We start from the raw sequence: 54919 nt of genomic DNA on the forward strand, positions 1-54919 counted from the left end.
CACGCCCGTGTTCTGGCCCTGCAGACTGTCGAGACACTTCTGCACGTTGCCGTACGAGACGCCGGGGCTGGGCAGAGTGGCGCCGAGCCGGTAGACCGCGATGATGCCTACTGTGAACAGCAGCTTCTTGCGCAGGTCAGGCGTACGGAACGCACTGAGAAAGGCGGACAGCAACTTCTTCCTCCTGCGCGCGGGCCGCCCGGTGGTGGTCCCTGGCGGGTGGGGTGGGTGCCGGGCGAGTGCCCGATATCCATGGCTGGGAAGGGACTCTAACAGCCCGATCCCGCTCCGGGCAGGTGTGCCCGGCTACATAAACCGAATCCGATGTTACCCGGCGCACACGCTCCGGGTAGACCAGGGCGCCCGCCCAGTCACGAAGAACTGAGCGGGCGCCATGGTCTGCCTGACCTACAGCTCGGTGACCGAGCCGCCGGCAGCGGTGATCTTCTCCTTGGCCGACGCGCTGAACGCCTGCGCCGACACCTGGAGGGTCACGCCGCCGAGGTCGCCGGTGCCGAGGATCTTGACCGGGTGGCCCTTGCGGACCGCGCCGGCCTCGACCAGCTCCAGCGGGCCGACCTGGCCGCCGTTGGGGAACAGTTCGGCGAGCCGGTCCAGGTTGACCACCTGGAAGACGACCTTGAACTTGTTCTTGAAGCCCTTCATCTTCGGCAGGCGCATGTGGATGGGCATCTGCCCACCCTCGAACGCCGCCGAGATGTTCTTGCGGGCCTTGGAGCCCTTGGTGCCGCGACCGGCGGTCTTGCCCTTGGAGCCCTCACCGCGACCCACCCGGGTCTTCGCGGTCTTGGCGCCCGGGGCCGGACGGAGATGGTGAACCTTGATCGTCATTACTCGACCTCCTCGACCTTCACGAGGTGGCTGACCGTGAAGATCATGCCCCGAATCTCGGGACGGTCCTCCTTGACCACCACGTCATTGATCCGCTTCAGGCCGAGCGAACGCAGCGAGTGCCGCTGGTTCTGCTTCCGCCCGATCTCGGACCGGATCTGGGTGACCTTCAGGCGTGCCATCAGGACGCCACCCCCGCCCGCGACGCCAGCATGGCGGCCGGCGCGACGTCCTCCACCGGCAGGCCACGACGGGCCGCGACGGCCTCCGGGGACTCGAGCCCCTTCAGCGCCGCCACCGTGGCGTGCACGATGTTGATCGGGTTGGACGAGCCGAGGCTCTTGGAGAGCACGTCGTGGATGCCCGCGCACTCCAGCACGGCACGCACCGGACCACCGGCGATGACGCCCGTACCGGCGGACGCCGGCTTGAGCAGCACCACACCGGCCGCGGCCTCACCCTGGATCGGGTGCGGGATCGACTGGCCGATCCGCGGCACCTTGAAGAAGTGCTTCTTGGCCTCCTCGACGCCCTTGGCGATCGCCGCGGGCACCTCCTTGGCCTTTCCGTAGCCCACGCCGACCGTGCCGTCGCCGTCGCCCACGATCACCAGGGCGGTGAAGCTGAAGCGACGACCACCCTTCACGACCTTGGCGACGCGGTTGATCGCGACGACCCGCTCGAGGTGCGGGGTCTTCTCGACGGGCGCGTTTCCGCGGCCGCCCTCACGGCGGTTGTCGCGGCGACCACCCTCGTTGCCACCGGACCCGCCGCCACGGCGCTGTTGACCTGGCATCAGCAGCCTTCCTTATCTCTCGTGACGGGGTTTCTAGAACTCGAGCCCGGCTTCGCGGGCGGCGTCGGCAAGCGCGGCGACCCGCCCCGCGTACCGGTTGCCACCACGGTCGAAGACGACCTTGGAGACGCCGGCGGCCTTGGCCCGCTCGGCGAGCAGGCTGCCGACCTTGCCGGCCAGGGCGCTCTTGTCGCCCTCCGCACCGCGCAGCGACGCGTCCAGGGTCGAGGCCGACGCCAGGGTGTGACCCTTGGTGTCGTCGACGATCTGGGCGACGATGTGCCGCAGCGAGCGGGTGACCACCAGGCGGGGACGCTCGGCGGTGCCGCTGACGTTCTTGCGGACCCGGAAGTGTCGACGCGCACGGCCGACGGCGCGCTTGGCGGCGACGCCGCGGCGGCGCTTGAGCAGCGTGGCGCTCACTTCTTACCTGCCTTTCCGGCCTTGCGGCGGATGACCTCGCCCTGGTACTTGACGCCCTTGCCCTTGTAGGGCTCCGGCGGGCGGATCTTCCGGATGTTGGCGGCGACCTCACCGACCTGCTGCTTGTCGATGCCGGCCACGTGGAACAGCGTCGGCCGCTCCACCGTGAAGGTGATGCCGTCCGGCGCCTGCACCAGGACCGGGTGCGAGAACCCGAGCGCGAACTCCAGGTCCTTGCCCTTGGCGGTGACCCGGTAACCGGTGCCGGCGATCTCCAGGCTCTTGCGGTAGCCCTCGGTCACCCCGACGATCATGTTGGCGACCAGGGTACGGCTCAGGCCGTGCAGCTCCTTGGCCTTGCGCTCGTCGTTCGGCCGGTTGACGTGCAGCTGCCCGTCCTCGCCCCGCTCCGCGGAGATCGGCTCGGCGAGCGTGTGGCTCAGCTCGCCCTTCGGGCCCTTGACCTTGACGGTCTGGCCCTCGATCGTGATGTCGACGCCGGAGGGCACCGAGATCGACTTACGTCCAATACGCGACATTTCTACCTGTCTCCCGTTACCAGACGAAGGCGAGGACTTCCCCGCCAACGCTCCGCTTGCGGGCCTGCCGGTCGGTGAGCAGCCCCTGGGACGTCGAAATGATCGCCACGCCCAGCCCGCCGAGCACCCGCGGGAGCCCGTCCGACTTGGCGTACACCCGGAGACCGGGCTTGGACACGCGCTTGATGCCGGCCAGGCTCCGCTCCCGGTTCTGGCCGTACTTCAGCTCGACGACCAGTCGCTTGCCGACGGCGCCCTCCTCGGGCTCCTCGACCAACCAGGTGGCGATGTAACCCTCGGCCTTGAGGACCTCGGCGATGTTCGCCTTGATCTTCGAGTAGGGCATCGTCACCCGGTCGTGGTACGCCTGGTTGGCGTTCCGCAGACGCGTGAGCATGTCTGCGATCGGGTCGGTCATCGTCATGAAATTCGTCAACCTTTCTCGCCGGGGTTCCCCGGGCACGGCCCGGGGCCTACGGCGAAGAGACAGTTCAGCTGACGCGCGGAGCGCGCCGGGCTATTACCAGGAAGCCTTGGACACGCCGGGCAGCTCACCGCGGTGGGCCATCTCCCGGATGCACACCCGGCAGAGGCCGAACTTGCGGTAGACCGCCTTCGGACGCCCGCACCGCTGGCAGCGGGTGTACGCGCGAACCGAGAACTTCGGCTTCGCGGCGGCCTTGAGGATCAGCGCCTTCTTGGCCATCTCAGTTCTCCTTGAACGGGAAGCCCAGGAGCTTGAGCAGCGCCCGGCCCTCGTCGTCGGTCGTGGCGGTCGTGACCACCGTGATGTCCATGCCCCGCTGGCGATCGATCCGGTCCTGGTCGATCTCGTGGAACACCGACTGCTCGGTCAGGCCGAACGTGTAGTTGCCGTGCCCGTCCAGCTTGCGACCGTCCAGGCCGCGGAAGTCACGGATACGCGGCAGCGCGATCGACAGCAGCCGGTCCAGGAACTCCCACATCCGGTCGCCGCGCAGGGTCACCTTCGCGCCGATCGGCATGCCCTCACGCAGCTTGAACTGCGCGATCGACTTGGTGGCCCGCCGCACCTGCGGCTTCTGCCCGGTGATCGTGGCCAGGTCGCGGACGGCGCCGTCGATCAGCTTGGCGTCGCGGGCGGCCTCGCCCACGCCCATGTTGACGACGATCTTGACCAGCCGCGGCACCTGCATGGGGTTGCCGTAGCTGTGCTGCTCCTGCAGCTTGGCCACGATCTCGTTGCGGTACCGCTCCTTGAGGCGCGGCAGGGTCTTGGTTTCGGTAGCCGTGGTCATCACAGGTCCTTACCGGTGCTACGCGCGATGCGGACCTTCTGGCCGTTGTCGTCGAACCGGTAACCGACCCGGGTCGGGTTCCCGTCGGAGTCCAGGACCTGCACGTTCGAGACGTGGATCGGGGCCTCCTGGGTGACGATGCCACCGGTCTTGGCGCCGCGCTGGGTGGTGCTGACACGGGTGTGCTTCTTGACCCGGTTCACGCCTTCGACGAGGACCTTGTCCTGCCGCGGGTAGGCCGCGATGACCTTGCCCTTGGCGCCCTTGTCCTTGCCGGCGATGACGATGACCGTGTCGCCCTTCTTGACCTTCACGGTCACAACACCTCCGGCGCGAGGGAAATGATCTTCATGAACCGCTTGTCCCGCAGCTCGCGGCCCACCGGGCCGAAGATACGGGTGCCGCGCGGGTCCCCGCCGTCCTTGATGATGACGGCGGCGTTCTCGTCGAAACGGATGTACGAGCCGTCCGGCCGCCGCTTCTCCTTGGCGGTGCGGACGACGACGGCCTTGACGACGTCGCCCTTCTTGACACCGGCGCCCGGGATCGCGTCCTTGACGGTGGCCACGATGACGTCGCCGATGCTCGCGTAGCGCCGACCGGAGCCACCGAGAACCCGGATGCACAGGATCTCCCGGGCACCCGTGTTGTCGGCGACGCGCAGTCGCGACTCCTGCTGAATCACGTCTATCTCCTATGTCTGCCGGTTCTCCGGCCGCCCTCGCGGACGGCCGGAGCCTGGCGGAACCTGCGCCCGACCGAAACCGGCCGAGCTCGAGCCTTCGCTACTTGGCCTTCTCGAGGATCTCCACGATCCGCCAACGCTTGGTGGCGGACAGCGGCCGGGTCTCCATGATCAGGACCCGGTCACCGATGCCGGCAGCGTTCTGCTCGTCGTGGACCTTCAGCTTGCTGGTACGGCGCATGATCTTGCCGTACAGCGCGTGCTTGACCCGGTCCTCGACCTCGACCACGACGGTCTTGTCCATCTTGTCGCTGACCACCAGGCCCTCACGGACCTTACGGCGGGCCCGCACGGTGGTGGCGGTGTTCTCGGTCTCACTCATGATGCAGTCACCTCAGTCGGCGCGGCCGAGAGACCCAGCTCGCGCTCACGCATGATCGTGTAGATCCGGGCGATCTCCCGACGGATGACCTGCAGCCGCCGGTTGTTGTCCAGCTGACCGGTCGCGGCCTGCACGCGGAGGTTGAACAGCTCCGCCTTGGCCTCGCGCAGCTTCGTGACCAGCTCCTCCTCGGAGAGTTCACGCAGCTCGGAGGGCTTGACGCCCGCTGCCATCAGGATTCACCCACTTCGCGCGTAACAATGCGGCACTTCATCGGGAGCTTGTGGATCGCGCGACGCATCGCCTCTCGCGCGATCTGCTCGTTGGGGAAGGACATCTCGAAGAGAACCCGCCCCGGCTTGACGTTCGCGACCCACCACTCGGGCGAGCCCTTGCCGGAACCCATCCGGGTCTCGGCCGGCTTCTTGGTGAGGGCCTGGTCCGGGAAGACCGTGATCCACACCTTGCCGCCACGCTTGATGTGCCGGGTCATGGCGATACGTGCCGACTCGATCTGCCGGTTGGTCACGTACGCCGGCTCGAGAGCCTGGATTCCGAACTCGCCGAACACCACCCGGTTACCGCCCTTGGACGCGCCGTGGCGGTCCGGGTGGTGCGGCTTGCGGAAGCCCTTCGGGGGCTTGCGCGGCATCAGCATCTGTCAGCCCTCCTGCTGCGTTTCTGCCGGCTGGGTGGCGGCTGCGGCGACAGCGGAGCTGTCGACCGGCTCGCCACTCGGCGTCTCGGCCTGCTGCGCGATGGTGGTCGCGGCAGCCCGGCCGGCCTCGGTACCGCCGGCGGTCGTACCCGACGAACCCGACCGGCCACGACGCGGCCGCTCGGGCCGGTCGCCACGCTCACCACGACGCGGGCGGGACGGACCGGCCTCGGCCGGAGCCTCCCGGCCCGGCACGGCGTCGCCCTTGTAGATCCAGACCTTCACGCCGATCCGGCCGAAGGTGGTACGGGCCTCGAAGAAGCCGTACTCGATGTTGGCCCGCAGCGTGTGCAGCGGAACCCGACCCTCGCGGTAGAACTCCGTCCGGCTCATCTCGGCGCCGCCGAGACGGCCCGAGACCTGCACCCGGATGCCCTTGCAGACGGGGTTCTTCATCGCCGACTGCATCGACTTGCGCATGGCCCGACGGAAGCTGACCCGGCTGGAGAGCTGCTCGGCGACACCCTGGGCGACCAGCTGCGCGTCCGACTCGGGGTTCTTGACCTCGATGATGTTCAGCTGCACCTGCTTGCCGGTGAGCTTCTCCAGCTCGCCGCGGATCCGGTCGGCCTCCGCACCCTTACGGCCGATGACGATGCCCGGCCGGGCGGTGTGGATGTCGACCCGGACCCGGTCCCGGGTCCGCTCGATGTCGACCTTGGAGATGCCGGCCCGCTCGAGGCCCTTGGACATCATCCGGCGGATCTTGACGTCCTCGCCGATGTAGTCCTTGTAGAGCTTGTCGGCGAACCAGCGGGACTTCCAGTCGGTCGAGATGCCGAGCCGGAACCCAGTGGGGTGAACCTTCTGACCCATTACTCGGCACCCTCCGTCTTGCTCTCGGTCGCCGCGGGCTCGGCCTGCTGCGCCGGCGCCGCCTTCTTCGCCGCGGACTTCTTCGGCGCGGCCGGCGCGACCGCCTCGACCGCCACGGTGATGTGGCAGGTGCGCTTGCGGATCCGGTAAGCCCGGCCCTGCGCCCGCGGCCGGAACCGCTTCATGGTCGGGCCCTCGTCGACGAACGCCTCGCTGACGAGCAGCGCATCGGGGTCCAGCCGCTCGTTGTTCTCCGCGTTGGCGATCGCGCTCGCGAGCACCTTGTACACCTGCTCGCTCGCCGCCTGCGGCGCGAACTGCAGCACCGTGAGCGCCTCCTTCGCGGGCAGGCCGCGGACGAGGTTGACCACCCGGCGCGCCTTCATCGGCGAGATGCGCACGTGTCGCGCAACCGCCCGCGCGCCCGGAAGCACCGGAGCGTCGCCCTTTCCTGGCATCGCTGTAACCCCTTGTTCCTCTATCCGTATGCCCGCGGCGTCAGCGCCGGCGGCTCTTCCGGTCGTCCTTCTCGTGACCCTTGAACGTACGGGTCAGCGCGAACTCGCCGAGCTTGTGCCCGACCATGGCCTCGGTCACGAACACCGGGACGTGCTTGCGTCCGTCGTGCACGGCGATCGTGTGCCCGAGCATCTCGGGGATGATCGTCGAGCGGCGCGACCAGGTCTTGATGACGTTCTTCGAGCCCTTGTCGTTCTGCGTCTCCACCTTCTTGAGCAGGTGGTCGTCGACGAACGGGCCCTTCTTCAGGCTGCGAGGCATGCTCTATCTCCCTCAGCCGCGCTTACGCGTGGCGTAGCGGCGGCGGACGATCAGCCGGTCGCTCGGCTGGCCCTTACGACGGGTGCGGCCCTCGGGCTTACCCTGCGGGTTCACCGGGTGGCGACCACCGGAGGTCTTACCCTCACCACCACCGTGCGGGTGGTCGACCGGGTTCATCGCGACACCACGGACGGTCGGGCGCTTGCCCTTCCACCGCATCCGGCCGGCCTTGCCCCAGTTGATGTTCGACTGGTCGGCGTTGCCGATCTCGCCGACGCTGGCGCGGCAGCGCACGTCGACCCGCCGGATCTCGCCGGACGGCATACGCAGGGTCGCGTAGACGCCCTCCCGGCCGAGCAGCTGGATGCCGACGCCGGCCGAACGGGCCAGCTTGGCGCCGCCGCCCGGACGCAGCTCCACGTTGTGGATGGTGGTACCGACCGGGATGTTGCGCAGCGGCAGGTTGTTGCCCGGCTTGATGTCGGCGCCCGGCCCGGACTCGACCCGGTCGCCCTGCTTCAGGTCCTTCGGCGCGAGGATGTAGCGCTTCTCGCCGTCGGCGTAGTGCAGCAGCGCGATGCGCGCGGTGCGGTTCGGGTCGTACTCGATGTGCGCGACCTTGGCCGGCACGCCGTCCTTGTCGACCCGCTTGAAGTCGATCAGCCGGTACTGCCGCTTGTGGCCGCCGCCGTGGTGCCGGGCGGTGATCCGGCCGTGGGCGTTGCGTCCGCCCTTCTTCGGCAGCGGAGCCAGCAGGGACTTCTCCGGCGTGGACCGGGTGATCTCGGCGAAGTCGGCGACGCTGGAGCCGCGTCGGCCCGGCGTCGTCGGCTTGTACTTACGGATAGCCATTGTCTACACCCCTCAGCTGACCGGGCCGCCGAAGGCCTCGATACGGTCACCGTCAGCCAGCTTCACGATCGCCCGCTTGGTCGCCTTGCGCTGACCGAAGCCGGTCTTGGTGCGCTTGCGCTTGCCCTGGCGGTTGAGCGTGTTGACCGTCAGGACGCGGACGTTGAAGATCTGCTGGATAGCGATCTTGATCTCGGTCTTGTTCGCGTCCGGGTGCACCAGGAAGGTGTACCAGTTCCGGTTCAGCTCGCTGTAGCTCTTCTCCGAGACGACCGGCGCGACGATGACGTCCCGCGGGTCGGCGATCGTGCTCACTTGCCACCCTCCTCGGTGGTCTCGGCGGGCACGCCCAGGAACTCGTCCAGGGCGCCCTTGGTGAAGACCACGTCGTCGGCCACCAGCACGTCGTACGTGTTGAGCTGGCCGGACTCGATCAGGTGCACCCGCGGCTCGTTGCGCAGCGACACCCAGTTCAGCTCGTCGGTGCTGCTCAGCACGACCAGCACCCGCCGGGCCCCGGTCAGCTTGGCCAGGGTGGCCAGGGCCGCCTTGGTCGACGGCTTCTCGCCCGAGACGAAGGTCTCGACGACGTGCACCTGGCCGGCGCGGGCCCGGTCGGAGAGGGCGCCACGCAGGGCGGCGGCCTTCATCTTCTTCGGGGTCCGCTGGCTGTAGTCGCGCGGCACCGGGCCGTGGACCACGCCACCGCCGGCGAACTGCGGCGCGCGGATCGAGCCCTGCCGGGCGCGACCGGTGCCCTTCTGCTTGTACGGCTTCTTGCCGCCGCCGGAGACCTCGCCACGGGTCTTGGCCTTGTGGGTGCCCTGCCGGGCCGCCGCGAGCTGAGCCACCACGACCTGGTGCATCAGCGCGATGTTGGCCTGGACGTCGAAGATGTCGGCCGGCAGCTCGACGGAGCCGCTCTTGGCGCCTTCGACGTTGAGGACGTCAACGGTGGTCACTTGGCCACACCGCCCTTCTTCGCCTTCGTCTTGGCCGCGGTGCGGACCAGGACCAGCGCGCCCTTGGGGCCGGGGATGGCACCACGGACGAGCAGGAGGTTGTTCTCGGTGTCGACCGCCTGGACGGTCAGGTTCTGGACGGTGTAGCGCACGCCACCCATCCGACCCGCCATCCGGGTGCCCTTGAAGACGCGACCCGGGGTCGCGCAGGCGCCGATGGAGCCCGGCGAGCGGTGCTTGCGCTCGACACCGTGGCTGGCGCGCAGACCGTGGAAGCCGTGCCGCTTCATCGGGCCGGCGTAGCCCTTGCCCTTGGTCTTGCCGGTGACGTCGATGACCACGCCGACCGGGAACTCCTCGACCGTGACCTCCTGGCCGAGCGAGTAGTCCGCGGCGTCGGTGGTGCGCAGCTCGACGATGTGCCGGCGCGGCGCCACGTCCGCCTTGGCGTAGTGCCCGGCGAGCGGCTTCTTGGCCTTGCGCGGGTCGATCGTGCCGTAGGCGAGCTGGACCGCGGAGTAACCGTCCTTCTCGGCGCTACGAACCTGGCTGACGACGCAGGGGCCGGCCTGAACCACGGTCACGGGGACAACCTTGTTGTTGTCCCAGACCTGGGTCATGCCGAGCTTTGCGCCCAGGATCCCCTTGACTTGCCTGTCCATTTGTCCGGTCCCTACAGCTTGATCTCGATGTCGACGCCAGCCGGCAGGTCGAGGCGCATGAGCGAGTCGACCGTCTTCGGGGTCGGGTCGATGATGTCGATCAGCCGCTTGTGCGTACGCATCTCGAAGTGCTCGCGCGAGTCCTTGTACTTGTGCGGCGAGCGGATGACGCAGAAACGGTTGATCTCCGTGGGCAGCGGCACCGGGCCCGCGACCTGCGCCCCGGTGCGCGTCACCGTCTCGACGATCTTCCGCGCCGAGGAGTCGACGACCTCGTGGTCATAGGCCTTGAGCCGGATGCGGATCTTCTGTCCCGCCATGGTGGCTTCTGTTCCTTCTCTCGATGCCGCTGTGTTGCGGGCACCTGTACCGGCTGGCACAGGCCCACTTCGCCGACCCCCGCGGTCGGGCGTGTCGCGCCCTCGGACCAGGCTCCGCCCCGGGACTCCGGAGCGACTCTCTGACCACGCGGTGGGTCAAGGCGCCGATCGCATCACAGCGATCTGGACGCCGTGCGAGGGTGGTTGACCGCCAGGGGCGATCAACCACCCTACGCGCGACTGTTGGTCTTCCCGGAGGTCCAGCTTTCGCCGGACACGGGCGACTAACCGTCGTTACGCAACCTGACTAGTATGCCGCACGACCGGCGGCGACGCTAATCGGGGTTACCTGGGTCACTTGATGATCTTGGTGACGCGACCCGCGCCGACCGTACGACCACCCTCGCGGATCGCGAACTTGAGGTTGTCCTCCATCGCGATGGGCTGGATGAGCTTGACGGCCATCGTGGTGTTGTCGCCCGGCATGACCATCTCGGTGCCCTCGGGGAGGGTGACGACACCGGTGACGTCGGTGGTGCGGAAGTAGAACTGCGGGCGGTAGTTCTGGAAGAACGGGGTGTGCCGGCCGCCCTCCTCCTTGGAGAGGATGTAGACCGTCGCCTCGAACTCCGTGTGCGGGGTGCTGGTGCCCGGCTTGACGACCACCATGCCGCGCTCGACGTCCTCGCGCTTGATGCCACGCAGCAGCAGACCGACGTTCTCGCCCGCGCGGGCCTCGTCGAGCAGCTTGCGGAACATCTCGATGCCGGTGCAGACCGTCTTCTGCGACTTCTCGCGGATACCGACGATCTCCACCTCCTCGTTCGGCTTGAGCACGCCACGCTCGGCGCGACCGGTGACGACCGTGCCACGACCGGTGATCGTGAAGACGTCCTCGATCGGCATGAGGAACGGCTTCTCGGTCTCCCGCTCGGGCTGCGGGATCGCGGTGTCGACCGCGTTCATCAGCTCCAGCAGGCGGCCGGTCCACTCGGGGTCGCCCTCAAGGGCCTTCAGCGCCGACACCCGGACGACCGGCAGGTCGTCACCCGGGTACTCCTGCGCCGACAGCAGCTCGCGGACCTCGAGCTCGACGAGCTCCAGGAGCTCCTCGTCGTCGACCATGTCGCTCTTGTTGAGCGCCACGACGATGTACGGCACACCGACCTGACGGGCCAGCAGCACGTGCTCGCGGGTCTGCGGCATCGGGCCGTCGGTCGCCGCGACCACCAGGATCGCGCCGTCCATCTGGGCGGCACCGGTGATCATGTTCTTGATGTAGTCGGCGTGCCCGGGGCAGTCGACGTGCGCGTAGTGCCGCGCCTCGGTCTGGTACTCGACGTGCGCGATCGAGATCGTGATACCGCGGGCCTTCTCCTCCGGCGCCTTGTCGATCTCGTCGAACGGCGTGTACGGGTTGAGGTCCGGGTACTGGTCGTGCAGGACCTTCGTGATGGCCGCCGTCAGCGTCGTCTTACCGTGGTCGATGTGACCAATGGTGCCGATGTTGACGTGCGGCTTAGTCCGCTCGAACTTCGCCTTCGCCACTGGTGTCCTCCTGTGGACTTCTTGGTTCTTCTCGCCCCGGCGCGCCGGACGGCGCTTAGGACTCTGTCGACAGCCTTTCCGGCCAACGGCCGGAGAGCTTGGTGGGTTCTGCGGCGATGAAGCCTACAGGCCCGGATTCACACAACCCGACCGAGGTGGTCGCGGGCGGGACTCCCGTCCGCGACCGGCCCCGGCTCACCGGATCAGCAGCAGGTGAGCGTCACTCACCCGTCGCCTTGGCGATGATCTCCTTCGCCACGCTCTGCGGCACCTCGGCGTAGGAGTCGAACTGCATGCTGTAGCTTGCCCGGCCCTGGGTCTTCGACCGCAGGTCGCCGACGTAGCCGAACATCTCCGACAACGGCACCAGGGCCCTCACGATGCGGGCGCCGCTGCGCTCCTCCATCGCCTGGATGATGCCACGGCGGGAGTTGAGGTCGCCGATGACGTCACCCATGTTCTCCTCGGGAGTGGTGACCTCAACGGCCATCATCGGTTCGAGGAGCGCGGGGTCGGCCTTGCGGGCCGCCTCCTTCATCACCATCGAGCCGGCGATCTTGAATGCCATTTCGGACGAGTCGACCTCGTGGTACTGGCCGTCCAGCAGGGTCAGCTTGACACCGACCAGCGGGAAGCCCGCCAGGATGCCGTACTGCATGGCGTCCTGCGCACCGGCGTCCACCGACGGGATGAACTCCCGGGGGATACGGCCACCGGTGACGGCGTTGGCGAACTCGTAGGTCGGCGACTCGTTGTCCAGCGGCAGCGGCTCGATGCTCACGATGACGCGGGCGTACTGGCCGGAGCCACCGGTCTGCTTCTTGTGGGTGTACTCGATCTTCTCCACCTTGCGGCGGATCGTCTCGCGGTACGCCACCTGCGGCTTGCCGATGTTGGCCTCGACGTTGAACTCGCGGCGCATCCGGTCGACCAGGATGTCCAGGTGCAGCTCGCCCATGCCGGCGATGACCGTCTGACCGGTCTCCTCGTCCAGCTTGACGCGGAAGGTCGGGTCCTCCTCGGCCAGCCGCTGGATGGCGGTGCTGAGCTTCTCCTGGTCGGCCTTGGTCTTCGGCTCGATCGCGACCTCGATGACCGGCTCGGGGAAGGTCATCGACTCCAGGATGACCGGGTTCGCCGGGTCGCAGAGGGTGTCACCGGTGGTGGTCTGCTTGAGACCCTGCACCGCGATGATGTCGCCAGCCTGGGCCGAGCCGCGCTCTTCCCGCTTGTTGGCGTGCATCTGGTAGATCTTGCCGATCCGCTCCTTGCGGTCCTTGGTGGAGTTGACCACCTGGTTGCCGGTCTCGACCACGCCCGAGTACACCCGGACGTACGTGAGCTTGCCGAGGTGCTTGTCGGTCTGGATCTTGAAGGCCAGGCCGGAGAAGGGCTCGGCCTTCGACGGCTTACGCTGCAACGGCGTCTCGCCGTCGGTCGCGGTGCCCTCGATCGCCGGCACGTCCAGCGGCGACGGCAGGAAGTCGACCACGGCGTCGAGCATGGGCTGCACGCCCTTGTTCTTGAACGCCGAGCCGCACAGCACCGGGTTGGCCTTGCTGGCGATGGTGGCCCGCCGGATGGCGGCCTTGATCTCCTCGACGGAGATCTCCTCGCCCTCCAGGTACTTCTCCATCACCGCGTCGTCGACGTCGGCCAGGGTCTCCATCAGCTTCTCGCGCCACTCCGCCGCGGAGTCGGCCAGGTCGGCCGGGATCTCCTCGATGGCGTAGTCCTCACCCTTCTGGGTCTCCCCGCGCCAGGTGAGGGCGCGCATGCCGATCAGGTCGACGACACCGATGTGGTCGCCCTCGAGCCCGATCGGGATCTGGAGCACCAGCGGGGTGGCGTTGAGCCGGTCGATCATCATCTGCACGCAGCGGAAGAAGTCCGCGCCCGTACGGTCGAGCTTGTTGACGAAGCACATCCGCGGGACGTGGTACTTGTCGGCCTGCCGCCAGACGTTCTCCGTCTGCGGCTCCACGCCGGCAACGCCGTCGTAGACCGCGACCGCACCATCCAGCACCCGCAGCGACCGCTCGACCTCGACCGTGAAGTCGACGTGACCGGGCGTGTCGATGATCTGGATCGTGTGGCCCTTCCACTCACACTTGGTGGCAGCAGAGGTGATGGTGATACCACGCTCCTGCTCCTGCTCCATCCAGTCCATGACGGCAGCGCCCTCGTGGACCTCACCGATCTTGTAGGTGATACCGGTGTAGAACAGGATCCGCTCGGTGGTCGTGGTCTTACCGGCATCGATGTGCGCCATGATGCCGATGTTGCGTACGTTGGCGAGCGCGTCTGCGGCGGCCACTTCAATCCCTACTTATCGTCGTCTCGACTCGACCGGTGGCGGTTCCGGCGCCGGTCCGGCGCCGGAACCAGGCTGTTACCAGCGGTAGTGCGCGAAGGCCTTGTTGGACTCCGCCATCTTGTGGGTGTCCTCGCGCCGCTTGACGGCGGCACCCAGACCGTTGCTCGCGTCGAGCAGCTCGTTCATCAGCCGCTCGACCATGGTCTTCTCGCGACGGGCCTTGGAGTACGTGACCAGCCAACGCAGACCGAGGGTGGTCGCCCGGGCCGGACGGACCTCGACCGGCACCTGGTAGGTGGCGCCACCGACCCGGCGGCTGCGCACCTCCAGGGTCGGCTTGACGTTGTCCATCGCGCGCTTGAGGGTGACGACCGGGTCGGTGCCGCTCTTCTCGCGGCACCCCTCCAGGGCGGCGTACACGATGCGCTCGGCGAGCTGACGCTTGCCGCGCATCAGGATCTTGTTGACCAGCTGGGTGACCAGCGGCGAGTTGTACACCGGGTCAGCGACCAGCGGCTTCCGCGGAGCGGGTCCCTTGCGCGGCATGTCAGCTCTTCTCCTTCTTCGCGCCGTACCGGCTGCGCGCCTGCTTGCGGTTGCGGACACCCTGGGTGTCCAGCGAGCCGCGGACGATCTTGTAACGCACGCCGGGGAGGTCCTTCACCCGGCCGCCGCGAACGAGCACGATCGAGTGCTCCTGAAGGTTGTGACCCACGCCCGGGATGTAGGCGGTCACCTCGATCTGGCTGCTGAGCTTGACACGAGCGACCTTGCGGAGCGCCGAGTTCGGCTTCTTGGGGGTGGTGGTGTACACGCGGGTGCACACACCGCGCCGCTGAGGGGATCCCTTCAGCGCCGGGGTCTTGGTCTTGGTCGTCTTGGCCTGGCGGCCCTTTCGGACCAGCTGCTGAATGGTGGGCACCGGGTTTCTCCGCTCCCTTCGGCCGCGTCACGCGACCGCGCCGTCTGCTCGTTAGCCGACCTGATGGCCGGCTCTCCTACATTCCGACCGGGTCCACCTCGCGGCGGTCCCGGTACCCGCGGTCGGGTGTGTCGCCCGGTTCGCGGTCCCGGTGCCGTCGCTCGCGCGGGTGGCACCGGTTTCTGTCACCGGCGCGTGGTCGTCCGCCCGCCGGGTCCTGTGGACTGTGTCGTACGGCCGCTCGATCTCCGGATCAATCCGGATCCCGCGCACGCACGAGTCGCCCGGGCATGCCCGGGCGCAAGGGGAAAGAGTACCTACCACAGCCTCGCAGGTCAAAACGGGCTGGTCCGCCGGGTCTCAGAACTCCGTCGGTCGCGCCGTGCGCCCTGCCTGCTCGCCCGTGACGGGCCCCTAGGCTGTCCAGTGTACCGGCTGCCGTACGTCGCAGCCCGTCACCCCCGGGCGACGGGGGTCACGCCAACTGCACCAGCAACGCCAGCCCCAGGCCCAGCAGGCTGAGCACCAGCCCCACCCCGCCGCAGCTGATCCCGGCCGTCGCCAGGCCCCGGCCGGTGAACCGCACCGCCGGCGGTGGCGCGGCCCGGCGGATCTGCCGGCGGGCCAGCAGCCCGGCGACGATCGCCGCCGTACCGGCCAGCACCCCCGGCACGGTGAACGCGCCGGCCGCCCAGGCACCGCCGAGCTGCGCTCCCCCGACGCCGAAGCAGATCACCAGGAACGACACCAGGATCGACCCGATCCCCGCGATCAACGAGCCCACCGCCGGACCGGAGGTGACCGCCGGCACGTCCAGGTGCACCACCCCGAAGGGGGTGCCGGGCACGGCGTCGACCCGCTTGGGAGCGCGCGGGGCCTCCGGCGGCGGTGGGGGCAGCGGCCCCGGCCCGTGCCCCGACGACGCCGGCCAGCCCGTCCCGGCCGCCGGCTGTCCCGGGTACGACCCGGCCGCCACCGTCCCGGGATACGCCCCGCCCGGGCCGGGGTACGGCGACGACCCCGGATACGACGGCGGCCCGGCGGGCGGTCCCCCGGGGAACGGCCCACCACTGGACGGCGGCCCACCACCGAACGGTGCAGCGCTGGCCGGCCCGCCACCCGACGGCGCGCCGCCGACGCCGGGCGTCGGCGGCGGGGCGTACCCGAGGGGGGCGGCCTCCGGCGGGATGCCGGCGCCGTGCACCGGGCCGGGCCCGGACGGCGCGCCCCACGGGCTGACGGCCCACGGGTCGGGCGGGCGGGTCGTCCCGGCGTCGGTGCCGGGCGCGGCCGGCTCCGGGGAGCCGACGGGCGGTCCGCCCGGGTCGCCTCCCGACGGCGACGCCGGTTCCGTCACGGGGTCCTCCTGTCGCGATGTGGGTCCACCGTCACGCGACGGACACCGGCCAGGCTACCGCCGCCACGCACCGTGGGTGCCCCCTGCCGGATCATCACCCCGACGGGTCAGTCGACGTTCGGGGCGAAGTCCTGCCCGTACGGGGAACCGGCCAGCCGGACCACGCCGATCACCACAAGCGTCACCACCGCGACCGCGACCAGTACCAGGCCAGCCCAGGCAAGCCGCTCCCCCCGCCGCAGCCAGGCCGCGCCGGTGAGGAACCCACCCGAGGCGTACGCCTCCCGGCGGGCCTGCCGCGCCAACTGGAGGGCGATCGTGGCGGGCACCACCCCGCCGACGAAGAGCCCGGTCAACGCCCCGATCAACCCGAGCGCGAAGACGGCCCGTGCCTTGGTGGCGCGTACCGGGTCGGGGTCGAGCGGATGACGTGGTGGCTGGTGCGCCAACGGCAGCGGCCCCGCAGCGGTCGTCATGCCCACCATCATGCCCGGCGTCCGGCCGTACCGGACACTTCCCGGCGGGCACGCCTCCGGAACGAGGAAGGCCCCCGGCGCGACGCCGGGGGCCTTCCTCGTCAGCTGGTGCTCAGCGGTACGACCCGAAGTCGAAGTCGTCCAGCGGAACCGCCTGCCCGCTGGCCGGCCCGAAGCCGTAGTCGGTCTCCGGGTAGCCGGTCATCGAGTAGACCTTGGCCTTCGCCTCCTCGGTCGGCTCGACCCGGACGTTGCGGTACTTGCTGATGCCGGTACCGGCCGGGATGAGCTTACCGATGATCACGTTCTCCTTGAGGCCGACCAGCGAGTCGCTGCGCGAGTTGATCGCCGCGTCGGTCAGCACCCGGGTGGTCTCCTGGAAGGAGGCCGCCGAGAGCCAGGAGTCGGTGGCCAGCGAGGCCTTGGTGATACCCATCAGCACCGGACGACCGGCAGCGGGCTCGCCACCCTCGCCGACGAGCCGGCGGTTCTCCGACTCGAACAGCGCCCGGTCGACAAGCACACCCGGCAGGAACTCGGTCGAGCCGGAGTCGATGACCGTCACCCGCTTGAGCATCTGGCGGATGATGATCTCGATGTGCTTGTCGTGGATGAGCACACCCTGCGAGCGGTAGACCTCCTGGACCTCCTGGGTCAGGTGGACCTGGACCGCGCGCGGGCCGAGGATGCGCAGCAGCTCGTGCGGGTCGATGGTGCCCTCGGTGAGCTTCTCGCCGACCTCGACGTGGTCCCCGTCGTGGGTCCGCAGCCGGACCCGCTTGGAGATCTTGTCGTAGACGATCTCGTCGCTGCCATCGTCCGGCACCACGATGATCTTCCGGGACCGCTCGCCGTCCTCGATCCGGATCCGGCCCGGGGTGTCGGCGATGGGCGCCTTGCCCTTCGGGATACGGGCCTCGAAGATCTCCTGGACACGCGGCAGACCCTGGGTGATGTCCTCACCCGCGACACCACCGGTGTGGAAGGTACGCATCGTCAGCTGGGTGCCCGGCTCACCGATCGACTGGGCGGCGATGATGCCGACCGCCTCGCCGACGTCCACGGTCTTGCCGGTCGGCAGCGAACGGCCGTAGCACGCACCGCAGACGCCCAGCTTCGACTCGCAGGTGAGCACGCTGCGCACCCGGACCGTCTCCACCCCGGCGGCGACGATCTTGTCGACCCCGATGGAGTTGATGTCCTGACCCCGGTGGGCCACCACGGTGCCGTCCGGCCCCTTGATGTCGTCGGCCAGGGTACGGGCGTGCACGCTGGTCTCGGCGTGCTCGTGGACGACCAGCCGGCCACCCTCCAGACGCTCGCCGATCTGCATCGGGATCGCCCGGTCGGTGCCGCAGTCCTCCTCGCGGATGATGACGTCCTGCGAGACGTCCACCAGACGACGGGTGAGGTAACCCGAGTCGGCGGTACGCAGCGCGGTGTCGGCCAGACCCTTACGGGCACCGTGCGTGGAGATGAAGTACTCCAGCACGGACAGACCCTCCCGGTACGACGCCTTGATGGGTCGCGGGATGATCTCGCCCTTCGGGTTGGCCACCAGACCACGGATCGCCGCGATCTGCCGGAGCTGGAGCAGGTTACCGCGGGCGCCCGAGTTGATCATCTTCCACAGCGGGTTCTCCTGCGGCAGCGCGGTGTCCATCTCCTTGGCGACCTCGTTGGTCGCCTTGGTCCAGATCTCGATGAGTTCGCCGCGACGCTCCTCGGCGGTCATCAGACCACGCTGGTACTGCTTGTCGATCCGGTCGGCTTCCTTCTCGTACCGCTCCAGGATCTCCCGCTTGCGCGGCGGAGCGATGACGTCCTCCATACCGATGGTGACGCCGGACCAGGTGGCCCAGTGGAAGCCGGCCTCCTTGAGCCCGTCCAGGGTGGCGGCCAGCGCCACCTTGGGGAAGCGCTCGGCGAGGTCGTTGACGATCGCGGAGAGCTGGCCCTTGCGGATCTCGTAGTTCACGAAGCGGTAGCCCTGCGGCAGCGTCTCGTTGAACAGGACCCGGCCGAGCGTGGTCTCCACGGTCAGCGGCTCACCCTCGACCCAGCCCTCCGGGGCGACCCAGGGCTCCGCGCCGTTGCCGTTGTCGACACCGATCACGTCCCGCAGCCGGATCTTGACCGGGGTCTGCAGGTGCAGCTCGCCCGCGTCGAACGCCATCCGCGCCTCAGCGTCCGAGCTGAACGCCCGGCCCTCGCCGACCCCGCCCGGGGTCAGGTGGGTGAGGTGGTAGAGGCCGATGACCATGTCCTGGGTGGGCATGGTGACCGGCTTGCCGTCGGCCGGCTTGAGGATGTTGTTCGACGACAGCATCAGGATCCGCGCCTCGGCCTGGGCCTCGGCCGACAGCGGCACGTGCACCGCCATCTGGTCACCGTCGAAGTCGGCGTTGAACGCGGTGCAGACCAGCGGGTGGATCTGGATCGCCTTGCCCTCGACCAGCTGCGGCTCGAAGGCCTGGATGCCCAGGCGGTGCAGCGTCGGCGCGCGGTTGAGCAGCACCGGGTGCTCGCCGATGACCTCTTCCAGCACGTCCCACACGACCGGGCGCTGCCGCTCGACCATCCGCTTGGCGGACTTGATGTTCTGCGCGTGGTTGAGGTCGACCAGCCGCTTCATCACGAACGGCTTGAACAGCTCCAGCGCCATCTGCTTGGGCAGGCCGCACTGGTGCAGCTTCAGCTTCGGGCCGACCACGATGACCGAACGGCCCGAGTAGTCGACGCGCTTGCCGAGCAGGTTCTGCCGGAACCGGCCCTGCTTGCCCTTGAGCATGTCGGACAGCGACTTGAGCGGGCGGTTACCCGGGCCGGTGACCGGCCGGCCGCGACGGCCGTTGTCGAACAGCGCGTCGACGGCCTCCTGGAGCATCCGCTTCTCGTTGTTGACGATGATCTCGGGCGCGCCGAGGTCGATCAGCCGCTTGAGCCGGTTGTTCCGGTTGATCACACGGCGGTACAGGTCGTTCAGGTCGGAGGTCGCGAAGCGGCCACCGTCGAGCTGCACCATCGGGCGCAGGTCCGGCGGGATGACCGGGACGCAGTCCAACACCATGCCCAGCGGCGAGTTGCGGGTGTTCAGGAACGCCGCGACGACCTTCAGCCGCTTGAGCGCACGGATCTTGCGCTGGCCCTTGCCGGAGCGGATGGTCTCGCGCAGGCTCTCGGCCTCGGCGTCGAGGTCCATGTTCTGGACCAGCGCCTTGATCGCCTCGGCGCCCATGCCACCGGTGAAGTACTCGCCGAACCGGTCACGCAGCTCGCGGTAGAGCAGCTCGTCGGTGACCAGCTGCTTGGAGTCGAGCTTGCGGAAGGTGTCGAGGACCTCGTCGAGGCGGTCGATCTCGCGCTGGGCCCGGTCGCGGATCTGGCGCATCTCGCGCTCTCCGCCCTCCTTGACCTTGCGCCGGACGTCCGCCTTGGCGCCCTCGGCCTCCAGCTCGGCCAGGTCGGCCTCCAGCTTGGCGGCCCGCTTCTCGATCTCCGAGTCGCGGCTGTTCTCGGACTGCCGCTTCTCGGCGAGGATCTCGTTCTCGATCGTCGAGAGGTCACGGTGACGCGCCTCGGCGTCAACGCTCGTCACGACGTACGAGGCGAAGTAGATGATCTTTTCGAGGTCCTTGGGGGCGAGGTCCAGCAGGTAGCCCAGCCGGCTCGGCACGCCCTTGAAGTACCAGATGTGGGTCACCGGAGCGGCCAGCTCGATGTGCCCCATCCGCTCACGACGGACCTTGGAGCGGGTCACCTCGACGCCGCAACGCTCACAGATGATGCCCTTGAACCGGACCCGCTTGTACTTGCCGCAGTAGCACTCCCAGTCCCGCTGAGGGCCGAAGATCTTCTCGCAGAAGAGCCCGTCCTTCTCCGGCTTGAGGGTGCGGTAGTTGATCGTCTCGGGCTTCTTGACCTCACCGTGCGACCACTGACGGATGTCGTCCGCGGTCGCGAGGCCGATGCGCAGCTCGTCGAAGAAGTTGACGTCGAGCACTATGTCCCCTATGTCGTCGTCTTTACAGCTAGATCACGGGCGGGGTCGGGAGCCGGACAGCCGGCCCCCGACCCGCACCACTTACACCTCTTCGACCGAGCTCGGCTCGCGCCGGGACAGGTCGATGCCCAGCTCCTCCGCGGCCCGGAACACCTCGTCGTCGGTCTCGCGCATCTCCAGGGCCACCCCGTCGCTGCTGAGCACCTCGACGTTCAGGCACAGCGACTGGAGCTCCTTGAGCAACACCTTGAACGACTCCGGGATGCCCGGCTCCGGGATGTTCTCGCCCTTGACGATCGCCTCGTAGACCTTGACCCGGCCCAGGACGTCGTCGGACTTGATGGTCAGCAGTTCCTGCAGGGCGTAGGCGGCGCCGTACGCCTGCATGGCCCAGCACTCCATCTCACCGAAGCGCTGGCCACCGAACTGCGCCTTACCACCCAGCGGCTGCTGCGTGATCATCGAGTACGGCCCGGTCGACCGGGCGTGGATCTTGTCGTCGACCAGGTGGTTGAGCTTCAGGATGTAGATGTAGCCGACCGCGATCGGGTCGGGCAGCGGCTCGCCGGAACGACCGTCGAACAGCTGCGCCTTACCGGAGGACCCGATCAGCTGCTTGCCGTCCCGGTTGGGCAGGGTCGACGCGAGCAGACCGGAGATCTCCTCCTCGCGGGCACCGTCGAAGACCGGGGTGGCCACGTTGGTGTCCGGCTCGGACTCGTGCGCCTCGATCGAGCGGAGCTGACGCTTCCACTCGGTGTCGTCGCCGTCCACGCTCCAGCCGGTCTTGGCCACCCACCCGAGGTGGGTCTCCAGGACCTGGCCGATGTTCATCCGGGACGGCACACCCAGCGGGTTCAGCACGATGTCGACCGGGGTGCCGTCCTCCAGGAACGGCATGTCCTCGATCGGCAGGATCTTCGAGATGACACCCTTGTTGCCGTGCCGGCCGGCGAGCTTGTCGCCGTCCTGGATCTTGCGCTTCTGGGCGACGTACACCCGGACCAGCTCGTTGACGCCCGGCGGCAGCTCGTCGCCGTCCTCGCGGGAGAAGGTACGCACCCCGATGACCGTGCCGGTCTCGCCGTGCGGCACCTTCAGCGAGGTGTCCCGGACCTCCCGGGCCTTCTCGCCGAAGATCGCGCGCAGCAGCCGCTCCTCCGGGGTCAGCTCGGTCTCGCCCTTCGGCGTGACCTTGCCGACCAGGATGTCGCCGGGGACGACCTCCGCGCCGATCCGGATGATGCCGCGCTCGTCGAGGTCGGCGAGCATCTCCTCGCTGACGTTCGGGATGTCCCGGGTGATCTCCTCCGGGCCGAGCTTGGTGTCCCGGGCGTCGACCTCGTGCTCCTCGATGTGGATCGAGGTGAGCACGTCCTGCTGCACGAGGCGCTGCGACAGGATGATCGCGTCCTCGTAGTTGTGACCCTCCCAGCACATGAACGCCACCAGCAGGTTGCGTCCGAGCGCCATCTCGCCCTCGTCGGTGCACGGACCGTCGGCGATGACCTGGCCGGCCTCGACGCGGTCGCCCTCGAAGACGACCGGCTTCTGGTTGACGCAGGAGCCGGCGTTGGAGCGGCGGAACTTGTGCAGAAGGTACGTCCGGCGGTGGCCGTCGTCCTGGTGGATGGTGATGTAGTCGGCGCAGAGATCCTCGATCACGCCGCCGACCTCGGCCACCACCACGTCACCGGCGTCGACCGCGGCACGGTACTCCATGCCGGTGCCGACCAGCGGCGACTCCGCCTTGACCAGCGGCACCGCCTGACGCTGCATGTTCGCGCCCATCAGCGCGCGGTTGGCGTCGTCGTGCTCCAGGAACGGGATCATCGCGGTCGCGACCGAGGTCATCTGCCGCGGCGACACGTCCATGTAGTCGACGGCACCGGGGACCACGTCCTCGGTCTCACCGCCCTTACGGCGACACAGCACCCGGTCCTCGGCGAACGTGCCGTCGGCCTTGAGCGGCGCGTTGGCCTGGGCCTTGACGAACCGGTCCTCCTCGTCCGCGGTCAGGTAGTCGATCTGGTCGGTGACCCGACCCTCGACGACCTTCCGGTACGGCGTCTCGATGAAGCCGAACGGGTTGACCCGGGCGAAGGTGGACAGCGCGCCGATCAGGCCGATGTTCGGGCCTTCCGGCGTCTCGATCGGGCACATCCGGCCGTAGTGGGACGGGTGCACGTCACGGACCTCGAAGCCGGCCCGCTCCCGGGACAGACCACCCGGGCCGAGCGCGCTCAGCCGCCGCCGGTGGGTCAGGCCCGCCAGCGGGTTGGTCTGGTCCATGAACTGGGACAGCTGCGACGTACCGAAGAACTCCTTGATCGCCGCCACCACCGGGCGGATGTTGATCAGGGTCTGCGGCGTGATCGCCTCGACGTCCTGGGTGGTCATCCGCTCGCGGACGACCCGCTCCATCCGGGAGAGACCGACCCGGACCTGGTTCTGGATCAGCTCGCCCACGGTACGCAGGCGACGGTTGCCGAAGTGGTCGATGTCGTCGGCCTCGTAGCCCTCCTCACCGGCGTGCAGCCGGCAGAGGTACTCCACGGTGGCGACGACGTCGTCCTCGGTGAGCGTGCCGGTGGTGATCGGCACGTCGAGTTCGAGCTTCTTGTTGAACTTGTACCGACCGACCTTGGCGACGTCGTACCGCTTCGGGTTGAAGAAGAGGTTGTCGAGCAGGGTCTGGGCGTTCTCGCGGGTCGGCGGCTCGCCAGGGCGGAGCTTGCGGTAGATGTCGAGCAGAGCCTCGTCCTGGCCGGCGATGTGGTCCTTCTCGAGCGTGGTCATCATCAGCTCGGACCAGCCGAACTTCTCGCGGATCTGCTCGGCGGACCAACCGATGGCCTTGAGCAGGACCGTGACGGCCTGCCGACGCTTGCGGTCGATGCGGACGCCGACCGTGTCGCGCTTGTCGATGTCGAACTCCAGCCAGGCACCCCGGCTGGGGATGACCTTGACGCTGGAGAGGTCGCGGTCGGAGGTCTTGTCCGGCTGCTTGTCGAAGTAGACGCCCGGGGACCGGACGAGCTGGCTGACCACGACGCGCTCGGTGCCGTTGATGATGAAGGTGCCCTTGGGCGTCATCATCGGGAAGTCACCCATGAACACCGTCTGGCTCTTGATCTCGCCGGTGGTGTTGTTGGTGAACTCCGCCGTCACGAACAGCGGGGCGCAGTAGGTCAGGTCCTTCTCCTTGCACTCCTCGATCGAGGCCTTGACCTCGTCGAAGCGCGGTGCCGAGAAGGACAGCGACATGGTGCCGGAAAAGTCCTCAATGGGACTGATCTCGTCGAGGATTTCCGCGAGACCCGAGCGTGCGTGCGGGTCGTCCGCCGACCGGCCCTGCCAAGCCTCGTTGCCGACGAGCCAGTCGAAGGACTCGTTCTGGATGGCGAGGAGGTTGGGGACCTCGAGGTGTTCGGTGATCCTGCCGAAAGAAACTCGGCGGGGCGCGAAAGCGCTCGACGTACGACTGGTCTTCGCAGGGCGGGAAGCTGCCAAGATGCGTCCTTCCGAGGACCGGTGCTGCAGAACGGCTGGTACGCGTGCACTCCAATGACCCCACCAGAAATATCCGTAACCGGACATTTCCGAGCAGGGGTCAAGTCGGAAGGCAGCGCAAACTAGCAGTGTAGCCGAGAGGCTAACCGCTGTCCAGCCCATCCCGCAGGTCGTCGCGGAACGCGCCACGGGACCCCGGAGAACGGGGTCGTACCGGGCCGCTCGGAACACGACGTTCCTGTCGGACCGCTCGGGTGGAACGGCTGCTGGTGCTGCCGCAGCCATTACCCAAGAGGGGGCCGTCGCAAGCGCGGAAGGTCTTGCTGGTGTCAGCGTGCCTGGCAGGCCGGGGCCGCGTCAAGAGGCTCCAAGCGCCTGCTCGCCGGGTTTCCCACGGACGGGCTACCCACGGCGTCACCGCCATGTCGCACCACGAGTGCGAACACCCTGCTCACACCACTGATACCCGGAGTCACCAAGCATGACGGGCGGTGATCCGTCTGTCGGATCACCGCCCGTTCAGTTTGCGGTGTGCCGCGGCTCACCCGAGCCGGACACGCGCCACGGTCGACCGCAGGGGTCGACCCCAGGTCACTTGAGGGTGACCTTGGCGCCCTCACCCTCGAGCTTGGCCTTGGCCTTCTCGGCGGTCTCCTTGTTGACCTTCTCCAGGATCGCCTTCGGCGCGGACTCGACCGCGTCCTTGGCCTCCTTGAGGCCCAGGCCGGTCAGCTCACGCACGACCTTGATGACCTGGATCTTCTTGCCACCGTCGGCCTCCAGGACGACGTCGAACTCGTCCTTCTCCTCCTCGACCGGCGCGGCGGCGGCGCCACCGGCACCACCCGCAGCGGCGACCGCGACCGGCGCGGCGGCGGTGACCTCGAAGGTCTCCTCGAACTGCTTCACGAACTCGGAGAGCTCGATCAGCGTCATCTCCTTGAACGCGTCGAGCAGCTCGTCGGTGCTGAGCTTCGCCATGTCTGGCGTCCTTTCTCGCAATGAAAATTAAGAACGTGGTGCGCCGGGAGGCCTCAGGCCGCCTCGGCGCCCTCCTGCTCGCGCTTCTTGTCCGCCAGGGCGGCCGCCGCGCGGGCGGCCTTGGAGAGCGGCGCCTGGAACAGGGCCGCGGCCTTGCTCAGGTTGCCCTTCATCGCGCCGGCCAGCTTGGCCAGCAGCACCTCACGGGACTCCAGGTCGGCGAGCTTCGTGACCTCGGCCGCGGAAATGGCCTTGCCCTCGAACACACCGCCCTTGATGACGAGCTTCGGGTTGGCCTTCGCGAAGTCGCGAAGACCCTTCGCCGCCTCGACGACGTCGCCCGAAACGAAAGTCAGCGCGGTAGGACCGGTGAACAGCTCGTCGAGGCCGGAGATGCCCGCCTCGGTCGCGGCACGCTTGGCCAGCGTGTTCTTCGCGACCGTGTAGGTGGTCTCCTTGCCGAGCGAGCGCCGCAGCTGGGTGAGCTGGGAAACCGTCAGACCACGGTACTCGGTGAGCACCGCGGCGCCCGAGGTACGGAAGCTCTCGGTCAGCTCAGCGACGGCCGTGGCCTTGTCGGCCCGGATCGGCTTGTCCGCCATGTCCCTCCTCTCTCGTTACTCGGAGCTGGTCGCCGTCGGGGAGCACGGGGCTCGGTGACGGCGCCGGAGGCGTCACGACAACGAAAAAGCCCCGGCGCAGGGCGCGCGGGGCGAGGGCGGGGCCGATCACCATGGTCGGCGGACCACGGGGAGGAACCGAACTACGCTTACCGCCCTGCGCGGGTCGCCCGTCATCGCGGAACCTTCGACCGTGCCGGGGCACGGTGACCAGCGGTCTCTGGGTGGAACTACCGGACCAGGTTACGCGACGGCCCGGCCATCACCAAATCGCCCGCCGGCAACGCTCACGGGCGGACCCGTCGCCACCGGGCGTAGCCGGCCAGCGCCACCCCGGCCCAGGCCGACGCCCACACCGACAGGAGCAGCGCGGTGCCGGCCGGCACACCGCCGGCGAGCGCCCGCGCGGTGGCCAGCACCGGCGGCACCAGCCAGGGCGCCACCGAGCCGCGCAGGCCCAGCGCGAGGGTGCCCACCGCGCCCACGGCGAGCACGGCGACGCCGTACCCGGCGCTGCGGGTGAGCGCCCGGCTGGCCAGGGCGCCCAGGGCCACCGCGGGCAGCAGGGCGAGCAGGTGCGCCCACAGGCCGAGGGCCAGCGCCGCCACCACCGGCGGGTCACCCGGACCAGGCGCGGCCACCCCGCCGAACGGCCACGGAAAGACCAGCGCCACCAGCACCGTGCCCACCCCGGCGAGCGCGGCCGCGAGCAACCCGGCGAGCCGTTCCCGGACCGGGCCGACCAGCACCTGCGCCAGCCGGCGCTGCACGTCCGGCTCGACGTCCAGCAGGATCTTGGTCTGCCAGGCCAGCACCGGGAAGAGCACCACGGCGCTGACGCCGTACGCCTCCGCCGGGCGGGCCCGGCCGCCGCCGTACAGGATGCCGAGGGCCAGCAGGCCGGCCAGCAGCGGCGCCAGCGCCCGTCCGGTACGCAGGAAGCCGGCCAGCCGCATCCGGACCAGTGCGCTCACCGGGCCACCTCCCCCGACCGGCCGTCCCGCGCCGGGTCACCCGTCGACCCGGCCCCGGCGGGCGGGACGGGTGCCGGCGGCGCAGCCGCCCGCCGGGGCGTGCCGGCGGGTTCGCGTACCCGCAGGATCTGGTGGCCGTCGGCGCGCAACCGGGCGACGGTGCCGGCCACCCGCGCGGCCGGCACCGCGACCTCGACCACGGCGACGGCCGCGTCACCGGTGGCCGGCTCGTCGGTGAGCAGGCCGTCGGCGACCGTCCAGTGCCGGGCCCCGGGGAGCCGGACCGTCTCGCCCCGGTGGTCGCTGACCAGGACCGCTCCCCCGGCCGCCAGCACCTCGTCGACCAGTTCCGGGACCAGGCCCCGGGCGGCGGAGTCCAGCCCCTCCCAGGGCTCGTCGAGGACCAGCAGGCCGGGGGTCCGCAGCATCGCCTGGGCCAGCCCGACCTTCTGCGCGGTGCCCTTGGACAGGTCGGGCAGGCGGACCGAACGGAACGGGGCCAGGCCCAGCCGGTCGGTCCACCTGTCGACGGCCCGGTCGGCCCCGGCCCGGCCCAGGCCGGCGGCCCGGCCCATGGCGGTCAGGTAGCGGGTCACGGTGAACGGCTGGTCGGCGGGGAACCGCTCGGGCACCCAGCCGACCCGGTGGGGACGGTCGACCACCCGGCCCCGGACCGGACGCAGCACCCCGGCGCAGAGTTGCAGCAGGGTCGACTTGCCGGCCCCGTTGCGGCCGAGCACCACCGCCACCTCGCCCGGATCGAGACGGGCCGTGACGCCGCGCAGCACCCAGGGGCCGCCCCGGCGGTACCGGAGCCGGATGTCCTCCAGTCGCATGGGGTGAGCCTGCCACAGCCCGACACACGGCAGGGGCCCCGCCACGGACCGTGGCGGGGCCCCTACGCGGGAGCGGTCGGGATCAGCCCTCGACGGCGGTCTCCTGGAGGTTCTTCACCACGTTCGGGTCGACCGGGACGCCCGGGCCCATCGTGGTGGCCAGGGTGACCTTCTTGAGGTACTTGCCCTTGGCCGCGGACGGCTTGGCGCGGAGCACCTCGTCCAGCACCGCGGCGTAGTTGTCGATCAGCTGGGTCTCGGAGAACGAGGCCTTGCCGATGATCAGGTGGAGGTTGGAGTGCTTGTCCACCCGGAAGGTGATCTTGCCGCCCTTGATGTCCGAGACGGCCTTGGTGACGTCCATGGTCACCGTGCCGGTCTTCGGGTTCGGCATCAGGCCGCGCGGGCCCAGGATCCGCGCGATCCGGCCGATCTTGGCCATCTGGTCCGGCGTGGCGATCGCCGCGTCGAAGTCCAGCCAGCCGCCCTGGATCCGGGCGACCAGCTCGTCCGTGCCCACCTCGTCGGCACCGGCGGCGACGGCCTCCTCGGCCTTCGCGCCGGCGGCGAAGACGATCACGCGGGCGGTCTTACCGGTGCCGTGCGGCAGGTTGACCACGCCACGGACCATCTGGTCCGCCTTGCGGGGGTCGACGCCGAGGCGCATGGCGACCTCGACCGTGGCGTCGAACTTGGCGTTGGTGGTGTCCTTGGCGAGCTTGACCGCCTCGGCCGGGGTGTAGAGCTTCGACTTGTCGATGGCCTCGGCGGCCTTGCGGTACGTCTTGCTGCGCTGCATCTCGGGTTACTCCTGTGGTCTCTGGCGGGCCGCGGTCGACGCGCGCCCTCCCACGAACTGGTCTGGGGGACTGACGGACGTCAGTCGTTGACGACGATGCCCATCGACCGGGCGGTACCGGCGATGATCTTCGCAGCCTGGTCGATGTCGTTGGCGTTGAGGTCGACCATCTTCTTCTCGGCGATCTCGCGCACCTGGGCCTGGCTCACCGAGCCGACCTTCTGGCTCTGCGGCACGCCGGAGCCCTTGTCCACGCCGGCGGCCTTGAGCAGCAGCCGGGCGGCGGGCGGGGTCTTCAGGACGAAGGTGAAGGAGCGGTCCTCGTAGACGCTGATCTCGGCGGGGACGATGTCGCCCCGCTGGGACTCGGTCTGCGCGTTGTAGGACTTGCAGAACTCCATGATGTTCACGCCGTGCTGACCGAGCGCGGGGCCCACCGGCGGAGCCGGGGTCGCCTGGCCCGCCTTCAGCTGAAGCGTGAACGTCTTGACGAGCTTCTTCTTCGGAGGCATGTCACTTCCTGGGGCTTGGAACTGGGAAAGGTGCCGGCCACGGGCGCGCACGGTCAGCGCGGTGCCACAGCGACGACATTCAAGGGTAGCGCAGCGCCCGGCGACCCTCTGCGCCGAGGTCCGCGCCGGGGCGGAACGACGTCGCCGGCGGCAGGCCGTGGCCCACCGCCGGCGACGGGAACGACGTCAGATCTTGGCGACCTGGTTGAAGTTCAGCTCGACCGGGGTCTCCCGGCCGAAGATCGACACCAGCACCTTGAGCTTCTGCTGGTCGGCGTTGATCTCGCTGATCGTCGCCGGCAGCGAGGCGAACGCCCCGTCGGTGACGGTGACCGAGTCGCCCACCTCGAAGTCGAGGACCTTGATCTCGGGCTTGGCCTTCTTCTGCTCGGTCTCCACCGCCGGGGCCAGCCACTTGAGCACCTCGTCGAGGCTCAACGGCGCCGGCCGGTCGGCCCGGTCGGTGGCCCCCACGAACCCGGTGACCCCCGGCGTGTTGCGCACGCAGGAGTAGGACTCGGCGGTCAGCTCCATCCGGACCAGGATGTAGCCGGGGAAGACCTTGGCCTGGATCTGGGAACGCTTGCCGTTCTTGACCTCGACCTCTTCCCGGGTCGGCACCTCGACCTGGTAGATGAACTCCTCCATGTCGAGGGAGGTGATCCGGGTCTCGAGGTTGGTCTTGACCTTGTTCTCGTAACCGGCGTACGAGTGCACCACGTACCAGTCGCCGGGCGCGTAGCGCAGCTTCTGGCGCAGCTCGGCGACCGGGTCGTAGTCCTCGTCCGGCTCCGGCTCCGTGGTCGGGAATTCCGGCTCGCTGGCGGCCTCGACCGACTCGTCACTCGCCGCCGTCGCGACCGTGGACTGGTCGTCCGTGGTCTCGGCGGTCTCGTCGTACTCAGGCACGCTTGCTCACTTCCGTCACTATCGGCTCAGTCGGCCGGTCAGCTGGGGCTGCCGAAGACCCACAGCACGCCCTTCGCGAAGGCGAAGTCGAGCAGGCCCACGATGGTCAGCATCACCGCGACGAAGGTGACCACCACGGCCGTGTAGGTCAGCAGCTCCTTGCGGGTCGGCCAGATGACCTTACGCAGTTCGGCGACGACCTCGCGGAAGAAACGCGCGATGCGGGCGAACGGCCCCACCCGGTCGGTCTCGGAGCGGGTCTTCGACTTGCTGTCGGCGGCACCCGCGCGGGTCCGCGACCGGGTCGCGGTACCGCCCCGGGATACCGGCTCGTCCGCGTCGGTGGCGTCGTCGTCGGTGGCGTCGCTGTCGGCGGTCACCTCGTCGACGACCTCGTCACGCTCGTCGCGCAGACCGTCGTCGCCGGCGTCCTCGCCGCGCCGCTTGCTCTCGGCCACTTCGCCCTCCGTCGCGGGATGTCGGTTCGTACGCCGGGAGGCGTACGCGGCGCTGGTCACGCCGGCCGGACCAACCGTCCCGCGACGGGCCGCGGCCGGCGGACCGGACGAAGGGCCCCGAGTCGCCTCGAAGCCACCCCGCCGATGCCACCACCACGGGCCGGACGCCGCCTTGCGGCGGCGCGACCCACGGGAACGGTCAGGCCTGAGGCGCAGGGGTGACAGGACTTGAACCTGCAGCCTGCGGTTTTGGAGACCGCTGCTCTGCCAATTGAGCTACACCCCTGTGCGGCAACGCTCGCCCCACCCGGCCTGCACGGCCGAGCAGGGGTCACTTGCCCCACGGCGGACCAGTGTACGGGTAGCGCCCCGACTTTCCCAACCGGTCCCGCCCGGTCCGTTCCGACGACCTGTCAGCCGGCCGTCCGCACGATCGCCCGCGCCTGCGACAGGACCTTCTCGCCGCCGCACCGCGCGGTCACATCGAGCCTGGTCAGACCGGCTTCGGTGACCTCCTTGACCACCGCGTCGACGGTGATCTCGGTGCCCTCGTCGTCGTCCGGAACGACCACCGGCCGGGTGAACCGCACCCCGAACTCGACCACCGCGTCGGGCGCGCCGGCCCACTCGGTGACCGCCCGACCGACCAACGCCATGGTGAACATGCCGTGGGCGATCACCCCGGGCAGCCCCACCTTCGTGGCGGTCCGGTCGCTCCAGTGGATCGGGTTGAAGTCCCCCGAGGCGCCCGCGTAGCGGACCAGGTCCGCCCGGGTCACCCGGAACGTACGGGTCGACAGTTCCACGTCAGGACTCCCCACGGACGACGAGCTTGGACCAGACGGCGACCACCGGCTCACCGGCCACGGTGGTCACGTCGGTGCGGGTGGTGAGGAAGCCGTGCCCGCTGCGGGAGCTGATCTCCTCGATGGTGTTCACACAGACCAACTCGTCCCCGGCCACCACCGGCCGGGTGTAGGCGAACCGCTGGTCGCCGTGCACCACCCGGCTGTAGTCGACCCCGAGCGCCGGATCGTCGACGATCTGCTGGCTGGCGGCCATGGTGATCAGGACCGGGAAGGTGGGCGGGGCGACCACGTCCGGGTGGCCGAGCGCACGGGCCGCCGCCGGATCGTGGTGGGCCGGGTCGGTGGCGCCGATGGCGGTGGCGAACTCGCGGATCTTTTCTCGGCCCACCTGGTAGGGGGCGGTCGGCGGGTACGTCCGGCCGACGAAGGACGGGTCCAGGGACATGCCGCCGAACCTACACGGGACGCACGAACGCCGACCCGTACGGGCGGGCGACCGTGAAAGGCCGCGCCAGCCCTTCGGATCGGCGTCCGGGGTGAAGCGCTACGGACCGGGCCGGCCTACTGCCGGCCGCAGGTCAGCGGGTCTCGCGGTGGATCGTGTGCTTGCCGTCCCGGGGGCAGAACTTCTTCAGCTCGATGCGGTCCGGGTCGTTGCGGCGGTTCTTGCGCGTGATGTAGTTGCGCTCCTTGCACTCCACACACGCCAAAGTGATCTTCGGCCGGACATCGGTCGCCTTCGCCACGGCGGAGTGCCTTCCTCGCTACGGATATCAACTACAGCGCATCAGCCTACGCGGACAACGCCTGGACATGCAAAGCGGGCGCCAGTGGCGCCCGTCCCACCGACCACCGGGGATGAGCCCGGAGGACGAGAGTAGCGGTGGCCGGACTTGAACCGGCGACACAGCGATTATGAGCCGCTTGCTCTGCCATCTGAGCTACACCGCCGCAGGCGGGTCCAGCCGGACCCTCTGAGCCCCCTTACGGAATCGAACCGTAGACCTTCTCCTTACCATGGAGACGCTCTGCCGACTGAGCTAAGGGGGCCTACCCGATCACCCCGGAGGGCGTCGCGCAGGGGATACATTACACGGCACCGCGCCGGGGGTGAAATGGGATCCCTCTGTCCCGCGTCGCCGCAGCTCAGGGCACGACGCGGAGCCTCGGCAGCGCGTCCGGGTCGATCGCCTCCTGGTCGGTCTGGGCACCGAACCAGGCCTCCAGCCGCTCGTACGGCAGCGGACGGCTGAACAGGAAACCCTGCCCGATCTCGCAGCCGATGTCCTGGAGCAGTTCGAGGGTCAGCTCGCTCTCCACCCCCTCGGCCACCACCGCCAGGCCGAACTGCTGGGAGAGCGACACCACCGCGTTCACGATCGCCAGGTCCCCCGGGTCGGTCGCCATCCCCTGCACGAACGACCGGTCCACCTTCACCTCGTGCACCGGCAACCGGCGTAGCTGGGCCAGCGACGAGTTGCCCGTGCCGAAGTCGTCCACCGCCAGCCGGACGCCGAGGTCCCGCAGCCGGCGCAGGGTGGGGATCGGCCGCTCGGTGCCGTCCAGGACCGCCGCCTCCGGGATCTCGACGGTCAGCAGCTGCGGCGGGACGTCGTACTCGGCCAGCAGCTCACCGACCCGGTCCGGGAAGTGCCGGTCGGTCAACGAACGGGCGGCGATGTTGACCGCCACCGCCAGCGGCTGCCCGGTGCGGCTCCAGTCCCGGCTGCGGCGCAGCCCCTCACGGAGGACGAACTCGGTGAGCCGCCCCAGCTGCCCGGTGTGCTCGGCGACCGCGACGAAGTCCTCCGGGGAAACCGTGCCGTGCGCCGGGTGCTCCCAGCGGGCCAGGCACTCCACCCCGAGCAGACGGCGGTCCCGCAGGGTCACCTTCGGCTGGAAGTAGACCTCCAGCTCCCCCTCGTCGAGAGCACGGCGCAGGTCACCGGCGAGCCCGAGGCGGCGCAGCGACCGCGACTCCAGCGCCGGGTTGAACAACTGCACGCTGCCCGGCACCGCCTTGGCCGCGGTGGCAGCCAGGTCGACCCGTTGCAACAACACGGCGGCGTCGCTGCCATGGTCGGGATGCACCGCCACCCCGACCGCGGTGTCCACGTCGAGGGTGAGCGCGTCGAAGACCATCTCGTCGCGGATCTGCTCACGGAGCTGGGCGGCCAGTTCGAGGGCCGCCTCGGCGTTCTCCAGCCGCAGCGTCACCAGGAACTCGTCCCCGCCGGCCCGACCCACCAGCGCCGACGAGGGGGCGCAGGCGCGCAGCCGCTCGGCCACCTCGACGAGGACCTTGTCCCCCGCCGCGTGCCCCAGCGACTCGTTGACCTGGCGCAGGCCGTCGACGTCGAAGAGGAGCACGGCGACCACCTCGCCGGGCGCCCGGATCTTGACCGCCTCGGCCAGCGCGGCGGTGATCCGCCGCCGGTTGGGCAGCGTGGTCAGCGCGTCGTGGTAGGCGTCGTGGCGCAGCCGGTCGACCAGCCGGGAGTTCTCCAGGGCGACCGCGGCGTGCGCGGCCACGGTCTCGAAGACGGGGATGTCGCTCGTGGTGAAGTGGCCGATGTCGCTGAGCCGGTTGGTGACCTCCAGGGTGCCGATCACCGCCTGACCGGACCGCAGCGGCACCACGATGGCGTCCTTGACCTGCTGCGCGCCGACCTCCCGGCGCAACGCCGTGTCGTCGCCGAGCAGCCGCCCGATGGACAGCGTCTTGCCCAGCTCGCGGGCCTGTTCCCGGAAGACCGTCGGGGTGGGCGCGAAGTCCAGCAGGCCCGGGGTGTCGACCCGGGCGGTCAGCAGCACCTCGGGGTGCCGGCGCTGGGCGGGCAGCCACAGGGTGGCGTACTCGGCCTGCATCAGGGCCCGCACCCGGTCGAGGAGGATGTCGGCGAGCGCCCCCTCGGCGCTGTTGGTGAGCAACCGGGTGAGGTCGTACATGCCGGTCAGGGTGCGGTGCTGCCGGAAGAACTGCGAGTAGGAGCGGTAGACCTGGAACAACGCCGCGAACAACGCGGCCAGCAGCAGCACCGACCACCAGGTGGTCTTCAACGCGATCAGGACGAGCAGGCCGACCGAGGCGTTGATCGAGGTGGTGAGGAAGACCGAGGGCGCGGTACGCAGCGCCTCCCGGCCGGCCTGCCAGCCCTGGAGCAGCACGTGCACCCCGGCCACCGAAAGCAGGCTGACCAGGGTGATGGTGTTGACCGCCAGGAACAGGATGCCCCAGGTGCCCGGCCCCACCCCCTCCAGCGGGGGCAGGGCCAGCAGCAGCAGCCCGGCCAACGAGGTGGCCGCCGCCGCCTTCGCGACGTTGAACCACAGCTTGGCCGGGGCGAACCGGTGTGACGCGCTCCAGATCAGCACGGAGAGCGTGTAGATCAGCACCACCGTCAGCGGAGGCAGGAAGAAGAGCGCGACGACGAGGGGCACCTCGGTCAACGTCACCCCGACCGACTGCCGCCGGACTATCACGTTGAGGACCGGGATGCTGATCCCCGTCATCGCCACGAAGAGGACGAACGCCAGGCCCCACTTCCCGAACTCGGGCCGCAGGACACCGATCGCGGTGCTGAAGACGATGGCCAGCAGGGCCAGGGGGGCGGTGATGAACCAGGCGCGTTCGGTGGACTTACGCCGCTGATCTCGGCTGGCCATGCGCCACCCTCTCCCTGAGAGACGTCACCCCCAGGACACCGGGAGCGGGGACGACGCGGGGGCTTAGCGCGCGCCGCCCATCGTCCAGACGACGTCCGCCATTTGCGCGCCGCCGTCGATGGACTGGACGCCGGTGACGGCGAGTCCACCCAGGATGGTGGCGAGCACGAGGAGCGAGCCAAACAGCCGGCCCAGCCTTCGACCAGACATGATTGCTCCTGTCGAGAGAGTGTTCACGGGGGATGGTGGAGGTTCCACGATCGTGCCACACCTCGGGTACCCAGAAAAGCGGGGAGAGCGGCGCTGGTCCGAGCAGCGGAGAGGTTCCGCCGTTCGGCCCACCACCGTCACCTCCCCGTGCCAGATCAGCGGCACCAGGACGGGTAACTGCCTCCACGAATCGCCCAATGTCACTATCGACGCAAACCCGATCTTAACGGCGCAGGGCCGCTCTCCGGGCGGCAGGGTGACCGTCGCATTCGAAGGTCGCGACGACTGCTCCCGGAACCGTCACATCGATCACCATAGCTCATTTCGTCAGGTACGGAAGCGGCCTGTCGGGAGTCGACGGACTCCGCACCAGATCAACGACAAAACGCGCGTACGGTGGCGAGCCGGCGCGAGCAGGCGAAACACCCGCCAGAGGCGGTCGGACCCCGCGATGTCGTACCCCGATGCTGTCGTGAATCCATGACATCGCAGACACCGGTGATCGAGCAGCGGGCGGCCCAGCCGTACCTGGGGATCAGACGTACGGTGACCATGGCGACCATCGGCGACGCCGCAGCCGCCCTGTCCGACCTGGCCGACTGGCTGACCGCGCGGGGGATCACCCCGGCCGGCCCGGACTTCCTGCGCTACCACGTGATCGACATGGCGCGGGAACTGGAGGTCGAGGCGGGCGTGCCGCTGCCGGCCGGCGCGCAGCTCGCGGTCGAGGCGCCCATGGGCACCGGCGTGCTGCCGGCCGGCCGCTACCTCACCACCACCCACGTCGGTGACCCCGACGAACTGGTGGAGGTGACCGGGGCGTTCCTGGAGTGGGCCCAGCGCCACGGGTTGCGCTGGGACGCCGGCGACACCGACGCGGGTGAGCGCTGGGGCTGCCGACTGGAGATCTACCACCTCGGCCCGGACGACGACCCGGACCGGAACACGTGGAAGACACAGCTGGCGTTCCGCCTGGCGGACTGAGCAGGACCGGGATAGCTGGGGCGATTTGGGGGTATGTCGGGGGTTATGGCAGGTCAGCATGGTGCGGTCGACGAGGAGCACGCGCGGCCGACGGGAGTCGACGACGCGACGGTCGAGGCGTTGGGCAAGCTGAGTGAGGCGTTGGAGACGATCCACCGGGTGCGCGGGCACCTCTACTCCGCGCACCAGCTCGTCGGCGGCGCGGACCTCACCCTGGACCAGGTGGTGGAGTTGCTGCGCGGGGCCGGGCACGACGAGGTGGCCGACCGGGTCGAGCACGAGCTGTTGGGGCGCAACCTGCTGCCCGGCCGGTGGACGTTCCAGATCGTGGAGGAGTTCGACGACGGCTACTACGCCACGTTCCAGGAGATCGAACGGTACGCCCGGGAGAAGCTGGCCGACGGCCGACGGCACCTTTACGAGGCGGAGATGAAGCAGCGGCGGCGTACCCACGGCATGCCCGGCCACGAGGCCACGCCGGAGTCGGCACGACCCGGCCGCGACGGCCGCTGACCGAACCGACGTCGCCGAGGCATGTGACCAGCCCGACCTGAGCCCGACGTGGGGCGCGGAGCGGGCGGGCGCATGATCGACTCAAGGGAGGCGATGTAGCGGTATCCGGCCAGCCTGGATACCGCTACATCGGCCCACGGGCGAGACGCGTGGGGGTCACCACTGGCGGCGTACCGTCGCTTTGGGGCCGGTGACCAGGGTGGCGGGCGGGATGTCGTCGGCGACCACCGCGCCGGCCGCCACCACGGCGTCGCGGCCGATGCGGACGCCGGGGAGGATCGTCGCGCCGGCCCCGATCCAGACGTTCTCCGCCACGTCGATGGGCGCTCCGGTCAGCCACTCCCGCCGCTGCCCGGGGTCGACCGGGTGACCGAGGGTGATGAAGGTGGCCTTCGGGCCGATCATGACGCCTTCGCCGAGCCGGATGCCGGCATAGTCGAGGAACGTGCAGTTCTGGTTGATGAACACCCGCTCCGCGATCTCCAGATTGAGGCCGTGATCGGTGTAGAACGGCGGATAGATCGTCACCCGCGCCGGCAGTGGCCGGCCGAGAAGTTGCGCCAACAGCTCCGCCCGGCCGGCCTCGTCGTCGAAGGGCAGCACGTTCAGCCGGGAGGTCAACTCGGTGGCCCGCAGCACCCTCGCCGCCATCGCCTGGAACTCGGGGCTGTGGATACGCATGAAGCGGTCGTCGGACATCCCGCGATCCTCGCCGACGCCCACGGGGAGCGCCGACTGCGGGCCGCCGCCCCTCACCGCTCCTCCCCCGGCCGGCCCACCGGTGCCCGAATCGGCCGACCGCCCGGGTCGAACTCCCGTCGACCTGCTCAAGACCGGCCGCTGTTCCTCTGCGAGCGCCATCCGATGACGCGGAAACCGGCGGACCACCTGTACGCCACCGCCGAGAACGCGGCTCCTGCGCTTCCCACCGGCGTTCCGATCAGGTAAGCCATCCACGTGACCCACGCCGATGCGAACAACCTGCATGACTGGATTCCCGTTGAGGACTGACCGCCAGCGCGTCACCCGGGCGGGTATCGCCCGGGTGGCCGGTCTCGCGCTGCTGTGGGGTTCCGGCTTTCTCTGGATCAAGCTCGCGTTGCGGGGCTTCAACCCGGTGCAGATCGTGTTCACCCGGCTCCTGCTCGGCTTCCTGGTCCTGACCCCGATCGCGCTGTCCCGGGGACTCCGCTTTCCGAGGCAAGGGAGGCTGTGGGGTCACCTGTTCGTGGCCGCCCTGGTCGCCAACACCGTGCCGTACCTGTTGTTCAGCGTCGCCGAGGAGACGATCGGGTCCAACGTGGCGGGGGTGCTGAACGCGACCACGCCGCTGTGGACGCTGCTGCTGGCCTTCCTCGTCGGCGTCGACCGGACCGTCACCGTGCGGAAGGCCGCCGGGTTCGCCCTCGGGTTCCTGGGCGTCGTGGTCATCTTCTCGCCGTGGGAGTCCGCGAGCGAGATCGCCAGTTGGGGTGGCCTCGCCTGCCTCGCCGCAGCCGCCAGCTACGGGCTCGGCTACGTCTACATGGGCCGGTACCTGTCCGGACGCGGAATCCCGCCGCTCGTGCTGTCGGCGGCCCAGCTCGGCGCGGCCACCGTTCTGCTGGTCCCGGTGCTGCCGTTCGCCGGCCTGGAGTCGCCGGTGTGGCGGCCCGACGCGGTGGCGAGCCTGCTCGTCCTCGGGGTGCTCGGCACCGGAGCCGCCTACGTCCTGAACTACCGCATCATCGACGACGAGGGGCCGACCGCCGCGTCGGTGGTCACCTACCTGCTGCCCGTCGTCGCCGTGCTCCTCGGTTGGGTGATCCTCCGCGAGGCCGTCACGACCGCGATCGTGGCCGGGATCGCCCTGGTGCTCGCCGGAGTCACCCTGACCCGGCGACGGTCCACCGAAATCGGATAACCCCCACGTCACATCGACCGGCGATCCTTGTACCCGGATGGGCCTGCCCAGCCTCACGGGTCACCGACTCGAAGCCGGTCACCGACGCCACGGTTCATCGGCTCCCGAACGGCATGGAGGACGCTGATGCAGGTCACCATGGCAACCAGCGCGGCCAAACCCGACCAGCCCAACGAGGACTTCGCCGGGACCGTACCGAATGCCGTCGTCCTGCTCGACGGTGCCGGCCTGTCCGGCACCACCTCGACCTGCCTGCACGGTGTCGCCTGGTACACCCGCCGGCTCGGTGGGGCGCTGCTCGGCCAACTGGCGGCCGGCGACGGTCAGGACCTCACCGCCATCCTCGGTCAGGCGATCGTGCAGGTTGCCGACGCGCACCGGGACACCTGCGACATCAGTGACCCGAGCAGTCCGTCAGCAACCGTCACCATCCTTCGGATCGACGACGATCGCGCTGACTACCTCGCGCTCGCCGACTCCGTGCTGGTCCTCGACCATGCTGGGGACGTTCCCGAGGTGATCACCGATGGGCGGGTGGACGCCGTCGGCAGCCGCTACCGCGCCGCGATGGACGCCGCCCCGAACGGAACGGTCGAACACGACCGGGCGCTCCGCGACTACATCGAAGCCCTCCGCGCCCACCGCAATCGGCCCGGCGGCTTCTGGGTCGCCGCCGACGACCCGGGGGCGGCGACGGAAGCGCTGACCGGGAGCCGGCCTGTCTCGGAACTCAGGGGTGCCGTCCTGCTCAGTGACGGGGCCAGCCGCATCGTGGACCAGTTCGCCCTGGCGGACTGGCCGGCAGTGCTCGCGCTCCTCGCTGCGGAAGGGCCGGGCGAGGTGATCCGGCGGGTCCGGGCGGCGGAGGCCAGCGATCCGCAGGGCAGAAGGTGGCCGCGCGCCAAGGCGTACGACGACGCCACACTGGCCTGGTGCACCCGGTTCCCCGCCCGACAGACACCCGCCGGACCGGGCCTCACTCCTGCGACGAACATGATCGAACGGCGACACGTATGCGACGCAGGTGGCCGGGTCGACCGCTCGGAGTGGGACGGAAGCGAGACTGACAAAGAAAGCCCCTGACCGGCGATCGTGCTGGTCAGGGGCCGCTTTGTGCACCTGGTGGCGGGTAGAGGATTCGAACCTCTGTAGCTTTCGCGACGGATTTACAGTCCGCTCCCATTGGCCGCTCGGGCAACCCGCCAGGGCACACCGCCGCGTCGCAACGCGGCAGCGGAGCAAGGATAGCGGTCGCCCCCGGGGGCGTGGCAACCGGGTACCGTCAGAGAGTCGTGGGGCTGGTCAGCACCGCGACGACCCTGACAGACCGCCGGACAAGCAGGAGCATCAGCATGGCAGCGAACCCGTCGTTCGACATCGTGAGCAAGGTCGACCGGCAGGAGGTCGACAACGCCCTCCGCCAGACGGAGAAGGAGCTTGCCCAGCGGTTCGACTTCCGTGGCACCGGCGCCGAGATCTCCTGGTCGGGTGAGGAGGCGATCAGCCTCCAGGCCGAGACCGAGGAGCGGGTCAGCGCCGCGCTCGACGTGTTCAAGGAGAAGCTGGTCAAGCGGAACATCTCGCTGAAGTCCCTGGACGCCGGTGACCCCCGTGCCTCGGGCAAGGTCTACAAGATCGACGCCAAGGTGATCCAGGGCATCGAGTCGGACAAGGCCAAGGCGATCAGCAAGAAGATCCGCGACGAGGGCCCGAAGGGCGTCCAGGCGCAGATCCAGGGCGACCAGCTCCGGGTCACCGGCAAGAAGAGGGACGACCTCCAGGCCGTCATCTCGCTGCTCAAGGGCGAGGACTTCGGGGTGGCCCTCCAGTTCACCAACTACCGCTGACCCGGTAGGCAGACACCACCCACCCGGGCGGTCGTCCCCCGACGGGGACGACCGCCCGACGCACGCACCCGGACCGACGGCCGCGCACGCACCCCGGAAGAGGGCAGGCGGACACCCCGGAAGACCGCGACGCCGCGTACCCCGAGGGGGTGCGGTCAGACCGTGACGGGGTGTTCGGCGCGGGTGGCGGTGGCCTCGGCGCGGGCGATCGGGCCACCGGGCAGCGCCGCGACCCCGGCCCCGACGCCGACCGCACCGGCGGCGAACAGGAACGCCCAGGGCACTCCGCCGGCGTGGTCGACGATCAGGCCGGCGACCGCGCCGCCGGCCGCGCTCGCCGCCACCGACATGGTCACCACCCAGGTGTACGCCTCGTTGAGCATGCCCGTCGGGGTGATCCGCCCGACCAGGGTGTTCTCCAGGGTCAGCGCGGGGGCGATGGTGGCCCCGCCGATCACCAGGGCGATGCCGAGGGACACCGGGCCGGGCATCACCGCGAAGATCGCCAGGGTGCCGGCCACCGCCGCGAGCAGCCAGGCGAACTGGCGGGTCATGTTGGCCGCCGGGCGGCGTACCCCGAACCAGAAACCGCCCATGGCGCTGCCCACCCCCCAGACGGCGAGCAGCAGGCCGGCCAGGCTCTCCGGGTCGCCGGTGGGCTGGTTGCCGGCGAACGCCGGCACGATCACCCCGGCTGCGCCGAACGCGATGCCGAGGCTCGCCACGCAGATCAGCAGCGCCGGGAAGCCGCCCACCCGCAGCGGGCCGAGCCCCCGGGCGTGGTGCTCCCGGGCGTGGGGCCGCCAGCCGCGCATCACCCGCCCCAGCGCCACCCCGGCGGTGCCGACCAGGGTCACCACGGCCGCGCCGACCAGTGCGGCGGCGGCGTCGGCGAGCAGGACGAAGCCGGCCACCAGCAGCGGGCCGAGCACGAAGACCACCTCGAAGAGCGACGTCTCGGCGGCCAGCGCGGTGTTGCGCAGCGGGTAGCGGCCGGTGGTCGGGCCGGTCAGTTCGTTCCACGCGCCCCGGATGGCGGCGGTCAGCGGCGGGTAGGTGGCCCCGGCCACCCCGGCGGCCAGGTAGATCAGGCGCAGGTCGGCGTTCTCGGCGCGGCTGGCCCCGAGCAGCGCGAACAGGGCCAGCGGGTGCGCCACGGCGGTGGTCAGCAGCACCGGGGTGGGTCCGACCCGGTCGGCGATCCGGCCGGCGACCGGGCTGAGCGCGGCACCGGACAGCGCGTAGATGCCGCCGGCCACGGCGGCGAGGGAGTACCGGCCGGTGACCTGCTCCACGACCAGCAGCAACGCCAACGGTGTCATGCCGATGCCGAGCCGGCCGACGACACCGAGGAGCAGCAGCAGCGGGGCGCCGGGAATCCGCCAGACGCCCAGGTACTGGCGCAGTGCGGACACGGCAGACCTCCCAGGAGACGATCAGGTAACGACTCAGAACCCTGTAGACCCTAACGCCGCAGGTCGCTCCGGGAATGGTCGATTCACTCACACCCGGGGCCGCTGACCCGGTGGCGGCGAGAGGGTAGCTTGCTGATCGACCCAGATACATACACCGCTGGATCGCCCCCGATGTCGTAGGAGGTCCAATGGTCGGCACGACGACCGAACGCCGCCGGCCCGGCCCGGCGTCCCGGGGCAGCCGCCGCCGGGCAGCTTCCCCCGTGCTCCAGCAGAGCACCCGTCACCAGCAGAACGGGGTCGAGGAAGCGAACCCGACGACCTGATGACCGACGCCGACGAGCGGCTCTCACCGCCCCCCGGTTACCTGGCCCTGTTCCGGCATCCGGTCGCCTCCCGCCTGGTCACCGCCCGGGGGATCTCCGAGTTGGGCGACTTCGTGGGGCTGGCCGCGCTGCTGCTGCTCGCGTACGACCAGACGCAGTCGGTCCTCGGGCCGGCCGCCGTGTACGCCGCCCGCGCCCTGCCCGCCCTGCTGGTCGCCACGGTGTTCAGCGGCTGGTTGGACGTGCCGGCCCGCCGTACCCTGCTGGTCTGGCTCTCGGTGGCCGGCGCGGTGCTGATCGCGGTCCCCCTCGCGGTGCCCCGGCCGGTGCCGGCGATCGTCGCGGCCGGCCTGCTCGGCGCGGTCCGGGCCGCCTACTCCAGCGTCAACGTGGCGGTCGCCGCCGAGTCGGTGGACGCCCCGCTGCGGCTGCCGCTGTTCGGCCTGTCCGCCTTCGCCAACCAGGTCGGCCAGGTGGTGGGGTTGCTGGCGGGGGCGAGCATCACCGTGGCGCTCGGCCCCCGGGTGGCGCTCCTGATCGACCTGGTCTCGTTCCTCGTCGCGGCGGTGGTGCTGGCCGGCCTGCCGACCGGGCAGCAGCGGCGGCGCGGGCCGCGCCCGCCGGCCACCGCCGGCCTGCGGACCATCGCCGGGCACCCGGTGCTGCGGGGTGTGGCCCTGCTCACCCTCGCCACGGTGCTCTCCGGCGCGCTGCCGGAGACCCTCGCCCCGAACCTCGCCGCCGGGGCCTGGCGGCCGGTGGTGCTGGCCTCGTCGGCGCTGGGCGGCGCGGTCTTCGTGCTGGTGCTGGGGCGGGGCACCTGGCTGGGCCGGTTGGCCGGGCAGGTCACCGTGGCCGCCGCTCTGGCCGGTGCGCTGCTGCTGGCCGCCCTGCTGGTCGCCACGCACGCCCCGGTGTGGGCTCTGGCCTGCGCCAACGCGCTGATCGGCGCGGGCGGCGGGTGGCTGATCGGCGCGCAGGCCACCTTTGCCCGGCTGGCCCCGGTGGAACGGATGGGGCAGGTGGAGGCGACCATCGTGGCCGCCAACATCGTCGTCGCCGGCTGCGGGATCTTCCTGCTCGGGTCGGCCGCCGCGCTGTTCGGGCCGGCCCTGGCCTACCTGCTGGCCGGGGTGCTGCTGCTGGTCGTGGTGCTGCTGACCCGCCCCGACCGGTTGCCCGCCGACGTGGGCCCGCAGCCGACCGGCCCGACCCCCTGACCCGACCGCGCCCGCGTCCGGGTGGATGCGGGCGCGGTCGGTGTCGCCGTCAGCGCTGGAACTGCACCGGGCCGGTGTTGCGGGCCATCTGCTCCAGCCGGGCCACCCGCTCCTCCATCCGGGGGTGGGTGGAGAAGAGCGCGGCGATGCCGCCACCCCGCTTGAACGGGTTGTCGATCATCAGGTGGGCGGTGCTGGTGAGCTGGCCCTGGGCCGGCAGCGGCCGGGCCTGGGTCCCCAGGTGGATCTTGCGGAGGGCGCTGGCCAGGGCCAACGGGTCCCGGGTGAGCTGCGCGCCCGAGGCGTCGGCCTGGAACTCCCGGCTCCGGCTGATCGCCAACTGGATCACGGTGGCCGCGATCGGGCCGAGGATGATGGTGAGCAGCAGCACGGCCGGGTTCGGGCCGTCCTCGTCGTTGCTGCCGCCCAGCGGGATGAAGAACGCCAGGTTCGCCAGCATGGTGATGATGCCGGCCAGGCCGGCCGCCACGCTGGAGATCAGGATGTCCCGGTTGTAGACGTGGGACAGCTCGTGGCCGATCACCCCGCGCAGCTCGCGGTAGTCGAGGATCTCGGTGATCCCCTGGGTGACGCAGACCGCCGCGTTGGCCGGGTTACGACCGGTCGCGAACGCGTTGGGCTGCGAAGTGGGGCTCACGTACAGCCGGGGCATCGGCTGCCGGGCCTCGGTGGCCAGCTCACGGACCATCCGGTACAGCTCGGGGAACTGGGCCTCACTGACCGGTTGCGCCCGCATCGAGCGCAACGCGAGCTTGTCGGAGAAGAAGTAGGTCACGCCGTTCATCAGCAACGAGACGACGACGGCGACGACGAGGCCGCCGCTCCCACCGAACCAGTAGCCGACCGCGAGGATCAGCGAGGTCAGCAGGCCCAGCAGCGCTGCGGTCTTCAGGCGGTTGTGATGCACGATCGCTCCTTCGGTGCGCGGGTCGCGCGGGACCCGCTGACCGGTACAACGTCACCGGTACCCGTCAACCATCCAGCTCATGACTGGCAGTTGACTGAAGGAAGCTGTGAACCCGCTGAACGGACCGGACACCGGGGACGGCCCGGGACACCAGGTCAGGGGGCGTCCGACCCGCCGGGCGGGGGCTGCGGCGGGCCGGTCAGCGGGCCGCGAGGTCCAGCACCAGTTGGGGGGCGAAGCCGATCACCACGGCCAGCGTGGTCGCCCCGGCCAGCGCCACGGAGACCGGCCAGGCCATCCTGGCCGGCACGGCCCCGGCCGGCACGGCCGGCTCCCCGGCGGGGGCGGGGGCGGTCGGCAGCGGGGGCGGGTCGGCGTACAGGGTGGCGGCCAGGCGCAGGTAGTAGGCCAACCCGATCACCGCGTTCAGGGCCACCACCAAGGCCAGCCAGCCGGCCCCACCGTCCAGCACCGCCCGCACCACGGTCACCTTGGCGAACAGCCCCGCCAGCCCCGGTGGCAGGCCGGCCAGCCCGACCAGGGCCAGGGCCAACGCCGCCCCGGCCCAGGGCCGCCGCCGGGCCATCCCCCGCAGGTCCGCCACCGCGCCGCCGTCCGCACCGGCCGGGCGCAGCGCCACCAGCGCCGCGAACGCCGCCAGTTCCACCACCACGAAGAAGACCGCGTACGCCACCGCGGCGGCGTACGCCCCGGCCCGGACGTCGTCGGCCCGCCCGGCGGTCGTCGCCAGCACCCCCAGCGGGGCCAGGATGTAACCCGCCTGGGCCACCGACGACCAGGCGAGCAGCCGGACGGTACGCCGCTGGCGCAGCGCCACCAGGTTGCCCACGGTCATGGTGAGCACCGCCAGCAGGGCCAGCACCGGGCCGGTCGCCTCGGCCGGCAACGCCCGCTGCACCACCGCCAGCAGGGCCACCACCCCGCCCAGCTTCGACGCGGTGGACAGGTAGGCCGCCACCGGCAACGGCGCCCCGTCGTAGGTAGCCGGGGCCCAGGCGTGGAACGGCACCGCCGCGACCTTGAAGGCCAGCCCGAGCACCACCAGCGCCACGGCCGCCGGCACCAGCGGCACGTCGGGCGCGTCGGCCAGCAGCCCGCCGAGCCGGTCCAGGTGCAGGCCGCCGGTCGCCGCGTAGAGCAGGGCCGCGCCGAGCAGGGTGACCGTGGTCGCCACCACGCTCACCACGAAGAAGGTGACCGCCGCCTCGGCGCTGGCCAGGCTGCCCCGACGCAGGCCGACCAGCACGTACAGCGGCAGGGTCAGGGTCTCCAGGGCGACGATCAGGGTGATCAGGTCACCGGCCGCGCCGAGCACCACGCCACCGGTCATCGAGCAGGCCAGCAGGAAGCAGTACTCGCCGACGGGCGTCGGGCCACCCCGCAGCAGCGGCCCGGAGAGCCCGAGCACACCCAGGGTGAGCAGGGCGAAGACGCCCGCGACCAGGGCCGCCCGGCCGTCGAACACCCACGAGCAGTCGGCTCCCACACAGAACGTCCGCCGGGTGCCGGCCGCGCCCACCGCCACCGCGCCGACGCCGGTGGCGACGACGCCCGCGCAGGCCACCGCCACCGTCGCGCCGGCCCGGCCGACCAGCAGATCCGCCAGCAGCACGAGTACGGCGGTGCCGGCCGCCAGGTACGCCGGCAGCAACGCCACGTTGTCGACGCTCTGCACCACACTCACGAGTCGGACCTTTCGTTCGCGACTGCGGGGCTCCGCTGCGCTGCACTCCTCGCGCTCACCCAGCCACCTTCGTTCGCGACTGCGGGGCTCCGCTGCGCTGCACTCCTCGCGCTCACCGGGCCACCTTTACGTTCGCGACTGCGGGGCTCCGCTGCGCTGCACTCCTCGCGCTCACCGGACCGACCCGTTCACCGGACGATCCCCACCAGGGCGTCCACCGGGCCGGTGGCGTAGCCGAGCACCAGGGCGGGCGCCAGGCCGACGGCGAGGGCGAGCAGGACCAGCGGGACCCAGGCGGTCAGCTCCACCCCGGCCAGGGCGGGGGTGAACCGGCCGACCGCCGGGCTCGGCCGGCCGTGGGTGACCCGGCGCAGCAACCGCAGGAAGTACGCGGCGGTGAGCGCCCCGCCGACCGCCGCCAGCACCGCCAGCGTGGTCCACAGCGGCCCGCCCCGCTCGACGGCCGCGACCACCGCGAACGCCTCACCCCAGAACCCGGCCAGGCCGGGCAGGCCGAGCGAGGCGACCGCCGCGAAACCGAGCAGACCGGCCAGCCGGGGCGCGGTCTCCCGCAGCCCGGACAACTCGGCCAGCGCCCCGGTGTGGGCCCGGTCCTTGACCGCCCCGGCGAGGAAGAACAGCAGCCCGGTGATCACCCCGTGCGCCACGTTGCCGATCAGCGCCGCCTGGATGCCGGTGACGGTCAGCGTCGCCACCCCGAGCAGCACGAACCCCATGTGCCCGACGCTGGAGTAGGCGATCAGCCGCTTCAGGTCGTCCTGCGCCAGGCAGACCAGGGAGCCGACCAGGATCGCCGCGACGGCCAGCACCCCGAGGACCGGCGCGGCCCAGCGGGCACCCTCCGGGGCCACCCCGACGGCGACCCGGATCAGGCCGTACGTGCCCATCTTGAGCAGGACCCCGGCGAGGATGACGCTGCCGACGGTGGGCGCCTGGGTGTGCGCGTCGGGCAGCCAGGAGTGCAGCGGCCAGAGCGGGGCCTTCACCGCGAACGCCAACCCGAGCAGGGTGAACGCGGCCAACTGGGTGCCCCGGGACAACCCCGCCCCACCGGTAAGCGCGACGATGTCGGCGGTGCCGGCGGCGGCCACCACCACGAACACGCCGACCAGCAGCAGCACCGAGCCGAAGAGCGTGTAGAGGGCGAACTTGCGGGCCGCCGCGCGGGCCGCGTCGCGCGCCGGCAGGTCCGCGCCGGTGCCGCCCCAGCCGGCGATGATCGCGTACATCGGCAGCAGGACGACCTCGAAGAAGACGAAGAAGAGCACCAGGTCGAGGGCGAGGAAGGTACCCAGGATGCCCACCTCGACCACCAGCAGCAACGCCACCAGCGCCCGGCCGCTCCCCCGACCCTCGGGCACCCGGCGCACGGTGTAGCCGCAGCAGAGCAGGGTGAGCAGGGCGGTGAGCACCACCAGCGGCCAGGAGATGCCGTCCACCCCGAGGTGGAAGCGCAGGTCGAGGCCGGGCACCCAGGGCAGGTCGACTTCGTGCCAGGGCTGCACGGCGGGGGCCGGGCCGTAGCCGAACCAGCCGTGGTCGCCGAGCACCAGCAGCGCCGCCCCGACCAGGGTCAGCCCGGCGACCGCCGTACCGGACAGCCGGGCCGTCCGCTCCCCGGGGAGCACGGCCACCAGCGCCGCCCCCACCGCCGGCAACGCCAGCACCGCCACCAGCAACACCTGCCCCACCGTCATGAGGATGCTCCGATCAGGGCGGCGGCGAGGCCGATCAGCAGGGCGCCGGCCAGCACCGCCGCCGTCGCGCGGGGCAGCGCCGCCCGGTGCAGCGCGGCCAGCCCGGCACCGAGCGCCGAGGTGCCCCGGCCGACCCCCTCCACCAGGCCGTCCACCCCGACCTCGTCGCCGGTACGCGCCACCCGGGCGAGCGCCGTCGTGGGGCGTACGACGAGGGTGTGTTGGACGTCGTCGAGGCGGAAGGCGCGGGCGAAGACCGGCCGCAGCGGACCCAGGGCGCGGGCCGGGTCGACGGCCGGGTCCCGCCGCCAGCCGGCCCAGGCCAGCCCCGCCCCGACCAGCACCAGGAGCAGGGGCAGCAGCAGCGCCGGACCGACGTGGACCAGCACCATGTCCCCGGGCGGGAGGGTGGGCACCGTCGGGAAGAAGAGGCGGTGCCGGAACCACTGGCTGAAGCCCGCCAGCCCGAGCAACGCCGCCGGGACGGCCAGCAGCAGCACCGGCCAGCGCATCAGGGCCGGCGGGTCGTGCGGGTGCAGCAGCGGCAGCCGGGGCTCGCCGAAGAAGGCGCGCAGCAGCAGCCGGGTGGCGTATGCGGCGGTGAGCAGCACCCCGAGCAGCCCGGCCAGCCAGACCAGCCAGCCGACCCAGGCCGGGGCGGGACCGGTGCCGTCGAGCGCGGCGGCCTCGGCGGCGGCGAGCACGCCGTCCTTGCTCCAGAAACCGGACAGCGGCGGCACCCCGGCCAGCGCGCCGAGACCGATCAGGGTGCACCAGAAGGTGACCGGCATGCTGCGCCGCAGCCCGCCCATCCGGGACAGCAGGGTGGTGCCGACGGCGTGGATCACCGCACCGGCGGCGAGGAACAGCAGCGCCTTGAACGCGGCGTGGGTGAGCAGGTGGAACAGTGCGGCGGCCGGGGCACCGACGGCGAGCGCGCCGGTCATGTAGCCGATCTGGGAGACCGTCGACCAGGCGAGCACCCGCTTCAGGTCGTCCTGGGCGGTGGCCGCGAGCGCGCCGAGCAGCAGGGTGATCGAGGCAAGCACGCCGAGCACCGCCAGCGCCACCGGGGCCTGGGTGAACAGCGGGTAGAGCCTCGTCACCGCGTACACCCCGGCGGCGACCATGGTCGCGGCGTGGATCAGCGCGGAGATCGGCGTCGGGCCGGCCATCGCGTCCGGCAGCCAGGTGTGCAGCGGGAACTGGGCGCTCTTGCCGGCCACCCCGGCGAGCAGCAGCAGGCAGGCGGCGGTCAGCGTGCCGGTGGCGTGGTCGTGGGCGAGCACGTCGGCGATCCGGAAACTGCCCGCCGAGACGCCGAGCAGCGCGATGCCGAGCAGGAACCCGACGTCACCCACCCGGGTGACCAGGAACGCCTTCATCGCGGCGGCGGGCGCCTCGGGCAGCCGGCGGTCGTGGGCGATCAGCAGGTACGAGCAGAGGCCCATCACCTCCCAACCGACCAGCAGCAGGATCAGGTCACCACTGACCACCACCAGCAGCATCGCGGCGGTGAACAGGCTGATCTGCGCGGCGTAGGGCGGATAGCGGTGGTCCACCTCGACGTCGTCGTGCGGGCCGCGCCGCAGGTAGGCCACCGAGTAGACCTGCACCGCCAGCGCCACCGCCGCCACCGCGACCGCGACCAGCGCGGCGACGCCGTCCAGCCGTACCCCCAGGGTGACCCGCAGACCGCCCAGGTCGATCCAGGTCGTGCTGGTCTCCACCGGGTCGCCGACCCGGACCAGCAGCAGCACCGCGACCAGCAGCGCGCCGGCCGCGCCGGCCACCCCGAGGCCGATCGCCGCCCGCCGGGCCGCGCCCTCCCCGGTGGTCGCGTCCCGCGGCGCAGGCGGCAGCAGCAACCCCAGCAACCCGGCGCCCAGGGGTACGACCGGCAGTGCCGCCCCGAACAGCCCGGTCAACGGCCGACCTCCGCCCGTCCGCCGGCCGACCCGGCCGCGACGTCACCGGCCAGGCCGGACCGGTCGCCGGCCGGCTCGGCCAGCGGCACGTCGTCGACGGTGACGCTGGCCCGCAGCCGGTAGAGCTGAAGCACGATGGCCAGCCCCACGCCGATCTCGGCGGCGGCCAACACGATCACGAACAGCGCGAAGACCTGCCCGGAGTGCGGCAGCACCGCCCGCACGGTGGTGTCGGCGGTGACCAGGATCAGGTTGACCGCGTTGAGCATCAGCTCCACCGCCATCAGCACCAGCACCGCGTTGCGTCGCCGCAGCACGCCGTAGACGCCCAGGCCGAACAGCAGCGCGGCGGTGACGTAGGGGATGACCGGCCTCACCGGACCACCTCTGTTCGCGACTGCGGGGCTCGCAAAACCGGCTCACTCCTCGCGCTCACCGGACCACCCCAGTTCGCGACTGCGGAGCTCGCAGACCCGGCTCACTCCTCGCGCTCACCGGACCACCGGCTCCGATGTCCGGGCGGGACAGGATGACCGCGCCGACCAGGGCGGCGAGCAGCAGCACCGACAGCACCTCGAACGGCAGCACCCAGGAGCGGAACACCTGCTCGCCGATGCCCTCGGCGGTGCCCGCCGCCGGCAGTTCCACCGTCGACCAGCGGAACGCGTCGACCAGCAGCGCCGTCAGGCCCAGCCCGGTGCCCGCACCGATCAGCGCGGCCGGCCAGCCCGGCCGGTCCAGGTCGTCGGAGGCCCCGATCGGGGCCCGGGTCAGCATCACCGCGAACAGCAGCAGCACCACCACCGCACCCACGTAGATCAGCACCTGCACCCAGGCCACCAGTTCGGCGGTGAGCACCAGGTAGTCGCCGGCCAGCGCGCCCAGGCAGAGCACCAGGTAGAGGCCGGCCCGGACCAGGTGCTTCGTGGCGACCACCAGCACCCCCGATCCGACCGCCACCGCGCCCAGGGCGAGCAGCAGCACGTCCGCACCGGTCACCGGGAGGCACCTCCGTCGTCGGCGGGGCCGGTCTCGGGGCGTACCACGGTGGGACGGGCGGCGGAGCTGGTCGGGGCGGCGGCCTTGCGCGCGGCGGTGGTCTCCTCCTTGGCCGGTTCGCCGTGCGGGTCGTGCGCGGGCGGCGGCGGCACCGTGGCCATCCACTGGCCGAGGTGGTCCTTGTCGTGCAGCAGGTCCTTGATGTCGTACTCGGCGTACTCGAACTCGGGCGACCAGTAGAGGGCGTCGAACGGGCAGACCTCGATGCAGATGCCGCAGTACATGCAGAGCGAGAAGTCGATGTCGAACTTGTCGAGGACGTTGCGCTGGCGGGGACGGGCCGCGCCGGCCACCGCCACCTCCTCCTTGTGCGAGTCGATGTAGATGCACCAGTCGGGGCACTCCCGGGCGCAGAGCATGCAGACCGTGCAGTTCTCGGTCAGCAGCGCGATCACGCCCCGGGAGCGGGGCGGCAACTCGGGGGCGACGTCCGGGTACTGCTGGGTGTGCGACCGGCGGGTCATCGTCTTCAACGTGACCGCCAGCCCCTTCACCAGTCCTCCGCCGGTGCCCCCGCCGTGCTCGCTCACCGTGTCGCCCCGACTCGCTCGCTCATGGGGTCATCCTGCCCTGTGGCCACGGCGTGCGCGACCACCACCCGGCGTTTGCCGGCGTTACCCTGACGGGCGGGGAGAACGACGCACCGGGAAGGACCGACCGATGACCGCCGCGCTGCGGCACGACCATCCGCCGGAGGGCGGCTGGACGACTGACGATCTGGACGCGCTGCCCGAGGACGGCCACCGCCGCGAACTTCTCGATGGAGTGCTGATCGTGCCCCCCTCCCCCACCCGTGTCCACCAGACCATCGCCGGCCGCCTGATGGTCGCGCTCGAAGAGGACTGCCCCGACGACTACGACGTGACCCAGGCCGTGGAGGTGCGGATCAACCGGACCCGCTCGTTCATCCCCGACGTGCTGGTGACCACGTCCACCGCCGCCGCCCGCGAGCCGTCCCGGTACGAGCCGCACGAGGTGGTACTGGCCGTCGAGATCGTCTCCCCCAGCACCCGCTCCATCGACCGGGTGCTCAAGCCGACCCTCTACGCGCAGGCCGGCATCCCGTTCTACTGGCGGATCGAGGTGGAGGACGACGGCCTGGTCGTGCACACCTACAAGATCGACGCGGTGAACGAGGTCTACGTGGAGACCGGGCGGTGGACGAAGTTCGTCGACACCGGGGAGCCGTTCCCGGTGAACCTGTCGGTCGCCCGGATCACGCCCCGGCGTCGGTGAGCGGCGGCAGCATCTCCACACCCAACTGTTGCAGCAGCTGGAACAGCTCGTTGACGCTCCACGCGTCGACGATCCGCCCGACGGCGTCGAAGCGCAGGAACGTCGCCCCGGAGTAGCTGACCACCTGCCCGGTCGGCGGCACCGGGCCGAACTGTCCCGCCTGGGTGCCGGCGGCCCGCCAGCGCAGCGCCACCCGGTCACCCGCCGCCACCACGTCCACCAGCTTGTAGCGCAGGTCGGGGAAGGCTGCCCGGCGCTCCCGGTGCCAGGCCAGCACCGCCGCCGGGCCGGTGCCGCCGAGCCCCGGGCACTCCTCGGCGACCAGCTCGTACGCCGACTCCTCGCGGCCGGCGTTCCACACGTCGGTGACGAACCGGCGGGCCACCGCCTCCACGTCGATCATGGGGGCAGCCTAGGCCCGCCGGTCCGGGGCCAGCCGGTCGAGGTGGATGTCGATCTCGGCGCGGGCCTCGGCCGGGCCGAGCACGCCGGACAGCAGCCGGAGGGTCACCCCGTCCAGTACGGTCGCCAGTTCGCCGGCCGCCCGGGAGGCGTCGACGTCGGCGGCGACGCTGCCGTCCTGCCGGGCCAGCTCGACCAGGCGGGTGAGGTTGGCCCGCAGCTCGTCGGCGTTGGTCCGCATGATGGCCGCGATCTGCTCGTCGATCAGCGCTTCGGCGGTGAGCATCAACCAGACCCGGGACTCGAAGATCCGCTCGTCGTCCAGCGGGACGACCTGGGCCACGGCCAGGCGCAGGGTGTCCAGGGCGGTGGCCCCGGGGCGCAGTGCCCCGGCCCGGGTGACCACCCGGTCGACCAGGTGCGACATGGCGGCCCGGACCATCAGCTCCCGGGTCGGCAGGTAGTGCTGCGCGGTCGCCAGGGGCATCCCGGCCTCGCCCGCGACGGCCCGGACGGTGGTGCCGGCCGCCCCGACCCGGCTCAGCACGGCACAGGCGGCGGCACCGAGTCGCCTGCGACGTTCCTCGTGGTCCACGACCTTCGGCATGGGTCGATCATAGGTTATCGGTCGGTTGACCGATATAGGTCAAGCAACTAATCTTGGTCGGCATGAGCACCGACCTCGCCGTGGCCCGGCCCACCGACCCGCCCACCACCACGCGGTTCACCTGGGGTGACCTCGCGATCGTGCTCGTCGTCGGGGTCGGCCTGGCCAACGCCCCGGTCGCGGACTTCCTCGCCCTGGGCCCGGCGCTGCTCGGCGCGTCCGAACTGCTCGCCACCAGCCTCGCCTGGCTACTGATCAACGGGATCCAGTTGCTGGTCGGCCTCGGCGTGACCTACCGCCGGTTCGGCGTCGTCGCCGCCCCGCTGCTGCTCACCCGCCCCCGGGGCGGGCAACTCCGGGCCGCCGTCGGGTGGGGGCTGGCGAAGGCCGCGCTCACCCTCGGCCTACTCCTGGCGCTGCCCGTCGCGCTGACCGCCGACGGTGGCGGCGAGGGCGGCTACCCGCCGGGCAGCCTGCTCGCCCAGTTCACCTTCGCCTTCTTCTTCGGCGCGATCGCCTCACCCGTCTACGAGGAGGTGCTGTACCGGGGGGTCTTCTTCCAGGGCCTGGCCGCCCGGCTGCCCACCCTCGCCGCGATCACCGTCTCGGCCGGCTTCTTCGCGGTGATGCACCTGCCCCGGGTCTTCAACACCATCAGCGCCCTGGTAGCCGGCCTGCTCTTCGCCTGGCTGCTGCACCGCCACCGCAACCTCTGGGTGCCGATCCTCGCCCACACGGTCAGCAACGGGGTCCTCGTCGTACTCGCCTTCGCCGCCCAGGCCGGCTGAGCGCGGACCGGCTCTCCCCCGCCCGGGCCGCGTTACCGTGCCACCGGACGCCGGACCCGCCATGATGGGAGCCGAAGCGGACGAAAGGCGACACGATGGCGGAGAGCAACGGCACCACGACGACCGGCGGCAAGTACGTCGAGCCGGGCGGTGAGTTCACCCGGGACCAGCGCTACATCGCCACCCGGATCACCGTCGACGGGCGGGACGGCTACCCGGTCGAGCCGGGCCGCTACCGCCTGGTGGTCAGTCGGGCCTGCCCGTGGGCCAACCGCATGATCATCGTACGGCGGCTGCTCGGGCTGGAGGAGGCGCTGCCGATGGCGGTGGCCGGGCCCACCCACGACGCCCGGAGCTGGACGTTCGACCTGGACCCCGGCGGGCGGGACCCGGTGCTCGGCATCGAACGGCTGGCTGAGGCGTTCTTCGCCCGCTACCCCGACTACGAGCGGGGGATCACCGTGCCGGCGATCGTCGACGTGCCGACCGGTCAGGTGGTCACCAACGACTACGCGCAGATGACCCTGGACCTGTCCACCCAGTGGACGGCGTACCACCGCGAGGGCGCCCCGCAGCTCTACCCCGAGGCGTTGCGCGCCGAGATCGACGAGGTGAACGCGGTGGTGTTCGCCGACGTCAACAACGGGGTGTACCGGTGCGGCTTCGCCGGCTCGCAGGAGGCGTACGAGAAGGCGTACCGGCGGTTGTTCGACCGGCTGGACTGGCTCAGCGACCGGCTCGCCAACCAGCGTTACCTGGTCGGTGACACCATCACCGAGGCCGACGTGCGACTGTTCACCACGCTGGCCCGGTTCGACCCGGTCTACCACGGCCACTTCAAGTGCAACCGGCAGAAGCTGAGCGAGATGCCGGTGCTGTGGGCGTACGCGCGGGACCTGTTCGCCACCCCCGGGTTCGGCGACACCATCGACTTCGACCACATCAAGCGGCACTACTACGAGGTGCACCGGGACATCAACCCGACCGGGGTGGTGCCGCTCGGCCCGGACCTGGTCAACTGGCTCAGCCCGCACGGGCGGGAGGCGCTCGGCGGCCGGCCGTTCGGCGACGGCACGCCCCCACCGCCCCCACCGCCCGGCGAGCAGGTGCCGCCGGAGCACACCCCGATCGGCTGAACCACCCGCGCCACGCGCCCCCGCCCGACCAGTCGGGTGGGGGCGCGCTGCTGCGCACCGGGCGCACCGGACCCTCCGTCGACTACGGACACTGAGAGCTGTCGCACATTCACCTTCAGTGCCCAAGAGTTAACACGATGGTCAATATGACCTGTTCGACTAGGGGGCGTCCGTCGCCGCGAATCCCGTCGGCGGGCTGCCAGTCCACTACGGACTCCCCTTCGAGGAGG

General features: G+C 70.6%; 64 protein-coding genes and 4 tRNA genes (1 of these 68 only partly in view). 10 read left to right on the forward strand and 58 right to left on the reverse strand.

The annotated features are described in order from the left end of the window. From secY to FJK98_RS33405, 46 genes are all read right to left on the reverse strand, one after another. Positions 1-174, reverse strand: the 5' portion of a protein-coding gene (secY, locus tag FJK98_RS28805; RefSeq protein ID WP_145921749.1) for a preprotein translocase subunit SecY. The gene continues 1155 nt to the left of window position 1, outside the view; 174 of the gene's 1329 nt are visible here — the first part of the coding sequence; it begins with the start codon at positions 172-174; its stop codon lies beyond the left edge, outside the window. A gap of 234 nt (positions 175-408) precedes the next feature. After that, positions 409-852 carry a 50S ribosomal protein L15 gene (gene rplO, locus FJK98_RS28810; RefSeq protein WP_088646994.1) on the reverse strand — a complete coding sequence of 148 codons (444 nt, stop codon included), beginning with the start codon at positions 850-852 and terminating at the stop codon, positions 409-411. Then, on the reverse strand, positions 852-1034 hold the full coding sequence (gene rpmD / locus FJK98_RS28815; protein ID WP_088646995.1) for a 50S ribosomal protein L30: 183 nt from the start codon (positions 1032-1034) through the stop codon (positions 852-854). The genes rplO and rpmD overlap by 1 nt, the downstream gene beginning before the upstream one ends. After that, positions 1034-1648, reverse strand: a complete 615-nt coding sequence (gene rpsE / locus FJK98_RS28820; protein WP_088646996.1) for a 30S ribosomal protein S5 — start codon at positions 1646-1648, stop codon at positions 1034-1036. The genes rpmD and rpsE overlap by 1 nt, the downstream gene beginning before the upstream one ends. Positions 1649-1681: 33 nt before the next feature. Beyond that, positions 1682-2071 (reverse strand): 50S ribosomal protein L18, encoded by a 390-nt coding sequence (rplR, locus tag FJK98_RS28825; protein ID WP_088646997.1) that lies wholly within the window; start codon positions 2069-2071, stop codon positions 1682-1684. Next, complete coding sequence (gene rplF, locus FJK98_RS28830; RefSeq protein WP_145921750.1) at positions 2068-2610, reverse strand: 50S ribosomal protein L6; 543 nt, start codon at positions 2608-2610, stop codon at positions 2068-2070. Before rplF ends, rplR begins: the two co-directional genes overlap by 4 nt. Before the next feature lie 16 nt (positions 2611-2626). Then, positions 2627-3034, reverse strand: a complete 408-nt coding sequence (rpsH, locus tag FJK98_RS28835) for a 30S ribosomal protein S8 (RefSeq protein ID WP_067301438.1) — start codon at positions 3032-3034, stop codon at positions 2627-2629. A 96-nt stretch (positions 3035-3130) separates the two neighbouring features. After that, positions 3131-3316 carry a type Z 30S ribosomal protein S14 gene (locus tag FJK98_RS28840; RefSeq protein ID WP_007073023.1) on the reverse strand — a complete coding sequence of 62 codons (186 nt, stop codon included), beginning with the start codon at positions 3314-3316 and terminating at the stop codon, positions 3131-3133. A gap of 1 nt (position 3317) precedes the next feature. After that, complete coding sequence (rplE, locus tag FJK98_RS28845; RefSeq protein WP_067301437.1) at positions 3318-3887, reverse strand: 50S ribosomal protein L5; 570 nt, start codon at positions 3885-3887, stop codon at positions 3318-3320. Then, a complete protein-coding gene (gene rplX, locus FJK98_RS28850; protein ID WP_194821781.1) occupies positions 3887-4207 on the reverse strand; it encodes a 50S ribosomal protein L24 in 321 nt (106 codons plus the stop codon). Before rplX ends, rplE begins: the two co-directional genes overlap by 1 nt. Continuing rightward, a complete protein-coding gene (rplN, locus tag FJK98_RS28855; protein ID WP_007073026.1) occupies positions 4204-4572 on the reverse strand; it encodes a 50S ribosomal protein L14 in 369 nt (122 codons plus the stop codon). Before rplN ends, rplX begins: the two co-directional genes overlap by 4 nt. A gap of 100 nt (positions 4573-4672) precedes the next feature. Next, positions 4673-4954: a 30S ribosomal protein S17 gene (gene rpsQ, locus FJK98_RS28860; RefSeq protein WP_088646999.1), complete on the reverse strand. Its 282-nt coding sequence runs from the start codon at positions 4952-4954 to the stop codon at positions 4673-4675. Further along, on the reverse strand, positions 4951-5187 hold the full coding sequence (gene rpmC / locus FJK98_RS28865) for a 50S ribosomal protein L29 (protein WP_013288628.1): 237 nt from the start codon (positions 5185-5187) through the stop codon (positions 4951-4953). The genes rpsQ and rpmC overlap by 4 nt, the downstream gene beginning before the upstream one ends. Continuing rightward, positions 5187-5612: a 50S ribosomal protein L16 gene (gene rplP, locus FJK98_RS28870; protein ID WP_088647000.1), complete on the reverse strand. Its 426-nt coding sequence runs from the start codon at positions 5610-5612 to the stop codon at positions 5187-5189. The genes rpmC and rplP overlap by 1 nt, the downstream gene beginning before the upstream one ends. Before the next feature lie 3 nt (positions 5613-5615). Further along, positions 5616-6488: a 30S ribosomal protein S3 gene (gene rpsC, locus FJK98_RS28875; protein WP_088647001.1), complete on the reverse strand. Its 873-nt coding sequence runs from the start codon at positions 6486-6488 to the stop codon at positions 5616-5618. Beyond that, complete coding sequence (gene rplV / locus FJK98_RS28880) at positions 6488-6946, reverse strand: 50S ribosomal protein L22 (protein ID WP_088647002.1); 459 nt, start codon at positions 6944-6946, stop codon at positions 6488-6490. The genes rpsC and rplV overlap by 1 nt, the downstream gene beginning before the upstream one ends. Before the next feature lie 40 nt (positions 6947-6986). After that, positions 6987-7268, reverse strand: a complete 282-nt coding sequence (gene rpsS, locus FJK98_RS28885; RefSeq protein ID WP_007073032.1) for a 30S ribosomal protein S19 — start codon at positions 7266-7268, stop codon at positions 6987-6989. 12 nt (positions 7269-7280) lie between these two features. Next, positions 7281-8120 (reverse strand): 50S ribosomal protein L2, encoded by an 840-nt coding sequence (gene rplB / locus FJK98_RS28890; protein WP_145921751.1) that lies wholly within the window; start codon positions 8118-8120, stop codon positions 7281-7283. A gap of 12 nt (positions 8121-8132) precedes the next feature. Further along, positions 8133-8435 carry a 50S ribosomal protein L23 gene (gene rplW, locus FJK98_RS28895; RefSeq protein WP_067301418.1) on the reverse strand — a complete coding sequence of 101 codons (303 nt, stop codon included), beginning with the start codon at positions 8433-8435 and terminating at the stop codon, positions 8133-8135. Next, positions 8432-9082: a 50S ribosomal protein L4 gene (gene rplD / locus FJK98_RS28900; protein WP_145921752.1), complete on the reverse strand. Its 651-nt coding sequence runs from the start codon at positions 9080-9082 to the stop codon at positions 8432-8434. Before rplD ends, rplW begins: the two co-directional genes overlap by 4 nt. Beyond that, positions 9079-9744 carry a 50S ribosomal protein L3 gene (gene rplC, locus FJK98_RS28905; protein ID WP_088647006.1) on the reverse strand — a complete coding sequence of 222 codons (666 nt, stop codon included), beginning with the start codon at positions 9742-9744 and terminating at the stop codon, positions 9079-9081. Before rplC ends, rplD begins: the two co-directional genes overlap by 4 nt. A gap of 11 nt (positions 9745-9755) precedes the next feature. Then, positions 9756-10064, reverse strand: a complete 309-nt coding sequence (gene rpsJ, locus FJK98_RS28910; protein WP_007073037.1) for a 30S ribosomal protein S10 — start codon at positions 10062-10064, stop codon at positions 9756-9758. A 354-nt stretch (positions 10065-10418) separates the two neighbouring features. Further along, positions 10419-11612 (reverse strand): elongation factor Tu, encoded by a 1194-nt coding sequence (gene tuf, locus FJK98_RS28915; RefSeq protein WP_088647007.1) that lies wholly within the window; start codon positions 11610-11612, stop codon positions 10419-10421. Positions 11613-11832: 220 nt separating this feature from the next. Further along, complete coding sequence (gene fusA / locus FJK98_RS28920; RefSeq protein WP_145921753.1) at positions 11833-13929, reverse strand: elongation factor G; 2097 nt, start codon at positions 13927-13929, stop codon at positions 11833-11835. Between the two features lie 75 nt (positions 13930-14004). Next, positions 14005-14475 (reverse strand): 30S ribosomal protein S7, encoded by a 471-nt coding sequence (gene rpsG / locus FJK98_RS28925; RefSeq protein ID WP_088647009.1) that lies wholly within the window; start codon positions 14473-14475, stop codon positions 14005-14007. Position 14476: 1 nt separating this feature from the next. Next, a complete protein-coding gene (rpsL, locus tag FJK98_RS28930) occupies positions 14477-14851 on the reverse strand; it encodes a 30S ribosomal protein S12 (protein WP_007465318.1) in 375 nt (124 codons plus the stop codon). Between the two features lie 475 nt (positions 14852-15326). Beyond that, complete coding sequence (locus tag FJK98_RS28935; protein WP_145923052.1) at positions 15327-15698, reverse strand: DUF4190 domain-containing protein; 372 nt, start codon at positions 15696-15698, stop codon at positions 15327-15329. A gap of 617 nt (positions 15699-16315) precedes the next feature. Next, complete coding sequence (locus FJK98_RS28945; protein ID WP_145921754.1) at positions 16316-16684, reverse strand: hypothetical protein; 369 nt, start codon at positions 16682-16684, stop codon at positions 16316-16318. A 112-nt stretch (positions 16685-16796) separates the two neighbouring features. Then, positions 16797-20687 carry a DNA-directed RNA polymerase subunit beta' gene (locus FJK98_RS28950; protein WP_145921755.1) on the reverse strand — a complete coding sequence of 1297 codons (3891 nt, stop codon included), beginning with the start codon at positions 20685-20687 and terminating at the stop codon, positions 16797-16799. A gap of 81 nt (positions 20688-20768) precedes the next feature. After that, positions 20769-24200 carry a DNA-directed RNA polymerase subunit beta gene (locus tag FJK98_RS28955; protein ID WP_145921756.1) on the reverse strand — a complete coding sequence of 1144 codons (3432 nt, stop codon included), beginning with the start codon at positions 24198-24200 and terminating at the stop codon, positions 20769-20771. Between the two features lie 591 nt (positions 24201-24791). Beyond that, entirely contained in the window at positions 24792-25181 is a 390-nt protein-coding gene (gene rplL / locus FJK98_RS28960; RefSeq protein WP_088644794.1) for a 50S ribosomal protein L7/L12, read from the reverse strand. 53 nt (positions 25182-25234) lie between these two features. Next, positions 25235-25783, reverse strand: a complete 549-nt coding sequence (rplJ, locus tag FJK98_RS28965; protein WP_088644793.1) for a 50S ribosomal protein L10 — start codon at positions 25781-25783, stop codon at positions 25235-25237. Positions 25784-26088: 305 nt separating this feature from the next. Beyond that, positions 26089-26775, reverse strand: coding sequence for a hypothetical protein (locus tag FJK98_RS28970; RefSeq protein ID WP_145921757.1), 687 nt, complete (start codon positions 26773-26775; stop codon positions 26089-26091). After that, complete coding sequence (locus FJK98_RS28975; RefSeq protein ID WP_145921758.1) at positions 26772-27611, reverse strand: ATP-binding cassette domain-containing protein; 840 nt, start codon at positions 27609-27611, stop codon at positions 26772-26774. Before FJK98_RS28975 ends, FJK98_RS28970 begins: the two co-directional genes overlap by 4 nt. An 82-nt stretch (positions 27612-27693) precedes the next feature. Next, the gene (gene rplA / locus FJK98_RS28980; RefSeq protein WP_145921759.1) at positions 27694-28410 is read right to left on the reverse strand and encodes a 50S ribosomal protein L1; all 717 of its coding nucleotides are present in this window, start codon (positions 28408-28410) and stop codon (positions 27694-27696) included. A gap of 80 nt (positions 28411-28490) precedes the next feature. Continuing rightward, positions 28491-28922, reverse strand: a complete 432-nt coding sequence (rplK, locus tag FJK98_RS28985) for a 50S ribosomal protein L11 (RefSeq protein WP_088644789.1) — start codon at positions 28920-28922, stop codon at positions 28491-28493. A gap of 186 nt (positions 28923-29108) precedes the next feature. Beyond that, on the reverse strand, positions 29109-29831 hold the full coding sequence (gene nusG, locus FJK98_RS28990; protein WP_088644788.1) for a transcription termination/antitermination protein NusG: 723 nt from the start codon (positions 29829-29831) through the stop codon (positions 29109-29111). A gap of 38 nt (positions 29832-29869) precedes the next feature. Next, positions 29870-30289, reverse strand: a complete 420-nt coding sequence (secE, locus tag FJK98_RS28995) for a preprotein translocase subunit SecE (RefSeq protein ID WP_145921760.1) — start codon at positions 30287-30289, stop codon at positions 29870-29872. Between the two features lie 213 nt (positions 30290-30502). Beyond that, positions 30503-30575: transfer RNA gene (locus tag FJK98_RS29000), tRNA-Trp, on the reverse strand. A 127-nt stretch (positions 30576-30702) separates the two neighbouring features. Further along, positions 30703-31095, reverse strand: a complete 393-nt coding sequence (locus tag FJK98_RS29005) for a MaoC family dehydratase (protein WP_145921761.1) — start codon at positions 31093-31095, stop codon at positions 30703-30705. A 1-nt stretch (position 31096) separates the two neighbouring features. After that, complete coding sequence (locus FJK98_RS29010; protein WP_088644785.1) at positions 31097-31543, reverse strand: MaoC family dehydratase N-terminal domain-containing protein; 447 nt, start codon at positions 31541-31543, stop codon at positions 31097-31099. 133 nt (positions 31544-31676) lie between these two features. Further along, positions 31677-31844, reverse strand: a complete 168-nt coding sequence (gene rpmG / locus FJK98_RS29015; protein WP_067301359.1) for a 50S ribosomal protein L33 — start codon at positions 31842-31844, stop codon at positions 31677-31679. 132 nt (positions 31845-31976) lie between these two features. Next, a tRNA-Met gene (locus tag FJK98_RS29020) sits at positions 31977-32049 on the reverse strand. Between the two features lie 26 nt (positions 32050-32075). Next, positions 32076-32148: transfer RNA gene (locus FJK98_RS29025), tRNA-Thr, on the reverse strand. 96 nt (positions 32149-32244) lie between these two features. Continuing rightward, positions 32245-34764, reverse strand: coding sequence for a bifunctional diguanylate cyclase/phosphodiesterase (locus FJK98_RS29030; RefSeq protein ID WP_145921762.1), 2520 nt, complete (start codon positions 34762-34764; stop codon positions 32245-32247). A gap of 63 nt (positions 34765-34827) precedes the next feature. Beyond that, positions 34828-34974: a hypothetical protein gene (locus FJK98_RS33405; RefSeq protein WP_168222567.1), complete on the reverse strand. Its 147-nt coding sequence runs from the start codon at positions 34972-34974 to the stop codon at positions 34828-34830. A 480-nt stretch (positions 34975-35454) separates the two neighbouring features. On the opposite strand from FJK98_RS33405, the gene FJK98_RS29035 reads away from it, so the two are divergent. Beyond that, positions 35455-35958 (forward strand): GyrI-like domain-containing protein, encoded by a 504-nt coding sequence (locus FJK98_RS29035; protein ID WP_145921763.1) that lies wholly within the window; start codon positions 35455-35457, stop codon positions 35956-35958. A 45-nt stretch (positions 35959-36003) separates the two neighbouring features. Beyond that, a complete protein-coding gene (locus tag FJK98_RS29040; RefSeq protein ID WP_194822721.1) occupies positions 36004-36471 on the forward strand; it encodes a hypothetical protein in 468 nt (155 codons plus the stop codon). Between the two features lie 156 nt (positions 36472-36627). On the opposite strand, the gene FJK98_RS29045 is transcribed toward FJK98_RS29040, so the two are convergent. After that, positions 36628-37170 (reverse strand): DapH/DapD/GlmU-related protein, encoded by a 543-nt coding sequence (locus FJK98_RS29045; protein WP_145921765.1) that lies wholly within the window; start codon positions 37168-37170, stop codon positions 36628-36630. A gap of 301 nt (positions 37171-37471) precedes the next feature. Between FJK98_RS29045 and FJK98_RS29050 the strand changes: the two genes are divergently transcribed. Beyond that, entirely contained in the window at positions 37472-38374 is a 903-nt protein-coding gene (locus FJK98_RS29050) for a DMT family transporter (RefSeq protein WP_205789266.1), read from the forward strand. A gap of 126 nt (positions 38375-38500) precedes the next feature. Then, positions 38501-39457, forward strand: coding sequence for a protein phosphatase 2C domain-containing protein (locus FJK98_RS29055; RefSeq protein WP_145921767.1), 957 nt, complete (start codon positions 38501-38503; stop codon positions 39455-39457). A 37-nt stretch (positions 39458-39494) separates the two neighbouring features. On the opposite strand, the gene FJK98_RS29060 is transcribed toward FJK98_RS29055, so the two are convergent. Further along, positions 39495-39578, reverse strand: a tRNA-Tyr gene (locus tag FJK98_RS29060). 148 nt (positions 39579-39726) lie between these two features. Here FJK98_RS29060 and FJK98_RS29065 point away from each other — a divergent pair. Next, entirely contained in the window at positions 39727-40221 is a 495-nt protein-coding gene (locus tag FJK98_RS29065; RefSeq protein WP_145921768.1) for a YajQ family cyclic di-GMP-binding protein, read from the forward strand. 155 nt (positions 40222-40376) lie between these two features. Here the strand turns inward: FJK98_RS29065 and FJK98_RS29070 are convergent, their stop codons facing one another. Next, entirely contained in the window at positions 40377-41636 is a 1260-nt protein-coding gene (locus FJK98_RS29070; RefSeq protein WP_145921769.1) for an MFS transporter, read from the reverse strand. 188 nt (positions 41637-41824) lie between these two features. On the opposite strand from FJK98_RS29070, the gene FJK98_RS33410 reads away from it, so the two are divergent. Continuing rightward, positions 41825-41962, forward strand: a complete 138-nt coding sequence (locus FJK98_RS33410) for a hypothetical protein (protein ID WP_168222568.1) — start codon at positions 41825-41827, stop codon at positions 41960-41962. After that, on the forward strand, positions 41962-43182 hold the full coding sequence (locus FJK98_RS29075; RefSeq protein WP_145921770.1) for an MFS transporter: 1221 nt from the start codon (positions 41962-41964) through the stop codon (positions 43180-43182). Before FJK98_RS33410 ends, FJK98_RS29075 begins: the two co-directional genes overlap by 1 nt. Positions 43183-43231: 49 nt before the next feature. On the opposite strand, the gene htpX is transcribed toward FJK98_RS29075, so the two are convergent. The 7 genes from htpX to FJK98_RS29110 form a co-directional block, all read right to left on the reverse strand. Beyond that, on the reverse strand, positions 43232-44110 hold the full coding sequence (gene htpX, locus FJK98_RS29080) for a zinc metalloprotease HtpX (RefSeq protein ID WP_145921771.1): 879 nt from the start codon (positions 44108-44110) through the stop codon (positions 43232-43234). Positions 44111-44309: 199 nt separating this feature from the next. Then, entirely contained in the window at positions 44310-45815 is a 1506-nt protein-coding gene (locus FJK98_RS29085; protein ID WP_145921772.1) for an NADH-quinone oxidoreductase subunit N, read from the reverse strand. A gap of 188 nt (positions 45816-46003) precedes the next feature. Further along, entirely contained in the window at positions 46004-47533 is a 1530-nt protein-coding gene (locus FJK98_RS29090; RefSeq protein WP_145921773.1) for a NuoM family protein, read from the reverse strand. Next, positions 47530-49461, reverse strand: coding sequence for an NADH-quinone oxidoreductase subunit L (locus FJK98_RS29095; protein ID WP_145921774.1), 1932 nt, complete (start codon positions 49459-49461; stop codon positions 47530-47532). The genes FJK98_RS29090 and FJK98_RS29095 overlap by 4 nt, the downstream gene beginning before the upstream one ends. Further along, the gene (gene nuoK / locus FJK98_RS29100) at positions 49458-49838 is read right to left on the reverse strand and encodes an NADH-quinone oxidoreductase subunit NuoK (protein WP_145921775.1); all 381 of its coding nucleotides are present in this window, start codon (positions 49836-49838) and stop codon (positions 49458-49460) included. The genes FJK98_RS29095 and nuoK overlap by 4 nt, the downstream gene beginning before the upstream one ends. A 55-nt stretch (positions 49839-49893) precedes the next feature. Next, on the reverse strand, positions 49894-50460 hold the full coding sequence (locus FJK98_RS29105) for an NADH-quinone oxidoreductase subunit J (protein ID WP_145921776.1): 567 nt from the start codon (positions 50458-50460) through the stop codon (positions 49894-49896). Next, positions 50457-51050 carry an NADH-quinone oxidoreductase subunit I gene (locus FJK98_RS29110; protein ID WP_145921777.1) on the reverse strand — a complete coding sequence of 198 codons (594 nt, stop codon included), beginning with the start codon at positions 51048-51050 and terminating at the stop codon, positions 50457-50459. The genes FJK98_RS29105 and FJK98_RS29110 overlap by 4 nt, the downstream gene beginning before the upstream one ends. 130 nt (positions 51051-51180) lie before the next feature. Here FJK98_RS29110 and FJK98_RS29115 point away from each other — a divergent pair, with 130 nt between their 5' ends. Then, the gene (locus tag FJK98_RS29115; RefSeq protein ID WP_145921778.1) at positions 51181-51756 is read left to right on the forward strand and encodes a Uma2 family endonuclease; all 576 of its coding nucleotides are present in this window, start codon (positions 51181-51183) and stop codon (positions 51754-51756) included. On the opposite strand, the gene FJK98_RS29120 is transcribed toward FJK98_RS29115, so the two are convergent. Both FJK98_RS29120 and FJK98_RS29125 read right to left on the reverse strand, forming a co-directional pair. Next, positions 51737-52159 (reverse strand): ester cyclase, encoded by a 423-nt coding sequence (locus FJK98_RS29120; RefSeq protein ID WP_145921779.1) that lies wholly within the window; start codon positions 52157-52159, stop codon positions 51737-51739. The genes FJK98_RS29115 and FJK98_RS29120 overlap by 20 nt on opposite strands. Positions 52160-52168: 9 nt before the next feature. Next, complete coding sequence (locus FJK98_RS29125; protein WP_145921780.1) at positions 52169-52765, reverse strand: TetR/AcrR family transcriptional regulator; 597 nt, start codon at positions 52763-52765, stop codon at positions 52169-52171. A gap of 62 nt (positions 52766-52827) precedes the next feature. Here FJK98_RS29125 and FJK98_RS29130 point away from each other — a divergent pair, with 62 nt between their 5' ends. Beyond that, positions 52828-53553: a CPBP family intramembrane glutamic endopeptidase gene (locus tag FJK98_RS29130; RefSeq protein ID WP_145921781.1), complete on the forward strand. Its 726-nt coding sequence runs from the start codon at positions 52828-52830 to the stop codon at positions 53551-53553. 95 nt (positions 53554-53648) lie between these two features. After that, entirely contained in the window at positions 53649-54689 is a 1041-nt protein-coding gene (locus tag FJK98_RS29135) for a glutathione S-transferase family protein (protein WP_145921782.1), read from the forward strand. The last annotated feature ends 230 nt before the right edge of the window (positions 54690-54919 follow it).

Source organism: Micromonospora sp. HM134, from assembly GCF_007833915.1.
GTDB lineage: Bacteria > Actinomycetota > Actinomycetes > Mycobacteriales > Micromonosporaceae > Micromonospora > Micromonospora wenchangensis.

What these genes read in the sequence shown, in the direction of transcription:
- FJK98_RS28840 (WP_007073023.1), bottom strand. Translation starts at nt 3,316, where the DNA reads ATGGCCAAGAAGGCGCTGATCCTCAAGGCCGCCGCGAAGCCGAAGTTC.
- FJK98_RS29065 (WP_145921768.1), top strand. Translation starts at nt 39,727, where the DNA reads ATGGCAGCGAACCCGTCGTTCGACATCGTGAGCAAGGTCGACCGGCAG.
- FJK98_RS29135 (WP_145921782.1), top strand. Translation starts at nt 53,649, where the DNA reads ATGGCGGAGAGCAACGGCACCACGACGACCGGCGGCAAGTACGTCGAG.
- FJK98_RS29090 (WP_145921773.1), bottom strand. Translation starts at nt 47,533, where the DNA reads ATGACGGTGGGGCAGGTGTTGCTGGTGGCGGTGCTGGCGTTGCCGGCG.
- rplJ (WP_088644793.1), bottom strand. Translation starts at nt 25,783, where the DNA reads ATGGCGGACAAGCCGATCCGGGCCGACAAGGCCACGGCCGTCGCTGAG.
- rpsH (WP_067301438.1), bottom strand. Translation starts at nt 3,034, where the DNA reads ATGACGATGACCGACCCGATCGCAGACATGCTCACGCGTCTGCGGAAC.
- FJK98_RS29030 (WP_145921762.1), bottom strand. Translation starts at nt 34,764, where the DNA reads ATGGCCAGCCGAGATCAGCGGCGTAAGTCCACCGAACGCGCCTGGTTC.
- rpmD (WP_088646995.1), bottom strand. Translation starts at nt 1,034, where the DNA reads ATGGCACGCCTGAAGGTCACCCAGATCCGGTCCGAGATCGGGCGGAAG.
- rplV (WP_088647002.1), bottom strand. Translation starts at nt 6,946, where the DNA reads ATGCCAGGAAAGGGCGACGCTCCGGTGCTTCCGGGCGCGCGGGCGGTT.
- rpsG (WP_088647009.1), bottom strand. Translation starts at nt 14,475, where the DNA reads ATGCCGCGCAAGGGACCCGCTCCGCGGAAGCCGCTGGTCGCTGACCCG.
- FJK98_RS33405 (WP_168222567.1), bottom strand. Translation starts at nt 34,974, where the DNA reads ATGTCTGGTCGAAGGCTGGGCCGGCTGTTTGGCTCGCTCCTCGTGCTC.
- rplB (WP_145921751.1), bottom strand. Translation starts at nt 8,120, where the DNA reads ATGGCTATCCGTAAGTACAAGCCGACGACGCCGGGCCGACGCGGCTCC.
- FJK98_RS29010 (WP_088644785.1), bottom strand. Translation starts at nt 31,543, where the DNA reads ATGTCCCTGGACCCGTCCTTCGTCGGCCGGACGTACCCGCCGACCGCC.
- FJK98_RS29075 (WP_145921770.1), top strand. Translation starts at nt 41,962, where the DNA reads ATGACCGACGCCGACGAGCGGCTCTCACCGCCCCCCGGTTACCTGGCC.
- rpsE (WP_088646996.1), bottom strand. Translation starts at nt 1,648, where the DNA reads ATGCCAGGTCAACAGCGCCGTGGCGGCGGGTCCGGTGGCAACGAGGGT.
- FJK98_RS29035 (WP_145921763.1), top strand. Translation starts at nt 35,455, where the DNA reads ATGACATCGCAGACACCGGTGATCGAGCAGCGGGCGGCCCAGCCGTAC.
- FJK98_RS29045 (WP_145921765.1), bottom strand. Translation starts at nt 37,170, where the DNA reads ATGTCCGACGACCGCTTCATGCGTATCCACAGCCCCGAGTTCCAGGCG.
- FJK98_RS29130 (WP_145921781.1), top strand. Translation starts at nt 52,828, where the DNA reads ATGAGCACCGACCTCGCCGTGGCCCGGCCCACCGACCCGCCCACCACC.
- rplL (WP_088644794.1), bottom strand. Translation starts at nt 25,181, where the DNA reads ATGGCGAAGCTCAGCACCGACGAGCTGCTCGACGCGTTCAAGGAGATG.
- rplK (WP_088644789.1), bottom strand. Translation starts at nt 28,922, where the DNA reads ATGCCTCCGAAGAAGAAGCTCGTCAAGACGTTCACGCTTCAGCTGAAG.
- FJK98_RS28945 (WP_145921754.1), bottom strand. Translation starts at nt 16,684, where the DNA reads ATGACGACCGCTGCGGGGCCGCTGCCGTTGGCGCACCAGCCACCACGT.
- rplE (WP_067301437.1), bottom strand. Translation starts at nt 3,887, where the DNA reads ATGACCACGGCTACCGAAACCAAGACCCTGCCGCGCCTCAAGGAGCGG.
- rpmC (WP_013288628.1), bottom strand. Translation starts at nt 5,187, where the DNA reads ATGGCAGCGGGCGTCAAGCCCTCCGAGCTGCGTGAACTCTCCGAGGAG.
- FJK98_RS28975 (WP_145921758.1), bottom strand. Translation starts at nt 27,611, where the DNA reads ATGCGACTGGAGGACATCCGGCTCCGGTACCGCCGGGGCGGCCCCTGG.
- FJK98_RS29055 (WP_145921767.1), top strand. Translation starts at nt 38,501, where the DNA reads ATGCAGGTCACCATGGCAACCAGCGCGGCCAAACCCGACCAGCCCAAC.
- rplF (WP_145921750.1), bottom strand. Translation starts at nt 2,610, where the DNA reads ATGTCGCGTATTGGACGTAAGTCGATCTCGGTGCCCTCCGGCGTCGAC.
- FJK98_RS29115 (WP_145921778.1), top strand. Translation starts at nt 51,181, where the DNA reads ATGACCGCCGCGCTGCGGCACGACCATCCGCCGGAGGGCGGCTGGACG.
- rplP (WP_088647000.1), bottom strand. Translation starts at nt 5,612, where the DNA reads ATGCTGATGCCGCGCAAGCCCCCGAAGGGCTTCCGCAAGCCGCACCAC.
- rpsC (WP_088647001.1), bottom strand. Translation starts at nt 6,488, where the DNA reads ATGGGTCAGAAGGTTCACCCCACTGGGTTCCGGCTCGGCATCTCGACC.
- rpsS (WP_007073032.1), bottom strand. Translation starts at nt 7,268, where the DNA reads ATGCCTCGCAGCCTGAAGAAGGGCCCGTTCGTCGACGACCACCTGCTC.
- rpsJ (WP_007073037.1), bottom strand. Translation starts at nt 10,064, where the DNA reads ATGGCGGGACAGAAGATCCGCATCCGGCTCAAGGCCTATGACCACGAG.
- FJK98_RS29040 (WP_194822721.1), top strand. Translation starts at nt 36,004, where the DNA reads ATGGCAGGTCAGCATGGTGCGGTCGACGAGGAGCACGCGCGGCCGACG.
- FJK98_RS29120 (WP_145921779.1), bottom strand. Translation starts at nt 52,159, where the DNA reads ATGATCGACGTGGAGGCGGTGGCCCGCCGGTTCGTCACCGACGTGTGG.
- FJK98_RS29125 (WP_145921780.1), bottom strand. Translation starts at nt 52,765, where the DNA reads ATGCCGAAGGTCGTGGACCACGAGGAACGTCGCAGGCGACTCGGTGCC.
- FJK98_RS33410 (WP_168222568.1), top strand. Translation starts at nt 41,825, where the DNA reads ATGGTCGGCACGACGACCGAACGCCGCCGGCCCGGCCCGGCGTCCCGG.
- rpsQ (WP_088646999.1), bottom strand. Translation starts at nt 4,954, where the DNA reads ATGAGTGAGACCGAGAACACCGCCACCACCGTGCGGGCCCGCCGTAAG.
- rplA (WP_145921759.1), bottom strand. Translation starts at nt 28,410, where the DNA reads ATGCAGCGCAGCAAGACGTACCGCAAGGCCGCCGAGGCCATCGACAAG.
- rplO (WP_088646994.1), bottom strand. Translation starts at nt 852, where the DNA reads ATGACGATCAAGGTTCACCATCTCCGTCCGGCCCCGGGCGCCAAGACC.
- rplC (WP_088647006.1), bottom strand. Translation starts at nt 9,744, where the DNA reads ATGGACAGGCAAGTCAAGGGGATCCTGGGCGCAAAGCTCGGCATGACC.